The organism is Streptomyces sp. NPDC054786 (assembly GCF_053611685.1).
Genome location: NZ_JBSHAW010000006.1, coordinates 1 through 55,108, shown reverse-complemented (window position 1 = coordinate 55,108; position 55,108 = coordinate 1). Strand labels below are relative to the sequence as shown.

The window sequence follows — 55,108 nt, the reverse complement described above, 5'->3', positions numbered from 1 at the left end:
TCTCGTCCTGAGCGCGGCGCTGATCGGAGCGGCGTACGGCACCGCCTGGATCTTCATCCTGCTGCTCGCCGAAGTCCACCGTCCCGGCACCCTCGCACTGTCGACCGTCGGCGGCCTCTTCCTCCTCTTCCTCAGCCTGCAGGGCTCGTTCGGCGTCGCAGGGCTGGAGACCAAGCTGGCGCGGCATTTCCTGGGCCCCAGCCACCAAGAGGCGCTGGAGCGCCGCATCGAGCAACTGGCCACCAGCCGCGCCGGCGTCATCGCCGCGGTCAACGATGAGCGCCGCCGTATCGAACGCGATCTGCACGATGGGGTACAGCAGCGACTGGTGGCCCTGGGAATGCTGCTCGGCCGCGCGCTGCGCAGCCAGGACGTGCAGCGCGCGGACCAACTCCTGCGCCAGGCCCACGAAGAGAGCAGCCAGGCCCTGACCGAGCTGCGCGAAGTGGCCTGGCGGGTCTATCCGACAGTGCTGGACGAAGCAGGGCTGCGAGCAGCCTTGGAAACGGTCGCCGAGCGCTCGGCCATCTCCGTACGCCTCGACTACACACTTGCCACCGAACCCGACACCGCCGTGGCAACGGTCGCCTACTTCGTCGTCTCCGAAGCCGTCACCAACGCCGTCAAGCATTCGGGTGCCGGGCTGATAACCGTCCGCGTCGCCCCTGGGGAGGACGGAGTGCTCGTGCATATCGAGGACGACGGATCGGGCGGCGCGGACTCTTCCGGCGGCGGCCTGTTCGGACTGGCCCGCCGAGTCGCCGCCCTCGACGGCCGGTTCCGGGTGGACAGCCCGGCCGGCGGACCGACCACCATCACCGTGGAGCTGCCGTGCGCGTAGTCCTTGCCGACGATTCGACCCTGCTGCGGGAGGGCCTGGTGCGCCTGCTCGCGGAGGAGGGGCACGAGGTGGCAGCCGCGGTCGGCGATGCCGGCCAGCTGATTGCCGTGCTGGAGCAGGCGGGGGAGAAGCAGGAGACGCCGGACGCCGTGGTGGTGGATGTCCGTATGCCTCCCACGCACACCGATGAAGGACTGCGGGCGGCCGTGCAGATTCGGGAACGCTGGCCCGATGTCGGCGTGCTGGTGCTCTCGCAGTATGTCGAGCGCCGCTATGCGACGGAGCTGCTGACCGACGACAGCGAGGGGGTGGGATATCTGCTCAAGGACCGGGTGGTCCAGGTGGACGAGTTCCTGGACGCGCTGGAACGGGTGGGTGCCGGCCAGGCGGCCTTCGACCCCGAAGTCGTACGGCAGTTGCTGACGCGCAGCCGCCGCTCGGACCCGCTGGGCACCCTCACCGCACGCGAGCGGGAGGTGCTGGGGGAGATGGCGCAGGGCCACATCAACGCGGCGATCGCTGTCCGGCTGCACATCTCGCAGAGCGCCGTGGAGAAACACATCAACGCGATCTTCGACAAGCTCGGTCTGACCGGCACCTCCGGATACTCACGCCGGGTTCTGGCGGTGTTGCGCTACTTGGGCACGTGAGACCGGGGGACGAGGCACGAGGGCAGGGAGGGGGCGCAAAGCAGCCGGTGAAGGTGGAGGCTCGGTTAGTCTCGCCGAGGCGGTCGGCCGCATCGTCCGGTGATCGGCCGAGACCGCAATCCTTGATCAAGAGGAGAGTCAGTGGTTGAGTCCAAGAGCACGCCGATCACGGCGGAGATGTACAACTACGTCCTCGCCCACAACCCCCCGTTGAACGCCGCGCAGCGGGACATCGTGGAACTCACACGCCAGCAGTTTCCCGAGGCGGCGGGGATGCAGTCGGCGGAGGAACAGGGGCCGCTGCTTGCGTTCCTGGTGCGGCTGATCGGGGCTCGGCATGTCGTCGAGGTGGGCACGTTCACCGGGTTTTCGGCGCTGTCCATGGCCCAGGCACTGCCCGAGGACGGCACCCTGATCGCCTGCGACGTCTCCGAGGAGTGGACGGCGTACGGCCAGGAGGCATGGGCGAAGGCCGATGTCGCGGACCGTATCCACCTGCGGATCGCACCCGCGTTGGAAACCCTGCGGGCGATGCCGACCGAACCGCATATCGATCTCGCCTATCTCGACGCGGACAAGGGCGGCTATATCGCCTACTGGGAAGAGCTGGTGCCCCGGATGCGGCCGGGGGGCCTGATCGTCGCGGACAACGTCCTGTACCGCGGGGAGGTTGCCGACCCGGCGGCGACCGGGTCGGCCCTGGCGATCAGGGCATTCAACGACCACGTCGTGGAGGACCCGCGCATGGAGGCGGTGATTCTCACGGTGGCGGACGGCGTGACACTGGCGCGCAAGAAGTAGCGGCCGAGTTCTCAGGTCGTGGCCTGGCCCGACACCGTGGCATGCCTCCGGGACGCGACGGGGTCCCGGGACGTGCCCTAGCCGCAGCAACCGCCTCCGCAGCAGCCGCCGCCCCCGCCGCCCCCGCCTTTCGGGGCGGGAGCGGTTGCGGAGCCGCCAACGGCGACCGTGGAGAGGAGCTTCACGGTGTCCTCGTGACCGTCGGGGCAGACGGCAGGGGCGGAGGACTCGGCCATCGGCCGGTTCAGCTCGAAGGTGGAGCCGCAGGGGCGGCACCGGTATTCGTAACGAGGCATGGGCACAGATTAGCCGTGGCGCCGCTCAGCGGACGACGGTGCCGGGCGGCGCGCCCAGCATGCCGAGCTCCGAACGGGTCGGTGCGCCCTCCCAGTCGCCGGGGGACGCGACGGCGAACGCTCCGGCGGTGACGGCGCGCTCCAGGCACCCGGCCAGTTCCTCACCGTCCAGCAGCGCCGACAGATACCCCGCCACGAAGGCATCGCCGGCCCCCACGGCATCGACGGCCCGTACTGGCGTGGCGGGCCGGTGCAGGGAGCCGCCGTGGGTGAAGGCCGTTGCCCCTTCCGCGCCGAGTTTGACCACGATCTCGCCGACACCCAGGTCCAGCAGGAGCTTGGCCTGCGACGCGATGGTGGCGGCAGAGCCGCCGGCGGTTTCCCCGAGCGGGAGGGGAGCGGTGTCACCTTCCGCGCCGCCCCGCGCCGACGTAGCGGCCGCGGGAGTTCCCACCTGCTCCGATCCGGGAGGGGCCGCCCCCTCGTCGGCTGCCTGCGGCCTCTGCGTCCCCTGCATCCCCTCGGCTCCCTGGGCCGCCTCAGCCGCCCAGGTCCCTTCGGCGCTTTGGGCTCCCTCGACCCCTCCGGCATCTGGAGCCCCCTCGCCCCCTTGGGCCCCGCCCGGCACGCCCTCCGCACCCGCCCCGCCCGGCAGGCACAGCGGAAGCTCGTCATCGGAGGCGATCAGGACATCCACGGAGGGAATCCACTCGCGTAGGACCGCGGCGGCCTCCTCGGCGGTCCACAGCCGAGCGCGGAAGTTGACATCGAGGCAGACCAAGGAGCCGTGCTCGCGGGCCAGTTGGAGGCACCGCAGGGCCGCCGAGCGAGCCGTGGGGCTCAGGGACGGGGTGATGCCCGTCAGGTGCAGGACGCGGGGTGGGGCCGCGCAGAAGGCGCGCTCGACGATGTCTGCCGTGACCCGCGAGCCGGCCGATCCCGCACGGTAGTAGTGCACCCGGGTGACCTCGGGCAGCCGCGGCTCGAAGAGGAGCAGCCCGGTCGGGGCGCCGGGGTCGGTCGAGGCACCGGAGACCTCGACGCCCTCGGCGCGCAGCGTCCGCAGCACCAGTTGGCCGGCCTCGTCCTCGCCGACCGCGCCCGCCCAGCGGACGTCGTGCCCGAGCCGCGCCAGGCCGATCGCCACATTGCTCTCCGCTCCGGCGATGGAGACCTGCATCGTGCCGCCGAGCTTCAGCGGGCCGCTGCCGCGTAGCGCGACCATGGTCTCGCCGAAGGTGAAGACGTCCGGGCGGCCCGGTTGCCGGGGAACCCGTGGACGGCCGGGGTTGGCCCCGGGGTGGGCAGCGGCGCCGCCCCGCTGCGCCTCCTGGTCCCCCGAAGTCGGCCGCGTCATCGTGCGCACACCGCCCTGAACTCCGCCGCGCGCTTGCGCAGCCCGTCCAGATCGCCGCCGTCCGCCGCGTCTCCGACCAGCGGCGAGCCGACGCCCACCGCCACCGCCCCGGCGGCGAAGTACGCCTGCGCGGCGGCCGCGTCCACGCCTCCGACCGGCACGAACGGCAGCTCGGGGAAGGGAGCGCGCAGCGCCTGCAGATACGAGGGTCCGCCGACCGACGCCGGGAACAGCTTCAGGGCCGAGACGCCCAGCGCGTCGGCCGCGATCACCTCGGACGGCGTCATCACCCCGGCGAGCGTCGCCAGCCCCTGGCGCACGGACTCCTCCAGACCGGCCCCCAGACCGGGCGTGACGATGAGATTCGCCCCGGCCTCGGCGGCGCGCCGGGCGTCGGATGCGGTCAGGACGGTGCCGGCGCCGAGCCAGGCCGCGTCGCCGAGCTCGGCACGCGCCCTTCGGATCACGGTGAGGGCGTCCTTTCCGCTGAGCGAGACCTCGATCAGCGGAAGGCCCGCTTCCGCAAGCGCCATGACCGTACGGAAGGACGCCTCCGCATCTCTGCCCCGGATGATGGCGACCAGCCGCTCGGTCCGGAGCGCTGTGCTGAAGTCCATGGCGTTTCCTGCTTTCTCCTGCACCCCGCCGCGTGCGTCTGCGCGGCTGGGTCGGTCGGGCGCGCGGGTGATGCCTTCGATTATTCCGGGCCGGACTGACGGGTGTGCGGGGTGTGCGGGGTGTGCAACCTGGGATGGTCCTGGAGCTGTGGGGTGACCTGTGTGTTCGTTGCCGGCCACGAGCCCCCGGTACCCGATCTCAGCGCAGCGGGGTCCTGGTACCGGGGCAGCGGTGGCCACCGCCAACGGGTTCCCCATGCCCGGGTTCCCCGTAGGGGCCCGGCGCCGGTACCCGTCACCACTCGGCGAATGCCCCGTCCTCATGTCGCCACACGGGGTTCCGCCAGGCGTGGCCCCGCTCATCCGCCGCCCGCACCGCGGCCTCGTCCACCTCCACACCGAGCCCGGGGCGGTCGGTCCGCAGCAGTGACCCGCCGTGGAAGCGGAACGGCTCCGGATCCACCACGTAGTCCAGCAGCTCGGCGTCCTGGTTGTAGTGGATCCCGATGGACTGCTCCTGGATGAGGAAGTTCGGGGTGGTGAAGGCGACTTGCAGGCTGGCGGCGAGTGCGACCGGACCGAGCGGACAGTGCGGGGCGAGCTGTGCCCCGTACACCTCCGCGAGCGCGGCGATCCGACGCAGCTCGGAGATCCCGCCCGCATGCGAGATATCGGGTTGGAGGATCGCGACGCCGGCTTGGAGGGGATCCAGGAACTCTCGCCGGGTGAAGAGACGTTCACCGAGTGCGAGGGGGATGTTGGAGGCGTTGACGAGATCAGGGAGGGCTTGCATGAAGTCGGAGAGGACCGGCTCTTCGACGAACATCGGTGCGTAGTCGGACAGCAGGGGGAGGAGCCTGCGGGCGTTGGCGGGCGAGACCCGGCCGTGGAAGTCGAGGCCGAAGTCCCGTTCCTCGCCCAGTACTTCGCGTGCGGTCTCGGCGCGCAACAGGCATTGCCGTACCTCGGCGCGGGTCGCCACCGGCGTCATCCGGCCGCAGCCGTTCATCTTGACGGCGGTGAAGCCCGCCTCGACCTGCGCGGTGACCGCGTCGCGGATGGCATGCGGCTCGTCGCCGCCGACCCATGCGTATGCGCGGATCTTCTCGCGGACCGGCCCGCCCAGCAGCTGGTGGACCGGGACACCGTGCCGCTTCCCCTTGATGTCCCACAACGCCTGGTCCAGGCCGGCGACGGCCGACGACAGGACGGGCCCACCGCGGTAGAAGCCGCCTTTGGTCATGACCTGCCAGTGGTCCTCGATTCGCGCCGGATCCTGGCCGACAAGGTACTCGGACAGCACCTCCACCGCGGCCCGGACCGGCTCGGCCCGCCCCTCGACCACCGGCTCACCCCAGCCGACGAGGCCCTCATCGGTCTCCACCCGTACGAACATCCAGCGTGGTGGGGCGAGGAACGTCTCGATGCGGCTGATCTTCATGGACCGGTCCGTCCTTTCGGCGCGGGGTGTGGAGTGTGGGTGCGGGGTGCGGCATGTCGTGTGTGGTGTGCGGGATGTGGTGCGCGGTGTACGAACCGTGCGGCGACGTGGCGTCCGGCCCGTGCGCGGTGTTCTGCCCACCCATGATCGCGATAACCGGTGCTGCGCCGCCTACGGGTGCGCTCCGCCTCCCGGGGGCACCGTGTCCCACGGCCGCCCTCCCTCCCGCGCACTCACCCGCCCTATCGGTGCACCGGCCCGTACCGACGCACCACCCCCTGCCGACGCACCACCCCCTGCCGACGCACCACCCCCTACCGACGCACCACCCCCTACCGACGCACCACCCCCTACGGATGCTCCCGCGCCGACAAATCAAGCAGTTCGAGCATCGCCATATAAGCCCCGTCGACGTCCCGGTTCCGTACGGCCTCGACGACCGTGGCGTGGACCGCGTGCGGGGGCTCGAACGCGCCGTCCGCGGCGAGCACCGCCCGGTCGCGCTGGACGAGTACCGGCACGATCACCCGGTGCATCTGCGCGTAGAAGCGGTTGTTCGACGCGATCAGCATCGCCGTGTGGAACGACGCATCGGCGCGTACGAGCAGTACCGGATCGTGGTCGGTCGCGGCCATCGTTCTGAGCGCGGCGTCCAGTGCCGCCAGATCGTCGTCCGTACGGCGCTCCGCGGCGAGCGCGGCCGCCGCGGGCTCGATGGAACGGCGCAGTTCGAGCAGATCGGCGAAGAAGTCGGACGAGACGCCGGCCGCGAGCTTCCAGCGCAGTACGTCCGAGTCCAGGAGGTTCCAGTCCTCCCGGGGGCGGACGAACGTGCCACGCTTCTTGTCGGTATCGAGGAGGCCTTTGGTGGTCAGCACCTTGATCGCCTCACGGAGCACGGTCTGGCTCACGTCCAGCTCCGCCATCACCTCCGGCATGACGAGGCTGTCGCCCTCACCGTAAGTGCCCTTGAAGATCCGCTTGGCAAGCGCTTCGACCGCCTCATGGTGAACCCCGTGCCCCGTGGAGGAGGCGTGGCCCGAACGGCTCATCGTGTGCTCCCTGCTTCCTGCTCCCTGCGTCCGCGCTTCCTGCTCCCTGCGTCCGCCGAGCTGCCGTCCCCGCTCCCGCGCCGAGCCGCTCAGCCGCGGAGTTCACGCAGCCACTACGGGCGACCAACCCGGTCCGGTCCGGTCCCGTCCGGCCCACCGTTCAACCGGCCGCCTCCGCCGCACCGAACCCGCCGGGCCCGGCGGCGGTCGCCGACGCCGTCCACCCCCACCGTCCCCCTACCGCCATCCCCGCCCCAGCCGTCAGGGCGTACCGAGCACCCCAATCCCCATCCCACCTCGGTACGCCCTGACGTCTCCTCGCCCCCGCTCAGGGCCCCTTGCCGCTGGTTCCGGTGCCCGTGCTGGTGCCGGCGGCAGTACCCGTAGCGGTACGGGATCTGCTCCCGCTGGTGCCGGCGCCGATCGAGCCGCGCCCGGCATGCGAGGCGCCCTGCATCTTGACCCGCGCCGCCTGCCGTGCGGCCGTCATGCCGGAGACGGGACGCAGTTGTCCGCGGTCGAATCGCTGTGCTTCGTCCGGGTGCCGGGCGCGCCAGTACGGGTTGTCGTGCGTGAGGCCGCCGCTGACCCGTCCGTACATCCCGAAGACCAGCAGCATCAGTCCGACCACGAAGCTGAAGAGGACGTTCTGGAGCTGGAAGGCGAGGAAGTTCGCGTCGGTCTGCAGCAGTGCCAGATTCACAAAGCCGCTCAGGAGGAAGAGGCCGCCGAACACGATGTTGAGGGTCGAGGCGAGATTCCCGCCGATCACCATGCCGGCGACGAGGATCGCGCCGACGACGATCGAGAGGACGCTCAGGGCGCCATTGGTGTTCAGCCCGGCAACGGTGTCGCCGCCGGTGTCGAAGAAGCCGATGTGGTGGATCAGCCCGAGGACGCCGAAGGCGACCAGCACCAAGCCCATCAGCCCCGCGCCGATGCGGTAGACCTTGCTGAGCCGGTGGTCCACGGGCAGATGCTCATCGAGCCGCGTGTGGTGCGTCTTCACCCGGTGGAATGGGCTCGAGGGCCCGTGCAGGGTCTGGCCAGTAGCCCCAGTAGCCATCTCCGGCCTCCTTCGCGCAGGTGTGCCGCCTGGGCCGTACTTCCTCCAGGATCCGCCCACGCGGAACATCACGCCATTGCGCCGGGCGCCGAGCACGTACGCCGTAATCCGAGCGCGGTGGCCACCGGCCCGCGGACTCTCAGCCGCAGCCCTGAGCCTCGGTTGCCGCCCTGAGCCTCAGCCGTAGCCCGTAGCCCGTAGCCCGTAGCCCGTAGCCCGGGGCCTCAGCCGCCGCCGGCGCCGCCCCTGGCCCCGCGGATCTCCTGCACCACCCGGGCAGCGGTCTCCCGAACCGCCTCGGTCTCCATCAGGAAATGCCACCAGTCCGGATGCCGCCCCTCCAGGCCCGCGACCGCACGGTCCAGCCGCGCCACCGCATCGTCCAGGGGACCGGCATGCCGCGGATCGGGAGTGCTGCGCCCCGTCATCGCCAGCCGCTGCGCATCCCGGATCGCGAAGCGCGTCCGTTCGACCTCCTTCTGCCGGTCGAAAGACACCGCATCGAGCCGCTGCAGTCGGTCACCGGCCGCCGAGACCGCCTCGTCGGTGCCGTCCAACAGCGCCCGGACGGTCGCCAGCAGGCTCGTGGCATCCGCCCAGCGCTGCTCGTCACGCGCCTGCTGCGCCGCACGCAGCTTGGCCTCGGCCTGCTGGACGGACTGCGTGGCCTGTTCCGGTACTTGCTGGAGGTCCTGCCAGCACGCCGCGCTGTACCGCCGCCGCAGCTCACTGAGGACCGGGTCGACCTTCCCTGCACGCGTCGTGATCGCCTGCGCCCGGGTCCGCAACGACACCAGCCGTTTGTCGATCTCCGCTGCCTTCCCCGGCAGCCGCTCGGCCTCGGTGCGTACGCCCTCGGCCTTGCGCAGCACGTCGTCCGCGCGTCGGATCGTCTCCTGTACGCCATGCTGCCCGGCGCCCTGATTGAGCTTGGTCAGCTCGGGGCCGAGCGCCGCCAGCCGGGTCGCGAGATCATCGGCCCGCAGACCCTGCGCACGGACCCCGTCCAGCGCATTGCTCGCCGCCAGCAGAGCCTGCCGCGCCCGCTCCACGGCGGGGGCGAGCCGTGCCAGCTGTGTCTCGGCGGTCTGCAGCAGCGGCCCGAGCCCTTGCGCGAAGCGCTCGAGCTCGCCCTTGACACGATCCAGCTCCTCCTTGGCTCGCGTCAGATCGGCTCGCGCCCGCGTCGCCGCGGCGCCGTCCAGATCGTCACGGTCCAGATCGTGGGAGTCGACCGCGGTGATGTACCGCTGACTCACCTCGTCGATCCGCCGGCCGAAGCCCTCGTAATCCTCTGCGGCCTTCCGCGCGGGCGGCGAATTGTCGACCGCGGTGATCGCCTCTATGGAGATCCGCAGGTCACGGTGCGCGGTGTCCAGCTCGTAGAACGCCGCCGCCGCGGCATCCTTTGCCGCCTGAGCATCGGCCCGCTGACTCTCCCCGCGCCCGAACCAGCGACGGGTCCCCCCACCCGCGAACGACATCGGCACCATCGCCACCAACAACGGCAACGGCAGCAACATGAGACCCACCACGTCCCGGAGCGGACCCCCACGGACGCGACGGCGTTCTCGCTGCTCATGCGGCTGCGTCTCTGTCGCCGTCACTTCCCTCTCCCGATCGGATCGCCCCAGGACCGAATGTCATTCTCCCACTCACCGGAAACGAACACACCGGCCGGTAAGTTCGCACTTCGAGCACTGGTTTGCAGTGCATCCCAGGAGGCAAGGTAGTCTGTCGGCTCGGCCAGGGCGCATAGCTCAGCGGTAGAGCGCTGCTCTTACAAAGCAGATGTCGGCGGTTCAAATCCGTCTGTGCCCACCAGTCAAAAGACCCCCTACTGATCATGGTAGGGGGTCTTTGACATCCGGAATTGACATCAACGGCACCGGTCGGCCGGCGGTGGGCCGCCGCTTCAAAAGCCGGTCCATCCCGTCTCGGCCCATGCCTCTCCGGATCTCCCACTTATCAAGATCCACATCTGCCCGGCGGAGACGGACGATCTCACCGCGGCGGAAGCCGAGCGCAATGGCGAGCACGAACGCCGCATACAGCGGGTCGCGCCGGGAGGCCGAGAGGAAGGCCAACATGAGGGCGCGGACGGAGTTCCGCGTCAGCCCCGGCCGAGGACGCAGAACTCGTTGCCTGCCGGGTCGGCCAGGACGACCCAGGAGACGTCGCCCTGACCCACGTCGGACCGTTTCGCGCCGAGGCCTTCGAGCCGGGCGACCTCCCTCGCCTGATCCTCGACGGGGTCGGCCATCACGTCGAGATGGACGCGGTTCCATACGACCTCGTCGTCGGGCGTGCGGCGGAACTCCAGGTACGGCCCGACGCCCTTGACGGAGCGCAGCAGGGCGCGGTCGTCGGTCAGCTCGTGGACGGTCCAGTCGATCGCCTCGCCCCAGAACCTGACCATGGCCCGTGGGTCGGCGCAGTCGACGACCACGGCGGCTATCGACCCGGTGTCCCGGTAGAGCTCCCGGGGCTCCAGGACGCTGAACACGTTGCCTTCCGGGTCGGCCATCACCGTCCACGGCACGTCGCCCTGGCCCACATCGGCGGGCGTCGCCCCGAGCTCCTTCAGACGTGCGACCAACTCCGTCTGATGGGCCTCGGAGGTGGTGGCGAGCTCGATGTGCACGCGGCACTTCACCGTCTCCGGGTCCGGGACGCGGACGAGATCGATGCAGACGGCGGACGGGTCCGGCCAGTCGAAGCCCACGGGTTCCAGGTTGGTGACGCCGGGCCCTTCGCTGGAAACACCCCAGCCGAGCACCTCCGCCCAGAACTGGCCGAGCGCCGAGTCGTCCCGGGCCTTGAAGTTCACCTGAACAAGTTGCAGCGTCATGCCGCATACGTTAGGTGACCCCCGTCGGGCAGGCGTGCCGATTCAGGCTCCTGCGCCGGAGGTCGACGAAGGCGTCGATCCGGCAGCGTCCGGCCCAGCCGATCCAGCGGCCCAGGGCTTTCAGCGCTGCGGTGGGGCGGACTTGGCCGGGGCGCACACGCTCCGCAGGGCTTCCTTGAGGAGGTAGGCGCGGTGCAGGCGGGGATCGGTGGCCACCGCCCTTGGCCAAGGCGCTCTGTAGCGCGGCCATTTGCGCTGTGAACGTTGGGGGCATCCGGGTTAGGGGGACACTGAGCGTATGGCCCTACCCCAAACGCACCATTGCTCGGCCTGCTCGGACGGTGCCGCGCCGGGCACAGCCCTTCACGAAGACCTCGTCGTCGGAGCACCGTTGTCCATGGAGGATCTCACCGACGCGCAGCGCCTCGACCGGTTCGCCCGCAAGTATGCCCACGACGGTTGCGAGGTCAGAGAGGTCCGGCGGGTCCCGCACGACTGCTCGAGCGGCTACGCCTGGTCCGTCCGCTTCACCGAGAGTCCGTGACAAGTTGATCACCGAGCAGCTCCGGGAAGGTGCGTGCGAGGAGGAGCCCCGACCCGATGGACGTCGAGCTTCGCCTAGGGCGTGTCGTTTGGATCATGGCGGGCTCGCGGGGTCTGGCACGCACGCTCGCCGCGTTGTCGTCACTCGCCGACGCTCCGCGTCGACTCCCTCCTCCGCCTTGCGATCGCACGAACCAGACCCCGCTCCCTGATCCGCCCTGATCCAAACGACACGCCCTAGCGGGACGGCGACGCCTCGGCCTGTCTGAGCGGGGGCTTCCCGGTTCGCGGACCGACATCCGCCGCGGTTCAAATCCGTCTGTGCCACTCACTGCGCAGAACGGCAAAGGCCCAGGTCATCCGATGCGAAATCGGATTCCTGGGCCTTGATCATTTTCTGCCTGGGGCGTCGTGCGACAGGGGCTGTGCCACCTACGTGACGTGCCGGATGGTCCGTCCGGGCCGCCGCGGTCCCGCTTCGAGCACCGGATCTGCTCGTGGACATGATCGGCCGCCGCTTGATCACGACCGTTGGCCAGGGGCTGGTAGACGTCGGTCCGTCTCGCCCCCGGCCTCCGGTCTACTGAGGCGGCTGAGGCGACGACAGGATCTGGAGCACCGCGTTCAGTGGCTCCGGCGACGAGGAGAACTCGCCGAGGAAGGGAAATGCCAGTTCTGTGACGAGGAACAGGTTGGCGGCAACGAGGACACTCACCGCCCCGACCATCCCGTAGTGCATCTGGGCCTGCTCGGAGCCGAAGGCGACGGCGAACGCAAGGACCAGTGCGCTGTTCAGAACGATCACCATCCACAAGGACGGGGGCGGGCCGGTGTTGGTGCGTGCCTCAAGCAGCCGTTCGGTGCGTGCGTCACTCAATTCCCTCAGGGACGCGAGCGAGCTGGTGAGGAAGGCTTGTTGGGTGTCGTTGCGCGGCTTGATGTCCTCGTACGTGCGGTACAGGCGGTTCAGCGCGTTCTCAGCCTCGGGTGTGGTGCGGCCGCCCGAGGCGTTGGACCACTCGGCCGTCGCTGCGTGTCCGTAGTCCAACAGGCTCTGCCGGATCCGTGCGCTGTCGGCCTTGCCGAACGCATTGAGGCTCCTCGCCAGCTGCACCGCCGCGGCGCCCTCGGCCCGCGTCGTCTGGTCTGCCGAGTTCACCTGGCCCCAGAGCACGAGGACCATGAAGCCGATGAGGAACCCGTAGACAAGACCGACGACGGGAAATACGAATACGGCGACTTCGTTGTGCCTGCCCTGCTTGAGGCGAGGGAACCGGTGCCGGACGAAGGCCTGGACGATCGCTGTCCCGCCGGTGATACCGACGATGAGCCCTGCCAGCAGCACCAAGGGCGGGACGTTGATCAAGATCCAACGGGCCACTGCTCCACGCTCCTGATGCACCCACACGTTCGCCACCACCGGCGCGGTGGCCAACGAATGCGCCGGGCTGCGGACACGCTCGGCTTCAGAGCTTCAGAGCTTCAGGGCTTCAGGGCTTCAGGGCTTCGGCCAGAGCCGGTCGCGCGTGATCGCCATCCGCCCTGTACGGGGGCGGGGCGGGGCGTGCCGGGACGCATCGGGGGCCACACGTGCCGGCCGTCCGCGGCAACGGTCCGGGCCGAGCAGCGAAGGGCTTGCATCTGCCTGTCGGCGGCTGCCCGTTGGAACGGCCGGGTGTCACGCTCCGGTGCGTGCGGTCGCGTGCACCGCGGCCCTGATGAGGCCGGGGTGCGGGGAGATGGCCATGCTGTTGACGAAGACCGTGGGTGTGCCTCCGACGCCGTGCTCGATCGCCCACGCGGTCACATAGGGCGGCCAGTCGAGATGGACACCGCCGTGCACACATGCAGCGAAGGTCGCCTCGGTCATCCCGACCCCGGCGCCGATGTCGACGAGCTGCTGGTCGTCGAGGCCGACACCGCCCTCGGGTGGCTGGTCGGCAAAGAGCGCCCTGACGTACTCGCGGAACCTCCCGCTGTCGGCGGCGCAGCCCGCGGCGGCCGATGCCCTGGTCGAGTAGCGAGTGGTCGACATGGCATCGAGGAACGCCACGGGATGGAAGATGGTCGTGATCAGGTTCTCGGCGACCAGCTGGTCCAGGACCGGCCCGGAGACCTCCTCGAAGTGCCGGCAGAAGGGGCACTGGAAGTCGATGTAGACGTCGACGTCGACCGGCCCCTCACCGATCATGACGCCGTCGCCCTCTTCATTCGTGCCGGCCGGGGTGCGGGCCGGCCGGGACACCGGTTTGGCGTGCATACGGCCCTCCTCGCCTGATAGCAGTGGCGGGCTCGTCGCCGGGCGGGCGATTCGCGCCCGGTCCCCGTCTCTCAACCGTAGGCACACCACGGGCGAGCACGCGCCTTGAGGACGACGGTGCACGTCACCGGGGCTGCACGAAGCGGCTGCGGATCCCTGTGCGTGCCTTCGACGGGCGGTGTCGCCCTGCGGACTGTCTGTGCACACGCAAGCCGCCGGGGCGGGCCGAACCCTGCCATGACCTGGGCATCAGCACCGACGGCACGGGCCGTCTCCGGAGCCGTGTGTGGTCTCGTCATGTTGCAGCGTGGACCGTCAGACGGAGGAGCGTCTTCGCTCTCGTGCCGGAACCGTGCCTCCGGTGGGTCAGTCCGCGGCTCGCTATCCGATCGGATAGCCCTGTGCGAACGTCCAGCGGTGGGGCGGATACGTCGCCTCGACGAGCTCCAGAGGGTGACCCTGCAGGTCATGGACGAGGTGATGCACGATCAGCACCGCCGTTCCCGGTGCCAGCTCCAGGCCGGCCGCCTCCTCTTCGGTGGCGGGGCGAGCGCACATCCGGTCCTCGGCGTAGCTTCCCTGGCGTCCCGTCATGTGCTCGACGTACGTCAGCGTCCCCTCCTGGATCCGTTCGGGATCCCGGAGCTTCGGCGCGCGGTCGCCCACGTCGGGGCCGAACCAGGAGGTCGAGAGGGTGATCGGCCCGGAGTCGTTCTTGGTGACCCGTCGACGGTGCACCGCACGGGTGCCGGGCGCCAGGTTCAGCGACTTCGCCACGTGGTCCGGCGCCTCCGCCCAGCCCGCCGACGTGATCACCGCGTGCTCGCCCGGTGGACAGGTCCTTCCGGTCCGGTCGGCGCGGCCGGGCAGCTCACGGGCGCGGCGACGGACCGGCAGGCCCCGCACGTACGTCCCCGACCCCTGGCGCTTCTCGACCAGCCCCTGGTGCCTCAAGGTCTCCAGTGACCGTGCGGCCGTCGGACGCGACACACCCCAGTCCGCCGCCAGTTGGCGTTCCGAGGGCACTTCGCCGCCGGGTCGCAGGTCGCCCCGCAGGATCTGGTCGCGGAGGTGGTGCGCGATCTGAAGGTACTTGGGCCGGCTCTCCTCGATCTTCGGCATCCGTTCCCCCTGGCAAGTGGCTATTACCACTGGCCACTATAGAGCGAGTGGCCAGCACGGCGGCCCGTACGCTGACGCACGTGGCGCGCTTGATCGTGGCAGCGGGCGGTGGCGGCGACGCTGTCGCCGCCGCGATGCTGGATGCCGCTCTCCATGGCGGCGAGGCTCCGGCGGTGGTGCTCACCTACGCGTGGGACCGCCTCCTGGTCGACCCCGTTCCGGGCCCCAGGGGACCGGCCAACTTCACCGGCCTCCGCCCCCTCACCCGAAGCGTCCAGGCCGTTCCCGCCGACGCACAACCGATCGCTCCGGCGGGCTCCACGCTTCCCCGGCTGGCCGCAGAGCTCCCGCAGACCTTCGCGCTCATCGACCCGCACCACGGCGCCGAGGGGATCATCCGCCAGCTCGAAGAGCTCGTTCAGTACATGGAGCCGGACTCCGTCGACCTCCTGGACGTGGGCGGCGACATCCTCGCGCGGGGCGACGAGCCCACGCTCCGCAGCCCCGTCGCCGACGCGCTCACCCTCGCGGCGTGCTGCGAACTCAACTTCCCCGTACGGCTCCTGGTCGCCGGCCCCGGCCTCGACGGTGAACTCCCCGCCGACGCCCTGCGCGACCGCATGGGGCCGGTGCTCCTGGCGCTCACCGCCGAGCACGTCCGGCCGGTCAGCTCCGTACTGGAGTGGCACCCTTCCGAGGCAACGGCGATGCTGGCCGCCACGGCGCGAGGCGCCCGAGGCGTCTGTGAAGTGAGGGAGGGCGGCCCACCGGTCCCGCTCACCGACGAGGGTCCCACCGTGCATGCGGCAGACCTCGACGAAGCCCTCAGCCGTAACCAGCTCGCCCGCGCCATCCTCGCCACGGAGAACCTGCATCAGGTCGAGCGGTACAGCCGCGAGATCTGCGGCTTCTCCGAGATCGACCACGAACGTAGCGAGGCCGGCCGGCTCGGCAGCCGCCCCGCCCGGCCGCTCGACCGGGAAGCCGTGCTCCGCCGGCTCGACGAGTTCGAGCGCGATGCGAGGGGCCGCGGCATCACGCACACCACGTTCCGCCGGCTCACCGAGGCGCTCGGCCTCAGCGGCAGCCAGCGCGAGAGCCTCAGGGCAGTTCTGCTCAGCAGCCGCCCTGAGCAGTACCGGGCCCCGCTGTGGCACATCGCGTCCGGAGTTTTCGGGTGACGGCCCTCGCCCCGGAGTTTTTTGGGTGAGGGCTTTCTTCGTCCGATCAAGGCTCGCTGCGCCCGCTGCCCAGCCGGTGTGGGCCGGTCGCGAGTGTGATCAGGGGGCGGACGCAAGGTCGACGAGGAAGGGGCGGCCCGGCGCGTCCGGCTTCCATCCCTGCCGGAGTGCGGAGCGGATGCCGTGCGCCACTGCGGCGGGGCGGACCGCGGTGGCGGGGGCGCCCATCCAGTTGCCCGGGTGGGCGTGTGGCATGCGGAGCACGGCGACGGAGCCTGGTGTGTGGCCGAGTACCACGGCCACACTCAAGGGGGCCTGGCAGATGCCCTGGAGGTAGGTGGGCTTACGGCGGACGGACCATCGGTAGTCGACACCGTCCACCGTGATGGGCCGGGATCCCTTCTTCGGAATGGCCATGTCTCGCCTCCTGCCGCTTGCGGCCGTCACAGCTGACACTGCCAGATGGCCTCGACGCCGTGGTACCGCAACGGACCGAGGCGATCGTGGGTGCGGCCGCACCATGCGTGCAGGGAGCGGCCCGTACCGTGCGGGAATGCGCCTCCTGGCGGCTCCGCTCGACCTTGTTGCCTGTTGTTTGTTGCCTGTTGCTTGTCGTCCGGGCCCCTAGACCTCGGTTTCCGAAAGCTGGTGGATGAGGTGGTCGGCGAATGCGCTGACCACGGCGGGGAGTTGACGGCCTGCCATGGCCTGGATCTGGATGGTGCGCAGGTGCATTTCCGGGTTGAGAATGCTGATGGATTTCAGGCCCTCGATGCGCAGGCGCTCGTGCACGCTGATGTGGCCGGTCAGCGAGACGGCATTCGCCTCTTTGACGAAGGTCGACAGGGCGCTGGAACTGGAGCTGACCAGGAGTGGTTCGAAGGTGATTCCCTCGATGGAGCAGCAGAGGTCGAAGAGCCGTCTGTTCGTTGTGCCTTCTTCGGTGAGGGCGACCGGGTAGGGGAGGAGGTCGTGGAGGTGGATTTCGTCTCGCTGGGCCAGTGCGTGATCGGATCTGACCAGGGCTTGGATCGGGGCCCGCTGGGCGTGTATGACGCGGACGTCGGGAATGGGGGCGAGGCTGAAGGTGACTGCCAGGTCGACCGAGCCGTCCTGGACCTTTCGTGTGGCCAACGAGGGGGATACCACGGGCAGTTGGAAGGTGGTGCCCGGGTGTTCTTTACGGAACGCGGCCATGGCGTGCGGGAGGAATTCCTGCGCGGCGCCCTGTGAACTGGCCACGCGGACAACACTTCCCAGTCGGCCGCGGCCGCGGATATCCGTGAGTACCTGATCGGTTTCCAATGAGGCGCGGCGCGCATAGGCGGCGAGCAGGGCGCCGGCCTCGCTCGGCACCATTCCGCGGGGTCGGCGCTCAAAGAGCGGTACGCCGATTTCCTGCTCCAGTTTGCCGATCTGCCGGCTGATGGCCGAGCCGGCAACCAGAAGCCGCCTGGATGCCTCGTTGACCGAGCCGGTGCGAACCACTTCGAGAAAGTACTCAAGAGCCGGACTGTTCAGCATGGCACCAGCTTAGGCAGCCATTGCATTTCAAGCAACGGATTGTTCCATAAATTGCGATTGTGCGAATGGTCGGCGGGTGTCTACCTTCTGCATATGCCCTGCGGGCTCACCCGGCAGGGCGGACCGCACAACGGAGCGGCGCCCCCACTGCGGCGCCCGCGTCAGCGGTCGCCCAGCGTCTCTCGGTCGCTCAGGTGTGCATCCTCCCCGCAGGCAGCAGAGGCAGGGGAAGGCGATGAATGCGACAACCCCCAGCGAATTCACCGGCTCGCGCGTGACGCCGCACCGGGAAGCGGAATTCCGCTGTCCGCTGCCGCATGTCCCGGAGGCTGCCGGCTTGGTGCGCCGCCGGGCGCACTCGGTCCTGACCAGCTGGAATCTGCCTCCCGCCACCATTGAGGACGCGGTTTTGGTGATCTCGGAGCTGGTCACCAACGCGGTCACCCATGCCCTCCCTCCGGCCGTGCTGCAGCTGTCCAGGGCGGGGGTCGAGAGGCCCTGTGCCCTGCGCATCGAGGTCACCGATGCGGGGCCCGCGGTGGACGCCCGGCGGCCGGCCGCCGGGCGTCAGCCCGAGGAGCACGGCCGGGGGAGCGGCATCGTCACCGCTCTGTCCGTCCGGCGCGGCATCCGCGTCCACCACGGCTGGATCACGAGATGGGCGGATCTCGGTGCGGCATGAGGGCCTTTCTCGGCGTTGCCATATAGGCAATCAGGCGTTCTGAAAGTTGCGATTGTGTGAACGATGCGGGAGCTCTAACGTCATCGCTCAACGAGTTCACGAGTCCCCGTCCTTCGCTTCGGACTCACCCATCGGCGGTTCCACCCTGCGCGACAGTTCGTCTGATCGATCCGAGGGAGTATCACTCATGACGACCGCTAGAGAGACAGGTCAGATGCTTGCCGAGAAGCCCGTCAGTAAAAGCCGCGCGAGGCGTGCCGTGGTCGCGGCCACCGCGGGAAACACGCTCGAATGGTTCGACCTGACCACCTACGGGTTCTTCGCGGGTTCGATCTCGAAAGCGTTCTTCCCTGTCAGCGACCCGACGGTTTCCCTGATGCTCGCCTTCGGCACGTTCGGGGTGTCGTATCTGGTCCGGCCCTTGGGTGCAATCGTCCTGGGCACTTTCGCGGATCGCAGCGGACGAAAGGCCGCGCTGCTCCTCACGATTCGGCTCATGATGATCGGCACCCTCCTGATCGCTGTGATGCCCACATACGCATCCATCGGCATCGCCGCACCGGTTCTGATCCTGATGGCCCGTTTGCTGCAGGGATTCTCGGCGGGTGGTGAGTTCGGCAGCGCGACCGCATTCCTGGCCGAGCAGGCACCTGACCGGCGGGGTTTCATGGCGAGTTGGCAGTTCGCCTCTCAGGGTCTGGCGACGCTGCTGGCCGCGACCTTCGGCACCGTACTGAGTCTGACGCTGTCCGTGGCGCAGCTGGATTCATGGGGCTGGCGCATTCCCTTCCTCGTCGGCCTGCTGATCGGCCCGGTGGGATATATGATCCGCCGTCAGGTTCCGGAGACTCCCGCATTCGTCGAGGCCACCGAAGCGGGTGAAGTCGCGACGACCCCGGTCCGGCAAGTAATCCGGAACCAGAAGCTGCGGGTGCTCCTCATGGTCGGCGCACTGGTGATGTCCACCGCGGTGACCTACGTGATCGTCTATATGCCGACCTACGCACAGAAGGTGCTCGGTCTGCCGCCCTCCGCCGGCTTCATCGGGGCCGCGGCGGCCGGGGTGGCGCTGACGGCCGTGACACCCCTGGCCGGTCACCTCTCCGACCGGGTCGGCCGCATCAAGGTGATGCTCATTGCCGGGATCGCCATGGTGCTCAGCATCTACCCGCTGTTCCTGCTGCTGTCGGGCAGCCCGTCGTTGCCGGTCATGGGCCTGGTGCTGTTCACGCTCGGCCTGTTGAAGGCCTGCTACTTCGGTGCGCTGCCCGCGCTGATGTCCGAGGCTTTCCCGACCGCGACGCGCAGCACCGGCCTGTCGCTGAGCTACAACATCGGCGTGATGACCTTCGGCGGCTTCGCCCCCGTGATCATCACCTGGATGATCGCCGCGACCGGCAGTCACCTCTCGCCGGCCTTCTACATCATGGTGGCCGGCGCCCTGAGCATCGCCGCCCTGCTGGCGAGCCGGCGCTTCCTCGGCCTGCGCTGACGCCCCCGCCGCATCCCATAACACGTGCCCGACGCACCCGTCGGAGCCCGACGCCGGTGACCGAGCCTGACGCAGCAGGCGGAGCCCGCACCCGGTGTCCGACGCATCCCCCACTGACGGACCCCACGCCCCACGGCGCCCCACGAAAGAACGAGGTCAACCATGACGGACGCGTCCACGATCCGCGCCCAACTCGCCGGCACGCCCCGTGAACTGGTGCACGAGCGCCAGGACGAACTCATCGCCGGACTGATGGACTACGTCAGCCAGCCCAGCGTGAGCGCGACCGGCGAAGGGTTCCCCGCCGCGACCGACCGTGCGCTGGAAGAGGTCAAGCGGGCCGGCCTGACACCGTCGGTGCTGGTCGGCGACGGCCGGCCGCTGGTGACCGGCCACCGCGCCGGGCCTGCCGGAGCGCCGCACGTCCTGATCTACGGCCATTACGACGTCCAGCCGACCGGGCCACGCGAGCTGTGGGATTCCGAACCCTTCGCCCCGGTCCTGCGGGACGGGCGGATCTGGGGGCGCGGCACCGGCGACAACAAGGGGCAGCACTACGCGCACCTTCAGGCACTGCGGCTTTTCGAGGAGCAGGTCGGCGCGCTTCCGTGCTCGGTCACGGTGCTGCTCGACGGCGAGGAGGAGATCGGCAGCCCGTCGCTGGCGGGCATCCTGCGCGCGCACCCGGAGCGGTTCGACGGCGATCTGGTCGTCTGGAGCGACCGCTCGGTGCACGAGTCGGGTGAATGGTGTGTCTCGCACGGAGTGCGCGGCATGGTCCGTCTCCGGCTCCGTGCGACCGGCCCCAGCCGTCCCCTGCATTCCGGCAACTTCGGCAATGTGGCGCCCAATCCGGCATGGCAGCTGGTCCAGGCGCTGGCCTGCCTCAAGGACCCCAGCGGCCGGGTCCTCGTCGAGGGCTTCGAGGACGGCCGTGAACCGCTGTCCGACGCCGACCGCGCCGCGTTCGGCGCGCTCCCGCTCGATCTGCCGCAGGTCCTCGGTGACATCGGGCTGACCGAGATGGATCCGGCCTTCAACGGGCTGTCCTTCTACGAGCGGCTGGCCGACCGCCCCACCCTGACGATCAACGGGATCACCACGGGCGACGTGGCCCGGACCATCATCCCCGACACCGCGGAGGCGGGCGTCGACATCCGGCTGACGGCGGGTCAGGACCCGCAGGCCGTCTTCGAGCGCGTGGCCGCGCACCTGCGTACTCATGCCCCCCAGGTGACGGTCACCAAGAGCGGTGGCGTGCCGGCCTCCCGGACCTCGATCGACAATCCGTACACGCCCAGGGTGGCGCGTGCCATCTCCCGGGTCACCGGGCGTGACCCGCTGCTGATCCCCGCGTACGGCGGCACCCTTCCGGACTGGATCTTCACCGGGGTCCTCGGTGTGCCCAGCATCGGCCTGCCGCTGGCCAACGCCGACCAGGCCAATCACGCGCCCAACGAGAACCTGCGGGTCGACTACTTCCTCGACGCCACCGCGATCTGCATGGAGCTGCTGCTCGAACTGGGCTCCTGACCCTCCGGCCCCTCGGCGCACCACACGAACAAAGGCGTGACACCGCAATGCGCACCACACCACAACCCCCGCCCTGGCTGGTCCACGACGGCGTGCTGACCGGTCTGAAGATCCTCGATCTGTCCCGCATCCTGTCCGGGCCGTTCTGCAGCATGGTGCTGGCCGACCTGGGCGCTGACGTGATCAAGGTCGAGGACACCGCCTCCGGCGATGACACCCGCGCCTGGGGTCCCCCCTTCCAGGGCGAGGACGCGGCGTACTTCCACAGCGTCAACCGCAACAAGCGCGGCATCGCGGTCGACCTCAAGGACCCGGACTGTCTGCGTCTGATACAGGACCTGGCCGCCTCCGCCGATGTGATCGTGGAGAACTTCCGGCCCGGCACCGCTGCCCGCCTCGGCCTGGGCTATCAGGACGTCCGCGACCGTAATCCCGGTGTGGTGTACGCCTCGATCAGCGGTTACGGGCAGACCGGGCCGTACCGGAGCGAGCCGGGGTACGACGCGATAGCGCAAGCGGTCAGCGGCGTCATGAGCGTGACCGGAGAGCCCGCAGGTCCACCCGTGCGGTTCGGGGTGTCCCCGGCCGATCTCGCCGCCGGAATGTGGGCCGCCATCGGCGTCCTTGCCGCGCTGCGCAACCGCGAGCACACCGGCTGCGGCGAGTGGGTCGATGTCTCGCTGCTGGACGGCCAGGTGGCCTGGCTGAGCTATGTCGCCGGTGGGTACTTCGCCTCCGGCGACGTCCCGCAGCGCTATGGCTCGGCCCACCCGACGATCGTGCCCTACCAGGCGTTCCCCACCGCCGACGGTCACCTCATGGTCGCGGCCGGGAACGACGGCCTGTGGCGTCGCTTCGCCACCGCGATCGGACTCGCGGAGCTGGCCGACGATCCACGGTTCGCCACCAACCCCGACCGGGTCCGTCATCGCGGGGAACTGCTCCCGCTCATCGAACGCGCGCTGCGGGCACGCGACGCGCAGGAATGGGCCGTGCTCCTCACCGAGGCGGAAGTACCGGTCGGCCCGATCAACACCGTCGACCAGGCCCTGCGGCATCCCCAGGTCATCGCGCGCGGCATGGTCGCCGAACTCGAACACGCCGACGCCGGCACCCTGCGCACCCTCGCCTCTCCCGTCAAGCTGTCCGGCAACCCGGCGACCGTACGCACCCCGCCGCCCCGGCACGGGGAGCACACCGCGCAGATCCTGGCCGCCCTCGGCGTCGGCCCGCGGCAGTTGGCCGTTCTCCGCGCGCGAAAGGCCGCGAAGTGACCCCCGTGCCCGCACGCGAACCCACCATCGGGACGTCCCGGTCCGGCGCGGTCGCCGAGATCCGTATCGGTGACGGCAGCCGGCGCAACGCCCTTCCCGGCCGGGCCTGGGCGCAGTTGGCCCGCCAGGTCAGGGAGCTCGGGGCGGGCCGGTCGCTGCGGGTGCTGGTGATCCGCGGGCATGGCGACACGTTCTGCGCCGGTTCGAACATGACCGACTGGGTGGATGCGGACGACGGATACGTCGAGGAGTCCTTCGCCCAGATAGAAGCGGCGTTCACCACGATCGAGGACTGTCCCGTTCCGGTGATCGCCGAGATCCGCGGTGTCGCCGCCGGTGCGGGATGCCAACTCGCCCTCGCCTGCGATCTGCGGCTCATGGCGGACAGCGCACGGATCGGGATGCCGATCGCCCGGCTCGGCATCCTCGCCAGCCCTGCGTTCGCCGCCCGCATGGTCGCGCTGGCCGGGCCCGCCGCGACGCGGGAGTTGCTCTACACCGGCCGACTGGTCGACGCCCGCACCGCGGTGGCCCTCGGGCTCGCGGACGACGGCGTGCCCGCGGACCAACTCGCCGCCCGCACCCGTGACCTCGCCGCCCGGATCGCCGAGCAGCCACCCGCGGCGATCCGGGCCGCCAAGCAGGCGGTGACCGCCGCGCTGGCACCACAGCGGAAGGCCGCCGCCGTCAATCCGCGGCCTGCGGTGGCGCGGTCCGACTTCGACCGGGCGATCGGCGCGTTCCTCGGGCGATCGGACGCCGCACCGGTCCCGCCCGCCGCCTCCTGACCGCTGCCGGTCCGGGCGTCGGTCCGTGTGCCGGGACCTGTTGTCCGCCGTGGGGGTGCTGTGTATCGTCGGGACGGTGACTTGAAGTTTCAAGTAGTTCTTCCGGCGGTGCCTCGCGGGCCGTCCCCGACATGCGAAAGAGCACTCTCATGACGTCCCCCCTCAGCACTCTCGAGTCCTCCCGCATCGGCGCCTCGACGCGCCCCGCCCCCTCCTCGCACGGCTACGACACGGGGCTGCTCCTGCTGCGGATCGCGCTCGGGCTGACCATGGCGGCCCACGGTGCCCAGAAGCTGTTCGGCTGGTTCGGCGGTCCGGGGCTGGACGGGACCGGGCAGTTCTTCACGATGAGTGGCTATCCGTCGGGCAGGACGATGGCCGTCGTCGCCGGTCTGAGCGAGACGCTCGGCGGGCTCGGGCTGGTGGTCGGGCTGCTCACGCCGCTCGCCGGTGCGGCGGTCGTCGGCACGATGATCAATGCCCTTGCCGTGAAGTGGGGCGGCGGCTTCTTCGCGCCCAAGGGCGTCGAGTACGAGCTGCTGCTGACCGCGGGTGCCGCGGCCCTGGCGCTGACCGGGCCCGGCCGCTACGCCATCGACCGTCTCCTGCCGGGCCTGCGCGCACACCGGCCGGTCCACGGGGTGGCCGCGCTGGTGCTGAGTGTGGTGCTGGCGGGCGCGGTTCTGCTGGTCCGGAAGTGACCCGGAAGTGAGCCGCTCCCCGCACTTCGGGCACCCGGGCCGAAAACGGCCGGATCCAGGCCGGCGGAATCCGGGCAGCGTCGGGGCGGGCGGGGTAGATCAGGAGTGGGGGAGGGCACGGCCCCGGCGGTGTCGTGGCAGGAGATCGGAGAGCAGGCTGCATGTCCGTACGACGTCTGAACCACGCGGTGCTCTACGTCCGTGATGTGGCGCGGTCGGTCGCCTTCTACACCGAGGCCCTCGGGCTCGCGGTGGGGATCGAGGTTCCGGGAAGGGCCGCGTTCCTCAGCGCTCCCGGCTCACTCAATGATCATGATCTGGCGCTGTTCGCGGTGGGGCCGGATGCGCCGGGGCCCGAGGCCGGGCGGGTCGGGCTCTACCACCTGGCCTGGGAAATCGGCACGCTCGGTGAGCTGGTCGCGGCCCATGCGCAGCTCGTCGAGCGGGGCGCGCTGGTGGGGTCGAGTGATCACCTCGTCGCCAAGTCGCTGTACGCCAAGGACCCGGACGGCAATGAGTTCGAGGTGATGTGGCGGGTCCCGCGGGAGGACTGGCCGGGTTCGGACCAGCCGGAGCGGCTGCTGCCACTCGATCTGGCGGCGGCGCTGGAGCGCTGGGGGCCGGATCTGGTGACGGGTTCGGCGGCCGGTTCGGCCACATGAAAGGGCGGCTGTGGCCCGGCGCCGATACGGGCGCCGGGGGCGTACGGGGCGGGTGCGGCTGACGCGCCTCAGGAGCCCGGCGCGGCCTGCTCCGCCGCCCCCGCCCGCTGCGCCGACGTCGTTCGCTCCGCCCGCTCCGCCCAGCGCTTTTCGACGCCGGCCAGTCGCCAGTACGCCAGCGCCGCGGCCCACACCACCACGAACAGGCCGACGATGAGGAAGCCCGCGTTGCCGAGGTCGAGGCCGGAAATCCAGCCGGTCAGCGGGTCGTTGAGGGCGAGCTTCTCGTGCAGCACGGTCACCAGCTCGATCGTGCCGATGAAGAAGGCGACGGCGATCGACAGGCCGGTGATGGTGAGGTTGTAGTAGACCTTGCGCACCGGGTTGGAGAACGCCCACTGGTAGGCGAAGTTCATGAAGGTGCCGTCGAGGGTGTCGAACAGGCTCATCCCGGCGGCGAAGAGCAGCGGCAGGCACAGCACGGCGTACCAGGGCAGGCCGGCCGCGGCGCCGCTGCCGGCCATCACCATCAGGGTCACTTCGGTCGCGGTGTCGAAGCCGAGCCCGAAGACGAAGCCGAGCGGGAACATCTGGCCGGGGCGGGAGATCGAGCGGGTGAACCGTCCCAGGAAGCGGTTCATGAAGCCGCGTGCATCGAGGCGCTGCTCCAGCTCGGCCTCGTCGTAGTGGCCGTTGCGCATACCGCGGAAGACCCGCCAGATCCCCGCCAGCGCGATCAGGTTGAGGGCGGCGATGAGGTAGAGAAAGGTCCCCGAGATCGTGGTGCCGACCGTGCCCAGGATCTGGTGCGTACGGGACTCGTCGTTGAGCAGGGTGCCCGCGAGCTGGGCGCCGCCCGCCACCAGGGCCGCCATCGCGACGACCACGCTGGAGTGGCCGAGGGCGAACCAGAAGCCGACCGAGACGGGCCGCTTGCCGTCGGCCATCAGCTTGCGGGTGGTGTTGTCGATCGCGGCGATGTGGTCGGCGTCGAAGGCGTGCCGCATACCGAGGGTGTACGCGGTGATACCGAGCCCCACCCCGAAGACCTGGCTGCCCACCGCGTAGTGATGGGGCACCACGAGGAGGAAGAGCACGCCGAAGGCGATGAGGTGCAGACCGGCTATGACGGCCATCAGGCCCGCGGTGCGGACGGTGTCCTGCCGGCGCCAGCGGAAGGCGGCGGAGGCAGGGGTGGGACGGGTATCGGTGGACAGGACCATCCGGCGGTTACGCTCCAGCACCTCGTGGATCAGTTCGTGAGATGCCGTGGCCGGTCTCCTGGCTTACGGGTGCGCGCGCCCGCCCCCGCCTTCCCGGCCGCGGCCAGTGGCGCCGCAGGCGCGCCGTGCGCCTGCGGAAGGGGCGGAAACTCCCCGATCACAGTGGCGAGGGCCGCTCCGGTCTGGGACCACAAGGTCCGTCACCGGCTTCCCGAACACCACGGCCCGGTCACTCTAACTGCCACCAGGGAGGGGTGAGGTGCACGGGGCTTGCCCGTGGCCCGGGAGGGAGTACTCGCCGGACGCGGCCGGCCGTTCCACGGGGCGGTCGTTGCCACCTCGGCCGCCCTCGGAGCCGGTGGTCCCAGGGGCCGTGGTCCGCGGTGGGTCAGTGGTCCAGGGATGAGAGGAAGGTGTGGAGTTCGCGGTCGAAGAGCGCGGTGTTCTCCAGATTGACCATATGGGCCGCCCCCGGTATCCGGACTCTTCGGGCGCCGGGAACGGTCAGCGCTATCGCATGGGCATTGGCGGAGATGTCACTGCTGTCGAGGTCGCCGTCGAACACGACCGTCGGCACCCGGATCTCGGCCAGGCGGTCCGCGGCGCCGACCTCAAGGGGCATACCGGCACCCACGCCCTCGGCATGCACCTCCACATTGGCCTCGGCCGAGGCGCGCATCCGCTCGCGGAATCCCGGGTGCACCGCGGACGGTTCGCGATGCGGTCCGTCCACCCACATCCGCAGGAAGTGCTCGACATACCGTTCCGCGCCGTCCGGTGTGCCGATCGCCGCCACCTGCGCCTTGATGTGCTCCAGGAGGAAGGGGTCGGTGAAGGCGCGGCCACTGATGCCGGGGGAGGCCAGCGCGAGGGCCGTCACCCGCTCCGGGCGGGCTATGGCGGTGTCGAGTGCGACCCGCGCACCATGGGAGAGGCCGACGAGGACGGCGCCGGGGACATCGAGCGCGTCGAGCAGGGCACACAGGTCGTCGTGGTTGGCGTAGTCCCCGGCCACGGTGGAGGACAGGCCGTGGCCGCGGAAGTCGTAACGGATCGCGCGCAGGCCGGAGTTCACCAGCCAGGCGAACTGCTCGTCCCACATGTGCTGGTCGAGCATGCCGCCGTGGAGCAGCACCACCGCGGGGCCCGAGCCGGCCGTCTCGTAGAACAGCTCACCGTCGTCGATCGGCACGAGCCCGTTGTCGATCTCGGACCAGGCGGTGATTCGTCGGGTCATCTTGCGGGCCGTCCTTTGTGTGCCGGATGCGATGAACTGGGCGTGATGCCATTGTCGTCGCTATTGCCGCCGCTGCCGTAACTGCCGTGACTGCCGCTTTCCTCCGGTGTCATGTGTGAGCCGTTCGCCAGGTGGCGGAACTCCTCGCCGAGCCGGTCCAGTACACGCAGCGCGGTACGGACGTCCTCGGCGGACAGGTCGGCCAGCCGCTGCCTGAGCTCCGCCGCCTCGCACTCCTGGACGCCGCGTATCGCTTCCGTGCCTTCGGCGGTGAGCCGGATCAGGGACGAGCGGCGGTGTGCGGGATTCGGGGCGGTCGCGACCAGGCCCAGCTCCACGGCGTGGTTCACCCAGCGCTGCACCGGCTGCCGGTCGAGCCCCATCCCGCGCGCCAACTGCGGGACGGTGCGCGGGCCTTCGGTGCGCAGCGCGTCCAGCAGTGCGTGTTCGCCGGCGGTCATGCCGGTGCCCGCCAGCTCGCGCTCTACCGCGCGGACGACCGTGCGATGCAGCGGCCACAGGCGTCGGATGACGCCGTACAGCAGGTCGTCGGTGGTCGTCGGTTCGCCGTCACCGGCGACTTCGGTCTCTCCGGCACACCCCTCAATGACACTCATGATGTCATGATGACATCGGTGATGTCGTTTGGGAAGAGCGCTGCCGCGGAAAGGAGTTGAGGAGGCGGCCGGCGCGACGGGGCTCGTGCGGCCGGTGGAGTGGGACGAGAAAGGTGGACGGCGGATGAAGGTCGGTCTGTTGCGTGCGGTCGGGGCGGCCACGGCCGTGTACGGGGTGGCGGTGGCGGCGCTGCCCGATCTGCTGGCGCGGCCCTCGGGACTGGTGGACGGCGAAGGGCGGACCGCGCCGGCGACCCGGACCGCACTGCGTCCGCTGGCCTGGCGGGATGCGGTGAGCGGACTGGCGATGACGCTGGCGCCGGAAGGCCCGGCGCTGCGTGCCGCCGCGTATGTGCGGATTGCGGCGGACTTAGGGGACGCCGTGCTGCTCGGTGCGACGCTGCCGGGCCGCGACCGGAGGCTGAAGGCGGTGGCGGTGTCCGTCGGGTGGGGCGCGCTGTCGGTGGCCGGACTGTTCGCCGGCCGGCGCGGGCGGGGGAGCGGGGTTATGCGCTCGGTGGAGGCGGGGCCTCTTCGGGTGCGAAGCTGATGACGAGGTCGGCGCGGTCACGAGTGGCCGCCACGACACGGGCGTTGGCCTCGTCCGAGGTGTGCACGAACCGCTCGGCGTCGGCGCGCGGACGCCCGAACCGCTCATGCCGGTCGACCAGCCGGCGGATCCGTTCCGGGGTGTCCAGCTCCACGTACCAGACCTCGTCGAGCAGCGCCCGGACCCGCGACCACGGGGCGGAGTCGAGGAGGAGGTAGTTGCCCTCGGTGACGATGAGGGGAATGTGGGGCGCCACGGCGATGCTGCCGGCCACCGGCTCCTCGATCCGGCGGTCGAAGGCCGGGGCGTAGACGGCGGTATCCGGCTCCGGGGAGCGCAGACGCGCCAGCAGTGCCGCGTATCCGGCCGGGTCGAAGGTGTCCGGCGCGCCCTTGCGGTCCGTACGGCCCAGACGGTGCAACTCCGCCTCGGCGAGATGGAAGCCGTCCATCGGGACGAGCGCCGCCTGTCCGGCCAGCTCCGCCACGAGGTGGGCGGCGAGGGTGGACTTGCCGGCTCCGGGCGGGCCGGTGATGCCGAGCAGCCGCCGTCGGCCGGGTGCCGCGGAGGCGGCGAGCCGACGGGCGCGGGAGAGGAGATGCCGGGGATCCATGGTGCGTCCATCGTGCCTGACGGGCGGGGCGCCTGCGGGATGCCCGCGGTCGGCGGCCGGGTACGGGGGCGCAGGAGGCGGGCCGGGGCGGGGCGGGCCGGTCGGCTCGGCCGTGGTGCCGGTGGCACGGCCCCGAGGTACGGCCCCGAGGGCCACGGCGCCTGGGGGCCGGTCGGTGCGGAGCGGCGGGAAGGTCCTAGCGGGGGCCGGACGTGCCCCGGTCCGCGGTGCCCAGGCGCCACAGGGAGGTGACCTCGGCCGCGCGGGCCACGTGGAGCGGGTCGGAGGTGTCGCGGGCACGTGGGTGGCGCGGGGTGATGTCGAGTCGGCCCAGGATCGTGAGGCCCGCCTTGGCGAAGGCGTCGAGAAGCTCGGCATGCGCGCGCAGGCCGAGGTGTTCCGCCAGGTCGGAGAGGATCAGCCAGCCCTCGCCGTTCGGCGTGAGATGGTCCGCGAGGCCGCTCAGGAAGCCGTACAGCATCCGGTTGCCCGGGTCATAGACCGCGTACTCCACGGGCGAGGTCGGCTTTGCGGGCACCCACGGCGGGTTGCAGACGATCAGTGGCGCGCGGCCGGCCGGGAACAGATCGGCCTCGATCACTTCCACCTGTCCGGCGACGCCCAGTCGTTCGGTGTTCTCACGGGCACAGGCCAGCGCGCGCGGGTCCTGGTCGGTGGCCACGACCCTGCGGACGCCGCGCCGGGCGAGCACCGAGGCCAGTACGCCGGTGCCGGTGCCGATGTCGAACGCCAGGTCCTCGTCCGGCAGCGGAGCCTCGGCCACCAGGTCGACGTACTCGCCGCGGGCCGGGGAGAAGACGCCGTAGTGCGGATGGATGCGGTCGCCGCCGAGCGCCGGGATCTCGACGCCCTTCTTGCGCCATTCGTTGGCGCCGATGAGCGCGAGGAGTTCGCGCAGCGAGACGAGCGAGGCGGTCGGGCCGGAACCCTCGGCGCCTGCGGCTTCCCCGTCGGCCGGCCGGCCGGGGCCGTACGCCCGGCTGCAGGCCTCACGGACATCGGGGGCGCGGTGCAGCGGGACGGCCAGGGTCGCATCGAGCGGGACCAGCAGCATGCCCAGGATGCGGGCCCGGTGATTCTGCGCGGCGCGGTGCACATGGAACGCCTGGGTGACATCGGCGGGCGGTGCCTTGCGGGGGCGGCGGTCGATGCGGCGGGCCAGCGCCGTCAGCAGCTGGCGGGCGTTGTGGAAGTCGCCGCGCCACAGCAGCGCGGTGCCCTCGCAGGCGAATTTGTAGGCGTCGTCGGCCTTCGTCCGGTCGTCCGCGATGACGATGCGGCGCGGTGGCGGGGCACCGTTCTCGGAGTGCCAACGGGCGGAACGGGGCTCGTCGGCCTCGGTCCATTCGACGACCGGCGGTTGGTTCACCGAAATGTGCCTCGCGTGTGTGGTTCGGGCCCGTCCCATGGGCGCCGCTGTGGTGCGGCGCCGGGGGAGCGGCGATGCGCTCGCAGGAGACGGTGGGCGGGGTGTTGACGCTCGACTTTACTCCGTATTGGGACGCACCCGGTCCCGGCCGTCGGCAGCGCGGGGCCGAAGCCGCGGGGCGGAGCCGGGGTCAGGCGATGCCGAACGCCGCGGGGTGGCGCACCGTGCCGCGCGGGGGCCGGGAGCCGTCCAGGGACAGTGCCATGAAGGCCTTGTCCGGCCAGGGCTGTGGCGGGAGGATGCCGAACCGGGTGGCGGCCGGTGCGAATCCGAAGCGTGGGTAGTACGGCGGATGGCCGAGCACGATCGCGGTCCGCTCGCCGGCTTCCCGCGCCGCCTCCAGGAGCGCCCTGATGACCGCGCCGCCCGCACCGCACTTCTGATACCCGGCAGCACCGCGCACGGGGCGAGCGCCACGGCGGGGGCGCCGCCGACATGACAGCGCGTCAGCAGCGCATGGGTCCCCCTCATGCGCTTCATCGTCGCACCGGGGGCTGACAACCGGGGGCTGACAACCGGCCAAGGTTTTTCCGCTCCCGCCGGAGGGCGGGTCAGCGGGCTTTCGTCCCCGCCGTCAGTGCGCGGTCCGGCCGTCCGGGCGGCGCATCAGGAAGGCGGCGGCCGATCCGGCGGCGAAGAGGGCGATCACGGAGAGCGCGGTACCCACCCACGACGTGCCGAGCCAGTGCCCGCCGAAGTAGCCGAGGCTGACGCTGTAGGTGGCCCAGGCGAGACCGGCCAGCGCGGACCAGGGGAGGAACTCGCGGACCGTACGGTGCGCGACGCCGGCGCCCAGGCTGACCACGGAGCGTCCGGCGGGCGCGAAACGGGCCAGGACGACGATGCCGCCGCCGCCCCGCTTGAGCGCCGCGCCCAGTCGCTTCTGTGCCGCCGTCAGACGGCGGGAGCGGCCGATGGCGCGGTCGAAGCGGTCGCCGCCGCGCCAGGCGAGCCGGTAGGCGACCATGTCGCCGAGCACCGAGGCGGTGGCCGCGCACAGCATCAGGGAGAGCATCTCGGCCAGGTGGGCACCGGTGTGGACGGAAGAGGTGACATCGACGCCGGCCGCATCCGCCGCGGTGCCGGTGCCGGCGGCCGTGGTGGCCGCGGCGATCACCAGGACTCCGCTGGGCAGGATCGGCACGAACACATCGAGAACGATCGAGAGACTGACGATCACATACACCCAAGGGGTGCCACTGAGGGCCCCCAGGTTTTCCAGCAACGTCCCACTCCCGGTCCGAACCCCGCCGCGACGTCGCTCGGTGCGGCAGGGGCGGCCCTACAGCCATACAGCGTACGCCTGGGCTCCGCGGGCGGGCGCCGGGGGTGGAAGGTGCGGTACAGCGGGGCTGCCGCAGGCCACCGGGAGTGCCGCAGCGGCCGCACGGCCCGCACGGCGGAGGTGCCGTACGGGCCGTGCGGGGGCGAGGCCGGGAGCGTGCCGGCCGTCGCCGGGGGCGGTGCGTCAGGCGGCGGAAGGCTCCTGGTGAGCGGTCGGAGCCTGCTCCCGCTCACCCTCGCCGAAGAAGATCCGGTCGAGTGCCCACGAGCCGGGGCCGATGAAGAAGATCAGCAGGAAGGCCCAGCAGAACATCGCGGACGCCTCGCCGCCGTTCTGTATCGGCCACAGCGCCGAGCCCTGATGCGCGGAGAAGTACGCGTACGCCATGGAGCCGGAGCTGATGAACGCCGCGGGGCGGGTGCCCAGGCCGAGCAGCACGAGGAGCCCGCCGGCCAGCTGGATCACGGCGGCGTACCAGCCCGGCCAGGCGCCGGCGGGGACGGTGCCGCCCTGACCCATGGCGCCACCGAGGACACCGAAGAGCGAGGACGCTCCGTGGCAGGCGAAGAGCAGCCCGACGACGACGCGGAAGAGCGCGTGCACGTGCGGGGTCGATCTCTGTATGAGTGCGGTCAGCGGTGCGGACATGTGGGGGCTCCTACGGTTTCTGGGGACGAGGTAACCGTCGGAGACAGAGGTTAGGGAAACCTAAGCAGTGCTTGCAAGTTCAACCTCTGGCCAAATGGGACCTTTGGCCAGAAGCGGCCGGGCCTGCCACCGGGACCGTGGCCGGATCCGCACCCCCACCCGCCGCCGGGCCCGCGTCGGTGTCGGCCACCGGGGCGGCGCCCACTTCCGCGCCGGTACCCGCAGCCGCCGCCCTCCCCGCCATCGCGGCCCGCAGCGCCGCCCGTGCCACGGCATCCGTGTCCGCCAAGGTGACCGACCCCACCCCGGGACGCGCCCCCGCCGCCGTCACCCAGTGCACGCCCTCCGTCGGCACCCCGACCGCGAAGCGCCGCGGATGGCGCCCGCCATCGGCCTCGACGAGGTGGTACGGGCTCGGCGACACATCGAGCCCGCCCGTTTCGTAGCCGTCCGCGGTGTGCGGCCGGCAGCCGCCGTCGGCCAGCAGCCGGGCCAGCAGCGGGTCCGCGGTGCGCCGCAGATCCGGCTCCGGCAGCCGCGCCTCGATCAGCGCGGTCGCCGTCACCTCCGAGCCCGGAACGTCCGGTGAATGCGCCGTGAATCCGGGCCCGCGGCCGTCGGCGGCGCCGAGCCGGACCGTCATTCGGGGCCCGACCACCTCCAGCACCCCCGCCTCGATCAGCGCGGTCATCTCCTCGATCCGGCGCCGCGGCGGCCCGATGGACAAAAAGGCGTTGAGCGGGGTGTACCAGCGGTCCAGGTGGCTGCGGCGGGAGGCGCCGGCCAGCCCGCCGTGGTCGACGATCTGCCGCAGCTCGTTGCGCAGATCCCGCAGCACGTCGAGGGCCGCCTTGAGCGGGCCGGACACATTGTCCTGCCGGGCGTGTGTGACGTCCTGGCGCAGATGCCCCAGCAGCCACTCCCGGAAGGCGGCGCGGCCGGCGAACGACCGCTCCGTGTGCGGCCGGGCGATCCGGTCCCAGTCCCAGCGTTCGGCCGACGCGATCCCGAAGGCGTCCAGGGCGGCGGCCTCTTCGGGGCCGCGGTGCGCGCTGTCCAGGAAGCGCTCCCGGAAGCGGTGGCGCGGCTCATCGCCCGCACCGCGCCGCATCAGCAGCGCCTCGTAATAGACCACCTCCACCTCCTTGGCCACCAGGGGCCAGACCTCCCTCAGGAAGTCGGGCAGATCGCCGGAGTCCGCGCGCTTGCGGAAGCCCGCTATCACCTCCGGTGTCAGCAGCAGCGGCAGATGACGGCCGTGCGCGCCCTTCGCGTTGTCGCCGCGTGCGTGGTACGGGATGCCACGCCGGGAGCCCGCGTAGAGGCGGGGTTCGCGGCCGGACGGCAGATACGTCAGTGCCCCGTCGGCACCGTGCACGAACCGGCCGCCGCGGGCCGTGGTCAGCAGCGCCATGTGATCGAAGAAGTTGAGGCCGAGACCGCGCAGCAGCACCGGGCGGCCCGGGGCCAGCGCCGCCAGGCCGGTGGAGAGATCGGCGGGGTTGGCGGGCGGGAGGTAGCACAGGCCGTGCCCGGTGGCGTAGTCGGCCAGGCGCCGTTGCTCCGGATCCGCAACGGCCGGCAGATGACCCTGGGCGAGCACCACCGCTCCCAGGCCGTGCAGCGTCCGGCCGTCGTCGAGGGTGAGCGACTGCGAGCCGCCGGGGGCCTCGGCCAGCCGCACCGCGCGGGCCCGGTGCACCACGACCGTCACCTCCTCGGGAGCGGTGCGCACGGTGCGGCGGAAGACCCACTCCAGATAGCGGCCGTACAGCGCCCGGCCCGGATAGTCGTCCGGGCCGACCCTGCAGCCCTCCCAGGCGTACAGGCTCGGACCGGTGCGTATCGGACCGGCGCACTCGACGCTGTCGTCGGTGAACAGCGTGACCTGCGACGCCACGGTGTTCATCAGCAGCTCGGGCGGCTGGGCGGTGCGCCAGACCTGGCCGGCGCCGGGCGGGGCGGGGTCGATGACATGGACCGTCAGACGGGCGCCCGGGGCCAGTTCGGCGGCCGAGGCACAGATCCGCTCCAGAACGCTCGTCCCGCGCGGCCCCGCGCCGACGAGGGCGAGGGCGGGCCGGGGCCGGCGGTCGGCGAAGTGGTCGGCGGCCAAGAGGGGCTCTCCCTGGGGCGGCGGACGGCCGGCGCGCGGGCGCGGCCGCCCGAAAGTGCGGGCGACGGGCAAAGGTGCGCCCCATCATCACCGCCCGATCCGCCGGCGCAGCACCCGGGGGTAGGCAAAAATACGCCGGATCCCGGGGAAGTTGACCGGCCGCCGGCGCCCTGCCGGACGCTTACCGGAGCCGGAGCGTCCGCATCATCCGGTCTTCGGCCGATCGGTCCCCGGTGCGCCACCGCCCGCATCACCGTATTTCCCGGCAACCCGCGCATCGGACAACGCCGCCCGCCAGACCGTGACGAGCCGGACGCCGCCGTGCTTCTCCCGGCGGGCCTGGTCCAGGGCGAGGCGGGCCGCCCGGCCCGCCAGCGTCAGCGTCATCAGCTGGTTGCCGAACCACGGGCCGCCCGTGCGGCGCCACTTCACCGCCGGCCGGGGCAGCCGCCCGTGCCGGGCCAGCAGCTTCCCCAGCCAGCGGCCGGACCGGCTCCAGCCGAAGCGGAATCCGGCCTGCAGCGAGCCGGGGATGCTGTTGTGGACGGGGGAGCAGGTCAGTTGCAGCACCCGGCTCGTGGGGTGCGGGCCGGCGCCGCGCCAGTGCGGCTCCGCCACGTAGGCGTGGTGCACATCCCCGGACAGCACACAGACCGTCGCCGGTGCCTCCGAACCGGAACCGGCCTCGGCGATCAGCTCGGTGAGCGCGGTGAACGAGTCGGGGAAGGCCGCCCAGTGCTCCAAGTCGGCGCGCTGGCGCAGGAATTCGCTTCTGCGGGCCCAGCGGGGGCCGCGCTCGCCGGCGCACAGCGCGGCGTTCCAGCCCTCCGCCGCATGGATGAGATGCGGCAGCAGCCAGGGCAGCGAACTGCCGAGCAGCAGATGGTCGTAGCTGCCGCGCCCCTCCAGCACCGCCTGGCGCAGCCATTCGCCCTCGGTCTTGTCGAGCATCGCGCGGTTGCTCTCGTCCAGTACGCGGGTGGCCCGGGTGTCGATCATGACCAGCCGCACCCGGCCGAAGTCGCGGCGGTAGCTCCAGCGCGCGCACGCCGGATCGGCATCCGCGCCGGCCGCGAACTCCCGCACCAGGTCCGTCCCGTCCGGGACCGCCCGCACCCGCGCGTACAGCTCGTCGGCGGCCAGTTCGGCGGGCGGGAGATTGCCCAGGTGCTGGTACACCCAGTACGACATCAGACCGCCGACTATCCGCTCCTGCCACCAGTCGGTCGCCCGCATCCGGGCCAGCCAGGCCGCCGAGGTGTTCCAGTCGTCGATCACATCGTGATCGTCGAAGATCATGCAGCTGGGGACCGTGGACAGCAGCCAGCGGACCTCCGGGTCGAGCCAGGACTCGTCGTAGAGGTGGGTGTACTCCTCGTAGTCGGCGACCTGTTTCCAGGGTGGCTCGCCGATGTCGCGGCGGTCGGCCAGCGCACGGGCGGTCGCCTCGGAGGTCTGGTCGGCGTAGACCTGGTCGCCCAGCAGGAGCAGCACGTCCGGGCGCTGCCGGCCGGAATCGGCGGCCAGCGTGGCGGCCAGGGTGTCCAGGGCGTCCGGGCCGACCGGGTCGTGCGCCGCGTTCGAGGGCGTCGCCGACCAGCGGCAGGAGCCGAAGGCGAAGCGCAGCGGCTCGTCGGCTGAGGCGGGGAGGGTACGGATGGTGCTCGCGGGGAAGCGGCTGTCGGGCGGCGGCCAGACCTTCTCCCCGCCGCCGGTAGGTGCCCCCGGCTCGTCCAGGAGGACCTGGTAGGCCGTCTCGGTGCCGGGCGTCAGGCCGGTCACCGGTACCAGCGCATAGTGGTGCCCGGCCACCTGCCAGGTGCTCTCCGCGCCGGCCGCCCCGTCGTCGCAGCGGATGTGCACCACACACGGCTCATCGGTCTCCACCCACACCGTCGCGCTCTCTGCGTCGACGTAGCGCAGCAGTGGCCCCACGCGCAGTCCGGCCATCGGTGCCTCCCCACATGTCGTGGTCAGAGGATAGGAGCACGACGGGCACGGTGGGGGGCCGGGGCGGCGGTGCGCCCGCCGGCCGGTGGTTCCGGCCGGCGGGCGGGCGGGACCGGCCCCGCTGAGGCGTGCGGCTCAGCAGCCGTCCAGGATCTTCTTCAGCGCGGCCTTCTCCGCGGAGTCCGCGGTCATGCCGTACTCATGCTTCACCCACACCCACATCCGGGCGTACTCGCAGTGGTACGAGGCCTTCGGCGGCAGCCACTTCGCCGGGTCCTTGTCGCCCTTTTCCTGGTTGAGGTTGTCCGTGACCGCGATCAGCTGGGAGTGGGTCAGGTCGTTGGCCAGCTCCTGGCGGCGCGCGGTGGTCCACTGCGCGGCACCCGACTTCCAGGCCTCCGACAGCGGTACGACATGGTCGATGTCGAGGTCGGACGCCTGCGTCCAGGTCGCGTCGTCGTAGGCCGAGACCCACTTGCCGCTCACCGCCGCACAGCTGCCGTCCTGCTGCACGTCCGTGCCGTCACGCTTGAGCACCACCTCGCGGGTGTTGCAGTTCTTGCCCTGGTCGATCCAGTGCGGGAACTTGTCGCGGCTGTAGCCGTCCTGCGGGCCCTCGGCCTGTTCCTTGATCTGGGTCAGATACGTCCGTGCGGTGGCCGCGTCCGGCGGGCTGGGCGGTGCTGCCTGGGCGGACTGGCCGCTGAGTACCAGCGTGCAGAACAGTGCCGCGGCCGATCCCGCGGCGAGGGAAACGCGACGCGCGTAGACCTTTTTCATCGAAACTCCCGGAATGTGGGGGGAAGTTGCCGTGCGGTGCGGGCCCATGGTGGCGACGTGGGGTTTCCACGGGATGGGCACCAGGTAACAGAGTGACGACATGCCCACGTCAGTTCAAGGGGAGTTGACGGAGCGCCATAAGTGCATCACGGCACTCCGGTTGAACCGCTCCCGCGCATGCGCCCCGGTCGCCGCCCTACAGTGAGCGCGTGCTGCTGCCGGTCAACGCCACCCTCGGGGTCGTCCTCGCCGTCCTGCTGGCCGTCGCCGTGGCCATTGCCGCACTGGCGCGCCTCGGCCATGCCCGGGCCATCGCCGTCGCCGGACTGCGCGCCGCCGCGCAACTCGCCGCCGTCTCCTACCTCATCGGCTGGGTGGTGCACGCCCTCCCCTGGCTGCTGAGCTTCCTCGCGCTGATGTTCCTGGTGGCGGTACGGACCGCCGGCCGCCGGATCACCCAGAACCGCACCTGGTGGTGGGCCGCCGCACCGATCGCCGTCGGTGTCGTCCCGGTCGTCGGTCTGCTGCTGCTCACCGGCCTGGTGCCGCCGCGCGGTCTGACCCTGATCCCCGTCGCGGGCATCCTGATCGGCGGCGCGCTGACCGCCACCGTCCTGGGCGGGCGGCGGGCGCTGGACGAGCTGGAGACCCGGCGCGGCGAGTTCGAGGCCGGCCTCGCGCTGGGGCTGCCGGACCGCGACGCGCGGATGGAGGTCGCCCGCCCGGCCGCTTCGGACGCCCTGCTGCCGGGGCTCGACCAGACCCGGACCGTGGGACTGGTCACACTGCCCGGCGCTTTCGTCGGGATGCTGCTGGGCGGCGCCTCCCCCGTACAGGCAGGCGCGGTGCAGCTGTTCGTGCTGGTGGCGCTGCTGACGGTGCAGGTGGCGGCCTGTGCGACGGTGCTGGAGCTGGTCGCGCGCGGACGGCTGCACCGCGTACCCTGGACGGCAGCAGAAGGGGAGTAGCTCTCCGCCGGACCGTCGACATACTGCCCGCCCTCGTGGCGAGCCGGCGCCCGGAGCGCGGTACGCAGCCGTACCGCGCCAGCGAGACCTTCGGCCGCAGTGTTTGACGCTGCCGTGCCGAAGCGACCCCTTTGACGGGCCCCCCTTTGGTGCGGCCCGACCGATCGAGGTATCCACCCCGTGTTCAGCTTCACCGTCGCCGCCGTCGTCTTCGGCGTCGTCTTCCTCGCCGAACTGCCCGACAAGACCGCCCTCGCCGGCCTGATGCTCGGCACCCGCTACCGCGCCTCGTACGTCTTCGTCGGCGTCGCCGCGGCCTTCCTCGTGCATGTGGCGCTCGCCATCGCCGCGGGCAGCGTGCTGACGCTGCTCCCGCACCGCTGGGTACAGGGGGTGGTCGGCGTCCTCTTCCTGGCGGGCGCCGCCGTGCTGCTGTTCCGGAAGGACGGCGACGAGGAAGAGGTGAAGAAGCCCGCCGACCAGAGCTTCTGGAAGGTCTCCGGGGCGGGCTTCATGATGATTCTGGTCGCCGAGTTCGGTGATCTGACCCAGATCATGACCGCCAACCTCGCGGCCCGTTACGACGACTGGCTCTCGGTCGGCGTCGGCGCCGTGCTGGCCCTGTGGGCGGTGGCGGGCCTGGGCATCCTGGGCGGCCGTACGCTCATGAAGTATGTGCCGCTGAAGCTCATCACCAAGATCGCGGCGGGTGTGATGCTGCTGCTGGCGGGCTTCAGTCTGTACGAGGCGATCGCCGGCTGAGGCGTTCGCAGGGCGGGAGGACTGCTGGGGTGCGGGGGTTCCTCGTGGGCGCTCGTACCTCGCCCCGCGGTCGGCTCCCGGCGCGGGCTCTCAGCCCGTGAGGTGCACCGCGATCAGGCCGTCCGCCAGCGCCTCGACACGGATCCCGGTGAGGTCGCGCACCTGTGCGGTGGGGGCGAACGCGGCGGCCCGGTCGCCGACGCCGATCACCCGCATCCCGGCCGCCCGGCCCGCCTCGATGCCCGCTTCGGAGTCCTCGAAGACCAGGCAGTCCTCGGGGGCGTGGCCCAGCTCGGCGGCGCCCTTGAGGAAGCCCTCCGGGTCGGGCTTGCTGGCGCTCACGCTCTCCGCCGTGATCCGCACGGCGGGCATGGGCAGCCCGGCCGCGCCCATCCGGGCGTCGGAGAGCGGGATGTCGGCGGAGGTCACCAAGGCGTGCGGGAGGGCGGCGAGGGCGGCCATGAAGGCCGGCGCGCCGGGGACCGGCACCACGCCGTCCGTGTCGGAGGTCTCCTGCGCGAGCATCCGGCGGTTGTCCGCGAGGTTGAGCTCCATCGGGCGGTCCGGGAGCAGCGCGGCCATGGTGGCCCAGCCCTGCCGGCCGTGGACGACCTCGAGGACCTCGTCCGCGTCCAGCTCCTGCTCGGCGGCCCAGCGGCGCCAGCAGCGCTCGACGACGGCCTCGGAGTTCACGATCGTGCTGTCCATGTCCAGCAGCAGGGCGCGGGCGGTGAGCGTGGTGATGGCCGTCATCGGCGGGCTCCTGGGCGCTACGGGCATGCGGACGGTGCGGCCGCATGCGGACGGTGCAGATCGCACGTGCGGAAGACAAGCGGCTCCGCCCGCCGGTCAGGGAGAACGGGCGGAACCACTTTGTTTTCGTACGATACAAAATGTATCCGGGTGCCGACAACCCGGGCTTGGTCAGCGCACCCGGCCGGGGCCCGTCCGGCGGATCAGGACGGGGCCCTACGGCTCGTGGGTGCGGGACTCCAGGGACGCCCGGGTCTGCCCGCCGTAGACGCCGTCCGGGTCGCCCGTCACGCCGTAGGCGTGCTGGTAGCGGGAGACGGCGGCCCGCACCTCCGCGTCGTAGTGACCGTCGTCCGGGCCCGCGTAGACGGCCAGTTGCCGCAGCCGCCCCTGCAACTCGGCCACTTCCGGACCGCCGGCTCCTTCGCGCAGCACGATCGGCCCGGTGGGCGGGGCGCTGGGGCCGGGACCGCCGGGGGAGTTCGTGACGCTCCCGGATGCCCGGGTGGGAGCGGGGGGAGGCGCTTGCCCGGCCCGGGAGAACTTCACGCCGGCCGAGGGGCCGGGGAGGCCGGTGGCGGACGGGGACGGCGAGCGGGCCGCGGAGCGGGAGGGGGCGACGCCGCTCCGCGTGGGGACGGACGCGTCGCCGGTGGGGAGGTCGGCGCTGGGGGAGACGGGGCCGGGGCCGGGCGGCGCCGCCCGGTCACGAGTGCCGCCGGACAGCGCATCGGTGGTGATCAGGACCGCGGCGGCGGCCACCGCGGCACCGGCGGCCGCCAGTACGGCCGGCAGGGTGCGCCGGCGGCCGGGAGCGGAGACGGTGGCGCCGGCGGCCGGCTCCCGCTCCGAGGCGCTGAACGTCCGGGAGGTCGGGCCGGGGCGGCGCCGCGCTGCGGGAAACAGGGGCTCGGCGCCGGCAGGGACGGAAGCCCGGTACGGGGCCGCGGCGGCCGACGGCCCGGGTAAGACGGGTAAGCGAGGCGGACCGGCGGAGTCGTCGACGGGTGAGGGGCCGTCTGCCCTGTGCACCGCCGCGTCCACCCCGGGTAAGTCGTCCAGCCGGTCGCCCCGGCCCACGAGGGTGCCGCCCGGCCCGCCGTCGGCATCGTGCGCGTGGTCGCCGGCGTCGTCCTCGTCGGGCAGTGACACGTACGGCCGAATGCGCAGCGGATCAAAGTCGTCCGCGTCGACCGCCGCACACAGGCAGGCCGGCCGGCCGTCGCCGCGTACGGGGGCCAAGCAGTGCGGGCATGCCGGTGCCGTCACGAGCGGGTCCCCTCCCTGGAGGCATCGAACCGGCAGCGATTATCCAGAGGAGGCACCCGTTCGCGCAGGCGCTCGAAGACATCCGTACGGCATACGGCGGGTGTCCCCTGAACGGCCCCGGATGCCCAACGCCGTTCGGCGGGCCATATCCGGCCGAACCGCCCAGGATGGAAGAAGCCCGAAGGGCGCTCCGCAACGGAAAGGGCGGCCTGGCGGAACAGAGGGAGACGCTCATGGCGCAGGACACCAGCGCTCCTGCCGTTCCTGGCGAGGACCGGTCCCGGCGGACGGTCCTCGTGGCGATCGGCGCCCTGTTGCTCGGCCTGCTCATCGCGGCGCTCGACCAGACCATCGTCGCCACCGCGCTGCCCACGATCGTCAGTGAGCTCGGCGGCCTCGACCACCTCTCCTGGGTGGTCACCGCCTACCTCCTGGCCGCGACGGCCGCGACTCCCCTGTGGGGCAAGCTCGGTGACCAGTACGGTCGCAAGAAGCTGTTCCAGACCGCCATCGTGATCTTCCTGATCGGCTCGGTGCTGTGCGGTATCGCGCAGGACATGGGGCAGCTGATCGCCTTCCGGGCCCTCCAGGGGCTGGGCGGCGGCGGCCTGATCGTGCTGTCGACGGCGATCGTCGGCGATATCGTGCCGCCCCGTGAACGCGGCAAGTACCAGGGCCTGTTCGGTGCCGTCTTCGGCGGGACGAGCGTCCTGGGACCGCTGCTCGGCGGGCTGTTCGTGGACCACCTCAGCTGGCGCTGGGTGTTCTACATCAACGTCCCCGTCGGCATCGTCGCGCTCGCCGTCATCGCCGCCGTGCTGCACATCCCGCGCCGCCGCACCCCGCACCGGATCGACTACCTGGGCACCGTCCTGATCGCCGCGGTCGCCGCCTGCTTCGTCCTGATGACCTCGCTCGGTGGCGTCACCTACCCCTGGGGCTCCTGGCAGATCGTGGGATGCGGCGCGCTCGGCGTCGTGCTGCTGGGGGCGTTCCTCGTCATCGAGCGCCGGGCCGCCGAACCCGTCCTGCCGCTGCGCCTGTTCCGGGGCCGCACCTTCACACTGACCGCCGTCATCGGCTTCGTCGTCGGCTTCGCGATGTTCGGATCGATGACGTATCTGCCGACGTTCCTGCAGGTCGTGCAGGGCGTTTCCCCGACCGTGTCCGGGTTGCACATGCTGCCGATGGTGGTCGGCATGCTGCTGGCCTCGACCGGCTCCGGGCAGATCGTCAGCCGCACCGGCCACTACAAGGTCTTCCCGATCGCCGGCACCGGCGTCGTGGCGCTCGGTCTGCTCTTGCTGCACCGGCTCGACCCGTCCAGCAGCGTCGCCGAGATGAGTGCCTACTTCTTCGTCTTCGGCTTCGGCCTCGGCCTGGTCATGCAGGTGCTGGTGCTCATCGTGCAGAACGCCGTCGCCTACCAGGACCTGGGCGTCGCCACCTCCGGTGCCACGTTCTTCCGCTCCATCGGCGGCTCGTTCGGCGTATCCCTCTTCGGCACGCTCTTCACCAACCACCTCCGGCCGCGGATCGCCGACGCCGTCGCCGGAACGCAACTGCCGCCGGGCGTCGACCCGTCCAAGATCGCCGAGGATCCGCGGACCGTCACCCGGCTGCCGGCCGGGCAGGCGTCCGGCGTCCTCCACGCCTACGCCGTCTCGATCACCGATGTCTTCCTCTACGCCGCCCCTGTCGTCCTGGTCGCGTTCGTCCTTGCCTGGTTCCTCAGGGAGGAGCCGCTGCGCAGCAGCGTGACCGCCCCCGACACCAGCGAGGTGCTCTCCTCCAACCCCGTCGAGCGGTCCTCACACGACGAATGCGCCCGCGCACTGTCCAAACTCGGCAGCAGGGAAGGCCGTAAGCACATCTACCAGAAGATCACCGCACGGGCCGGACTGGACCTCAAACCGGCCGCGGGCTGGCTGATCCTGCGCATCCACCGCCACGGCTCGGTGCAACCGGCGCTGCTCGCCGAACGCAGCACCGTGCCGCTCGGGGTGATCTCCGAGAGCATCCGGCAGATCGAGGAACGCAAACTCGTCACCCGCGACGGGCTGTTGCTGCGGCTCACCGACAGCGGACGGGAGACCGCCGACCGGCTCTCGGCGGCCCGTCAGCAGTCGCTCGCGGAGATGCTGGGCGACTGGTGGACCAAGGACCGGCCCACCGACCTCACGGCACTCGTCCGGGAGCTGACGGAGGAGCTGTGCGGCTCGGACGCGGAGGAGCCGCACCACGACGATGCCCGCCGTCCCCTGCCGCGTACCCCTCCGCACACGCCACGGCCGCCCGACCTGGCGAAGTGAGCACGGTCGAGGGGGGAACTGACGGCCGACGGCGGCCGGCGGAGCCCCGCGGCGGGGTGCGGGTGCTCGTGCGGCGCGCTGCCGGTCAGCGGCCCCCGTCCAGCCGCTTCTCGAAGTAGACCTCCGCGTAGGGGTCCTCGTGGTACGGATCGATCTCCACGAAGCCGTGCCGCCGGTAGAGCGCGACGGCCTCCACCAGATCCCGCCGGGTGTCCAGCCGGATCCGCCCGGCGCCCAGTTGCACCGCGACCCGCTCGGCGGCCCTGAGCAGCACGCCCGCACCGCCCCGGCCGCGCCGGGCGGCCCGTACGAACATCTGCTTGAGCTCCGCGGTGCGTGTGTCCAGCAGCCGCACGCCGACGCAGCCCGCCACCACCTCGCCGTGGCGGGCCACCAGCAGCACGCCGTTCGGCGGCGTCAGATCGGCGCTGGGGTACTCCGCGATCCCCTCGTCGATCTCCTCCGGAGTCGAGCTGCGGCCCTCGTGCAGCGCGAAGTACCGGTCGGCCACCTCGGTGTAGTACTCGCGCAACAGCGTCTCGGCGTCCGCCGAACCGACCGGCTCGGGGGAGACGGCCCAGGGGAGGCGGAGGGTGGCGGCGTCACTCATGGCGTCATTGTGGCGGCCGGGGCGGCGTGCCGCGCAACGGGTTTTGAGTGACGCCGCCTGAGGGCGGTCAGCCCTGCTTCGGACCGGTCTGCTGCACCACCTCGAAGGACCACAGGGTGGAACCGGACGCGGCGGGCTTGGGCCGCTCCCCGCCCTCGGCGCCGCCGCCCTGCTGGTGCGCGGCCTTCATCGGGCCCTCCATCCACGCCTGGAACGACTCCTCGTCCCGCCACCGGGTGTAGACGAGGTACTGGTCGGTGCCCTCCACGGGGCGCAGGATTGTTGGACGTACCTTACGAACCATGAGCGACGATGACTTGGTATCTCGTGCGCAGTGGGGGACCTTAGAGGGCCAGCACTGGGCGGTACTCGTCCGACTGTCCACCGACGAGAGCGACGACGAGCCCGTGACCGAGCCGGTCGAGGGCGAACGTCGGCGAGGCCCCATAACGGGGCGGGACATCAAGAGCACCAAGGAAGAGGACCGCGACGGCCGCGACTTCATCAGCCGGCGTGGTGGCTCGTGCGTGCACGTCTACTACGAGCCGGACACGTCCGCTTGGCGTAAGAAGCGGGTGCGGCTTCCCGATGGGCGGTTGGTCTACAGGGTCGTGCGCCCTGTCTTCGAAGGAGCCTTGGAGGACTTGAAGTCCGGTCGGACGCCTGATGGGCGGCGCCTCGACGGACTGATCGTCTACGACATCGACCGTCTGACGCGCGATAATCGTCATTTGGAGGACGCCATTGATGTGGTCGAGCGCCACAGGCGACCGATCATCGACATCAACGGCAGCCTTGACCTGTTGACGGAGAACGGTCGTGCCACGACGCGAGTTGTTGTGGCGAACTGCGGGGGAGAGGTCGGCCAGGTCGCGTTCGTCCAGGAGTTGGAGAGGCTCTGATCCAGCTGTGCCCAGACCCCCGTGCGGGACCAGATGACAAACCGCGCTACACGGTCGACTTCGACGCCCCGAAACACCGTGGCAGCGCTCGCCACGCGCAGCCGCTGACGAGTACATAGATGATCGCGACGAACACCTCCTCATCATCGATGTTCGCGACTCCACCGCCCTGCGGCCACAGCCGAGCCGCCGATTACAGCGGCCGTGCGATCTCCCACAATCCGTCCGGAACGGCCCATCCCCAACGCCCACCCCCAATGCCCAGTACAGCAGTCAACCGGCCAAGTAGCACACGGTCTTATGGAGGCTGCCGTACAGCTGGGTGGGTCGGCTGGCTGCTACAAGGTGCAGTTGCTGGAAGCAGATGACGTGTGTACGTCCATACCCTCTCCGTGGCGCCTGTTCCAGGCTGCTGCACGCAAGCCGCTATTCGGCCACAAGGCGGTGGCCGACGGCGGGCAGATGCCCAGCCGCCTCTGACATGCCAACTTGCCAATACTACAGTGAGTTGTTCCGCAGCAGGGTGGCCTTATGGGGTATCAATCCTGTGCCTGTTGGGGGTAGGGCTGGAACGACGACTCGAGGAGATGGCGATGAGTGACCGTGTTGACCCGAGGCTGGCCTACACCATGAGCCCCGGTCCTTCCCCCGGCCCAACTCCTGCCCCCGACCCGTCACCCTCCCCGCCAGGATCTTCCCCCAGTCCTGAGCCCTCTCCTTCACCGGGGCCGAGACCTCAACCGCCGGCCCCATGGGGCAAGGATCCTGACGTGGGGGTCGATCCATCATTCCTGCGCAGCAGAGCCGATGCCTGTGATGTCGCAGTCGAGACGATTCGCATGACCAGGGGCGCAGCCATGGATGCCAACGACGGCCTGAGTAAGGCGGCTTCCGGCTGGGCCTTCACGCAAAGTATCGACGACATGCAAAGTCGCTGGGAAGCACTCGTGAAGGAGGTCACCGGCCGGCTGGACACTGCGTCCGACAACTTCCGAATCAGCGCGGATGCTTACGAAGAAAACGAGGATCGGGTCCAGTCCTCGTTTTTCAACATCTACCGCTAACGGGCAGGACAGGCAATGGTTACCTTTACTCAGATTATCGAATTAGACGTTTCCGGCCTGGAGACGTTCGCAGACCGATGGGGCCGCGTACATAGAAAAATCAAGGAAGCCCGCGAAGGCTTTCATGACGATGTGGTCCGCAAGCTCCATGACGATCAATGGAGGGGGGCGGGCGGCAGCAAGGCACAGGATTACTGTGACCGAATACAGACGGCAGTCGACGCCCTGGATGCCGAAGTCATGAGTCTGCGCAGATTTCTCGATGAAGAGGCCGACGGCTCGAAGGGGAGCGGTGGCGTCAAAGGGTTCGAGGGCCTGCAAAAAGAAGCTTGTGCGCTGCAAGAAGAAGCGTTCGGCCATGGCCTGTTGATCAATGATGACGGCAGCATCCAGCGTATGGCGGGATACGACCCTACTACGCCTGACGGCTCGGAAAATCTCGACGAGGGGAAGCGTGTAATTGCTAATTCGCTCGAAGGGAGAGCCAAGAAGGTGATCGGTACGGCTACTGAAAACGACGAATGGATAGCCGCGAGCCTGAAGGTGATCTTCGGTACCGTCGGCAATTTCGAGACGGAGGATCGCAGGTACAACGTCACCGAGCCCACCTTGAAGGATCGGATGGTGCGCAACCAGCTGAATAATGTTGGCGCTATGGCTAATATGCGGGGCTGGAAGACGACTGCTGGACTGGTCCAGCACTTCCTGGACGGCAATGGTGAGCCGGTCGAGGTCCAACCGCAGCAGATGATGAGGGATATCCCGCAGTTTCAAAGAGACCTCGACAAGACCATGGATCATGACGTCAGCAAGCGACCAGACGGCCCGTTCACCACTGAATGGCAGTCGACTGCGCCGAACCCCAAGGATGGGGAAAAGAGCATGGACTGGTATTACGGGCTGAATCACTTCCAGTACCGGACAGTCGGTGAGAAGCATGGAAGTGAAGTCACCTACCACGTGGAAGTTCAGAAGCGGTACGACTGGGGAATTCCCAGCGAACATCGCAAAACTCAGGAAGCATTTGGCGGACCGTTCAAGATGTCATTGGAACAGGCAGATCTCGCTCACCTCAACACCACTGGACTGGGCCGCGACTTCGACGTGAAAGGGAGTTCAGGGCAGATGAGGACAACGGTATGAAACCTCTATACGTTGGCCGTCACACTGGTAAGCCGCGAGAACCGCGGGAGCCGAATCACTCGAAACAGTCTGCGCCTGAGATGCGGAAAGGGCGTCTCGCCGCCATCAAGCGACACAAGGGCACGAAAATAGCATTTTGGGTGGGAATTTTCGCCTGTCTTGCGTTTTCGCTCGTCGTGATCGCGGGCCTCGTCCAGGGCTATTACGAGATGGGCCATCCGCCCGGCGGCTGGTGTCAGGACAATTCCCCCAAGTGTGTGAAGCCCTGACCAGGGCCAGCCTGGTCGGTCTGGTGGATATGGGGCGCATGCTCGCGCCCATGTTGCGTGAGTTGGCCAGGAACGAACCTGACCTTCCTTTCCGGGCCTTAGGTGGCGGCGCGTACGGCTGCACGTTGGCGCAGCCGTGATGCGAGCGTGGGTGGTCAGTCAGGGGCATCGGCTCCTCGCGGAGAAATATGTGGGATTTGTTGAGCAGGCTTTGTTCGGGCCGGCGCGAAAATCGGTTGCGCTACATCCTAAAGAGGATTCTGGTGAAGCCATTTCTCGCACTGTTCAGCGGCTCTGTCTTGAGATTTTCGGAAGAGCTGAATCCAGTGAGGCTCGACTTCGGCGCATTGTAAAAGCCCGGTCGACTGATCCATTGGCCTCACACGTGAGTAATGTCTTTGGTCAGGGTGTCGCACCTGCGTACATGGCCAATGGGGTGCGGTATTGCCTGCAACGAGTTGTCACGGTCGAACGCGCATAGTCTTGTTCCCGGAGGATTGGGCAGGGACATGGGTGCGTGCCCCGTATCCAATCGGGGATACAGGGCACGTTCCGTTCGTGCATGGGAATGCCGGGCCGTGTTGACGACAGTCTGAGCCCGAAGCGGTAGCTATTCGCCCTTAGGAGCTGCCTGTTGCACGACCTCAAAGGACCACACCGTGGATCCGCTGGCGGCCGGCTTCGGTCGGTCGCTGCCGCCCTGGTGAGCTGCCTTCATGGGACCTTCCATCCACGCCTGGAATGACTCTTCGTCACGCCACCGGGTGTACACCAGGTAGTCGTCGGTGCCTTCGACGGGGCGGAGGAGTTCAAACCACTCGAAGCCGTCGGAGTTCTCCACCGCGTGGGCGCGGGAGGCGAAGCGCTTCTCGAGGGTTTCCCGCTGCTCGGCTGGGACGGTCAGCACGTTGATCTTCACGATGCTCATACCGCCCATCGTGCCGCATGGTGTGAAGGGGGCTCAGGTCAGGGCCGGGTGGCGCGGCCGCTCAGCCGTGCAGTTTCAGCCCCTTGGTGATTTTGTCGACGATGCCGCGCGGTCCGTGGACGGCGAGTCCCACCAGATCGAGGTCGTCGGCGGCCACGGCCCGTACCGCCGCCCGGTTGTCGGCGTCGTTCCCCGTCGTGAACATCCCGGCGGTGTACAGCGCGGTCGGTACGGCACGGCTGAGCGCTCGGGCATGGGTACGGGACAGCCCCCGGGAATCGGCGGTGTAGCACAGCACCGGCTCGCGGAACAGTGCCAGATAGCCGTGTCCGGAGGCGTCCTCGTAGCGCTTGCCCATGATGTCGCCTGAGGCGTGCGCGAGGCCGCTCGCGAGAAACGCGGTGACGTTCAGCTTCTGCCAGACGGCGAGGTCGTCCCGGACGATCACGGCGATCTTGGTGTCGAAGCGCAAGGGGGCCGGCACCGCTGCGGGCTCGGCAGGGGCCGTGGCGGGGGGAGCGGTCGTGGTCGGTGCGGTCGTCATACGGGGAGTCTCGTCCGGCATCCGGACCACCGTCTTGAACGCTGGTGCGGCGCGGCAGACTGGGGTGATGGGCAGGCAGCACGACGGGGACTGGGCACGCTACTGGCGTGACCCTGAGCGGCCCCTGGAGGCGATGCACGCGCACTTCGTCCGCCATGTCTTCCACCCGCACAGCCATGACGCCTATTCGTTCGCCGTGACGGAGACCGGCGCCCAGCGCTTTACCTGCCGCGGCGCGGGCCACACCAGCGCCGCCGGCATGGTGATGGCGTTCAACCCGGACGACCCGCACGACGGGGAGTCCGCCGTCGAACTCGGCTTCACCTACCGGATCATGCACATCGGGCCGGACGTCGTACGCGCCGTGCTCGACGATGTGACCGACGGCCGGGGCGCCATGCCGCTGTTCGACCGCCCGGTGGTCGACGACCCCGTGCTGGCCCGCGCCCTGCGTCGGCTGCACCCGGCGCTCGTCGGCGGTGCGGAGCCCCTGGTGCGGGAGGAGCGGCTCACCGCGGCCGTCGAAGCCATGGTGCGGCGCAATGCGTCCCGCGGCGCCGTGCGTGCCGGAGCGCGCGTACTGCCCGTGGGGGCGCAGGCCAGGGCCGCCCGGCGGGTGCGCGATCTGCTCGTCACGGCCTACGACCAGCCGCTGACCGCGCAGGAACTCGCCGACGCCGCAGGGTGCAGCCGCTTTGCGCTCTACCGGGCGTTCCGGGCCGAGTACGGGATGGCGCCCAGCGACTTCCAGCGGCTGCTGCGCCTTCGCCGCGCCCGCACACTGCTCGTCGACGGCCGCCCCACGGCCGAGGCGGCCACCGAGGCGGGCTTCGCCGACCAGGCCCACTTCCACCGCTGGTTCGTACGGTGCTTCGGCGTCACTCCGGGTGCGTTCCGCCGGGCCGGCGCGCGGGTGTGAGGCGGGGCGCTTTTGGCCCGGTCACCCCGGCGGTGGGGGTACCCGCACCCCCACGGGCGGTGTCCCGGGACGGCGTCTGCGCAGCCCGATCACCAGCATGGTTACCGCCGTCAGGAGCACCTGCAGTCCGATGACCGTCAGCATCCAGGCCGGGATGCCGCCCACCCTCAGCAGTGCATCCTCGTATGTGACCCGCTGATACGGGGTGTCCTCGGCGGTGCGGAGGAGTTCGTGGTCGCCGGTGACGCGCTGCGGCTGTGGGAAGCGCTGGTCGATGGCGGTCAGAAAGGTCCGGTGGGAGCCGCCGAGGTCGCGTAGCGCCCCTCGGGGGGTGATCCGTCCCGCGAAGAAGACCTCGGGCTTTGTGCCGCCGATGGCGCTGCGCGGCTCCATCCGGTGCGGCGCGAGGACGTAAAGCCCCAGCGACTGCGGTGTCTTGGCGAGACGGGAGAGTCGCATGGGGTAGACGAGCCGGTCACTGGCGAAGGACAGCCGCAGGGGTTCGAGGGTCCCTGTCAGAGGGCGGTGGGCCTGGGCCGGGGCCAGCCGGATCGCCACGTACTCCCATCGCTGTGTCACATACGGGCGGAGCGCGCTCGTGAGCGAGGCGGGGAGCTGGAAGCCGTTGGATTTCAGCCAGTTGCGCAATGCCGCCGGGTCGGTGGCGGTCAGCCGGGCGACGTCGAAGGGCCCCAGGCGCTCGCGGCCGACCACCCCGACCCCTGGGCCGGGGGCGCCGGGAGCGGGGGCCGCGGCGCTGTCGGACATACCGCCGAAGGGCCAGTCGCCGCTGCGGGGCCAGAAGTAGTGGCGCGGCTCAACGGCGGGTGCGGTCAGTGCGGTGAGCCGGTCGAACAGCTCGCGGTCGCCGAGCCGCACGGTGGCCCGGTGCGGTACCGGCATGATCCACGCGGCGTCCGGCGCCGTGCCGTTCACCGTCAGGCTCATGACGATCTGCTCGGACTTCCCGTCCCAGCGCACCACCGAGGTCTCGCGGTTCACCGCCATCGTCGTCTTCGGGTCGTGCACCATCGCCCCGCAGCCACAGGCGTACGCCGGCCGGGCCAGCGACACCAGCTGCACGGCCAGCAACATCAGCATCACCAGCAGCGCCCGCCGCCGCCCAGCAGTGGTACGCACCGCGGCAGCCGCCTCCGTCACCCTGCGCATAGTCCGTTCCCCGTCCCCCGTTTACCGCTCGCCGGTCCATGTGATCGCCAGCGACACAGACGGCGCCGGCCCCATGGCTGGTTCCCGCCCCGGCCGCCCGGCCGTGACCTGCCCCGCGCCCACACTCCGCGCCGTGCGGGGAGCAGCCCCGGGCGGCTCCTCTCCCTGCGCCCGGAGGAACGCCGAGGGCCCGGCTGGAAAGCATCCAGCCGGGCCCTCGTATGCCTGGTGCAGCGAACTGAGCGGTCAGGCCACCGACTCGGTCCTGGCCGCGCTGCGGATCTCGCGCGCCTCCGCCTCGGTCTCGACGGCCGGCGGGGAGCCGGGCAGCGGCTTGCGGGCGCTCTCCGACATCAGCAGGACGGCGATGCCGCCGATCACGGCTGCCGCCATCATGTAGTAGGCGGGCATCATCTTGTTGCCGGTCGCGCCGATCAGGGCGGTGACCACCAGCGGCGTCGTACCGCCGAAGAGCGACACGGAGACGTTGAAGCCGATCGACAGCGAGCCGTAGCGCACCTTGGTCGGGAACAGGGCGGGCAGCGTGGCCGGCATCGTCGAGGTGAAGGCGACCAGCAGCAGTCCGAGCGCGGCCATGCCCAGCGCGATGGCGACCAGCGACCCCTGCCGGATCAGCAGCAGGGCGGGCACGGACAGCACCAGGAAGCCGAGGCAGCCCGCGGCGATGACCGGGCGGCGGCCGAAGCGGTCGGTGAGCCGGCCGGCGAACGGCTGGACGCCCATCATCAGGACCATCACGGCGAGCACGACCAGCAGTCCGTGCGTCGCGTCGTACTTCAGCTCCGAGGTCAGATAGCTCGGCATGTACGACAGCAGCATGTAGTCCGTGACGTTGAAGACCAGGACCAGTCCGATGCACAGCAGCATCGACCGCCACTGACCGAAGATCATCTCGCGGATGCCGATCCGCTTCTCGGCCTCGCGGCGCGCCTTCTCCTTCGTCCGTGCTTCCTTCTCCAACTGGGCGAAGGCCGGGGTCTCTTCCAGCCGCATCCGCAGGTAGAGGCCGATGATGCCCATCGGTCCGGCGATCAGGAACGGGATGCGCCAGCCCCAGGAGTTCAGGTCGTCGGTGGACAGCAGCGCGGTCATCAGCGTGACCAGGCCGGCGCCGCCGACGTAGCCGGCCAGGGTGCCGAACTCCAGCCAGCTGCCGAGGAATCCGCGCTTCTTGTCCGGCGCGTACTCGGCGATGAAGGTGGAGGCACCGCCGTATTCGCCACCGGTCGAGAAGCCCTGCACCAGGCGGGCGGCGAGCAGCAGGACGGGCGCCCCGACGCCGATGGAGGCATAGGACGGGATCAGGCCGATGGCGAAGGTGCCCGCCGCCATCATGATCATGGTGATCGCGAGGATCTTCTGCCGTCCGATCCGGTCACCGAGCGGTCCGAAGACCATGCCGCCGATGGGACGGACCAGGAATGCCGCCGCGAACGCTCCGAACGTCGACAGCAACTGCGCGGTCGGACTCCCGGACGGGAAGAAGACATGTCCGAGGGTGACCGCGATGTAGCTGTACACGCCGAAGTCGAACCACTCCATCGCATTGCCGAGCGCGGCCGCCGACACGGCACGCTTGACCATCGCGGGATCGACGACGGTCACCTCGTCCGATGTCTGGTACGCCGGATCCGCCGCCCGCTCCCGCTGCGGATCGGATGCCTTGCCGGCACGGCTGCCGGCGGGGTTACGGGGCCCGGGTGCGACGGGGGACTGCGTCGGCACGTGCTCGCTCGCCTGCGCTCTCTTTGGACGACAACATGATTCCGCCCGCCACGGGGTGGCGGGCCGAAGCCCGCCATGGGGCGACGGGCAAAGGTCGACCATAGGGGCAGAACGGATCATCACGGACGGTGTGCGGACGACCGCGCAGGTGGCCGTATACCCGCTCCTTGCAGGGGAAACGCCCTGCCGTTCAACAATCCGTGGCACTTATGTCTGTGATCCATATCGCGATGATCTGCTGCAACCATCGGCGGATTGTGAGCTGTGCCACGCGCGGTGGCGTGGTGCGGCCGGGAGGCGGGAGCGCCGCGGCCGGACACGAAGACGGCGCGGCGGCGCACTGCACCACCGCGCCGATGTGGATCGTCGCGTTCCCTCAAGGATCAGCCATGACCGCCCGCCCCGCCACTCGGGCGGGTCCGCCGGCCGGGCCTTCACCCGGGCCCGCGGTGCGCCGCCCGGCCCGGCCGGTGGACCGCCGCGTCACGGCATCCACGCCTCGTACGACATGACCTCCCCCGACGTGATCTTGAAGTCCGGCTCGTCCTTGGTGAAGGTGGTCTCCAGCCCCAGGAGTTCGCCGGTACGCGGATCGAGGATCACCATCTGGCGGGTCGAGTTCGTGGCGCCGTCGGGGCCGTCGTACACATACGCCTGCCCGCGCCGGCCCAGCCGGTCGGTGACCACGCCCGCCTGCCGGAGCCCGCCCGCATCGGCCAGCATCCGGACGACGGCGGCCGTCTCCCGCGGCCCCGGGGTCCACTCCTGGCGGAAGGAGGAGAGCGCCGACAGGAGCTGCGGGGTCGTTCGGGTGCCGTCCGGCCCGCCGTACAGCCACGACAGCTGTTCGCGCAGTGCCGCGGGGTCCGTCGACGGTTTCGTACGGGAGGCGAGGCCGCTGTGTTGGCCCTCCGAGCCCGCCGGGTAGGTCTTGCGGTGCAGCACCTTGCCGTCACTGACGGTCTGCCAGTGGCCGTCGTTGTCGTGGATCACCGGGCGGCCCGGGTGCCGGGGGTCGGTGGCCACGACCAGCTCCGAGCCGCTGCCGTCGTCGTGCCAGCGGGTGATGCGTTCCTCGGGCACGGTGACCGGCGGCGCGGCGTCCGGGCCCGACTCCATGCTCATGTACCAGCTCTGCAGATGGCTGCCCCGGCGCGGCCCGTCCGCGGCACCGGCCGTCCGCGCCCTGGCCTCCGCCTTGCGGGCGAGGACGTCCAGCGAGACGGACGGCGCATCGGCGTGCAGGGCGAGGGCGACGGGCGCGGCGACGGCGGGGCTGCTGCCGGCGCCGGAAAAGGTGAGTGCCAGGGCGGCGACGGCGGCCGACGACACGGCGGTCAGGCCCATCACCAGACGGCGTCGGCGTACGGGACGCGGACGGCCGCGGGGCACGTCCCCGGCCGTCAACGCCTGCAGCCGGGCCTCGGCCCGCAGGGTCAGCGGGCGGTCGCGCCAGGGCCCCTCGTCGGCGGAGACGGGGTCGGCCTGCCGCAGCAGCTCCAGTTCCTCAGTCATGGCGGCGGCCTCCCGCTCGGGTCGGTACGGGGTGGGGGGAGACGGGGGGCGGTACGGGGCGCGGGGCCGCCGGGCGCGGTGTGGGCGCCGGCCGTGAGGGGGGCGACGGCGGGGGCGCGTCGGATCGCGGCGGGGGCGCATCGGGCGGGGTGGTGCCTCTCGGCCGCATCCGCTCGATCTGCGTACGGAGCCGGCCGCGCGCCCGGTGCAGCCGCATGGCCGCCGCGCTCTGCCCGCACCCGAGGGTCACCGCCAGCTCCTCGATGGTCAGTTCCTCCCAGGCCGTCAGGCGCAGCACCTCCTGATCGGCGGGTGAGAGCCGGGCCAGTGCCTCGTGCACCCAGGAGCCGGGCCGCTCCGCGTCCGGACTCTCCACGGTCTGCCGCCGGTGCGCCGCCTCGTGGTTGCCGAGCCGGTGCAGCAGCCGCCGGTAACGGCCCATCCCCCGCACCGTATTGGCCAGGCAGTTCCGGGCCACCCCGTACAGCCAGGGCAGCGGCGCATCGGGGAGCTCGGCGCGGCGTCTCCAGGCTATGGAGAAGACCTCCGCCACCACTTCCTCGACCTCGTGTGCCTGCCCGTCCAGCCGCCGCGCCACAAAGCGGCTGACCGCCCAGTAGTGCGCGCGATAGGCCTCGGCGAAGGCGTCGTCCGTGCTCATGAACCCTTGGTGTCCGGCACGGCCCCCATCTTCACACCGTTCCGGGGTGAGACTTCCCACCGGCCGTGCGGGCCCCTCACCCCTCGCCGGCGGTGATGTTCGAGGCGGCTCCGGACACCTACCGGGCATGAAATTTCCCGTGAAGTGGCTGACGACCACCGACCACAAGACGATCGGCACGCTCTACCTGGTCACCGCGTTCGCCTTCTTCTGCCTCGGTGGGCTGATGGCGCTGCTGATGCGCGCCGAACTGGCCCGTCCGGGCCACCAGATCCTGTCGAACGAGCAGTTCAACCAGGCGTTCACGATGCACGGCACGATCATGCTGCTGATGTTCGCGACGCCGCTGTTCGCCGGCTTCGCGAACTGG

General features: G+C 70.5%; 53 protein-coding genes, 1 tRNA gene, 5 pseudogenes and 1 riboswitch (1 of these 60 cut by a window edge). Of the genes and pseudogenes, 22 read left to right on the top strand and 37 right to left on the bottom strand.

Annotated features, from left to right (window positions below):
* The 3 genes from ACWGI6_RS07130 to ACWGI6_RS07120 form a co-directional block, all read left to right on the top strand.
* Positions 1-841, top strand: partial view of a sensor histidine kinase gene (locus ACWGI6_RS07130; RefSeq protein ID WP_453266555.1) — the 3' portion only. It extends 299 nt beyond the left edge of the window; only the last 841 of its 1,140 coding nucleotides appear in the window; its start codon lies off the left edge, out of view; it ends in the stop codon at positions 839-841.
* Positions 832-1,491, top strand: coding sequence for a response regulator transcription factor (locus ACWGI6_RS07125; RefSeq protein WP_453266554.1), 660 nt, complete (start codon positions 832-834; stop codon positions 1,489-1,491). Before ACWGI6_RS07130 ends, ACWGI6_RS07125 begins: the two co-directional genes overlap by 10 nt.
* Before the next feature lie 177 nt (positions 1,492-1,668).
* Positions 1,669-2,292 carry an O-methyltransferase gene (locus ACWGI6_RS07120; RefSeq protein ID WP_453266683.1) on the top strand — a complete coding sequence of 208 codons (624 nt, stop codon included), beginning with the start codon at positions 1,669-1,671 and terminating at the stop codon, positions 2,290-2,292.
* A gap of 77 nt (positions 2,293-2,369) precedes the next feature.
* Here the strand turns inward: ACWGI6_RS07120 and ACWGI6_RS07115 are convergent, their stop codons facing one another.
* The 7 genes from ACWGI6_RS07115 to ACWGI6_RS07085 all read right to left on the bottom strand — a co-directional run bounded on the left by ACWGI6_RS07115 (position 2,370) and on the right by ACWGI6_RS07085 (position 9,728).
* Positions 2,370-2,588 carry an FmdB family zinc ribbon protein gene (locus ACWGI6_RS07115; protein ID WP_453266553.1) on the bottom strand — a complete coding sequence of 73 codons (219 nt, stop codon included), beginning with the start codon at positions 2,586-2,588 and terminating at the stop codon, positions 2,370-2,372.
* Between the two features lie 25 nt (positions 2,589-2,613).
* Positions 2,614-3,945, bottom strand: a complete 1,332-nt coding sequence (locus tag ACWGI6_RS07110) for a sugar kinase (protein ID WP_453266552.1) — start codon at positions 3,943-3,945, stop codon at positions 2,614-2,616.
* Positions 3,942-4,562: a bifunctional 4-hydroxy-2-oxoglutarate aldolase/2-dehydro-3-deoxy-phosphogluconate aldolase gene (locus ACWGI6_RS07105; RefSeq protein ID WP_453266551.1), complete on the bottom strand. Its 621-nt coding sequence runs from the start codon at positions 4,560-4,562 to the stop codon at positions 3,942-3,944. The genes ACWGI6_RS07110 and ACWGI6_RS07105 overlap by 4 nt, the downstream gene beginning before the upstream one ends.
* 295 nt (positions 4,563-4,857) lie before the next feature.
* Positions 4,858-6,003 carry a galactonate dehydratase gene (gene dgoD / locus ACWGI6_RS07100; protein ID WP_453266550.1) on the bottom strand — a complete coding sequence of 382 codons (1,146 nt, stop codon included), beginning with the start codon at positions 6,001-6,003 and terminating at the stop codon, positions 4,858-4,860.
* 350 nt (positions 6,004-6,353) lie between these two features.
* Positions 6,354-7,055, bottom strand: coding sequence for a FadR/GntR family transcriptional regulator (locus tag ACWGI6_RS07095; RefSeq protein ID WP_453266549.1), 702 nt, complete (start codon positions 7,053-7,055; stop codon positions 6,354-6,356).
* 328 nt (positions 7,056-7,383) lie between these two features.
* Positions 7,384-8,121, bottom strand: a complete 738-nt coding sequence (locus ACWGI6_RS07090) for a DUF4383 domain-containing protein (protein ID WP_453266548.1) — start codon at positions 8,119-8,121, stop codon at positions 7,384-7,386.
* A gap of 224 nt (positions 8,122-8,345) precedes the next feature.
* The gene (locus tag ACWGI6_RS07085) at positions 8,346-9,728 is read right to left on the bottom strand and encodes a hypothetical protein (protein ID WP_453266547.1); all 1,383 of its coding nucleotides are present in this window, start codon (positions 9,726-9,728) and stop codon (positions 8,346-8,348) included.
* Between the two features lie 142 nt (positions 9,729-9,870).
* On the opposite strand from ACWGI6_RS07085, the gene ACWGI6_RS07080 reads away from it, so the two are divergent.
* Positions 9,871-9,945 (top strand) — tRNA-Val (locus tag ACWGI6_RS07080).
* A 143-nt stretch (positions 9,946-10,088) separates the two neighbouring features.
* Here ACWGI6_RS07080 and ACWGI6_RS07075 read toward each other — a convergent pair.
* From ACWGI6_RS07075 to ACWGI6_RS07065, 3 genes and pseudogenes are all read right to left on the bottom strand, one after another.
* Positions 10,089-10,208, bottom strand: a pseudogene (locus tag ACWGI6_RS07075) (site-specific integrase); the annotation flags it as partial.
* A 26-nt stretch (positions 10,209-10,234) separates the two neighbouring features.
* Positions 10,235-10,972, bottom strand: a complete 738-nt coding sequence (locus ACWGI6_RS07070; RefSeq protein WP_453266546.1) for a VOC family protein — start codon at positions 10,970-10,972, stop codon at positions 10,235-10,237.
* A gap of 31 nt (positions 10,973-11,003) precedes the next feature.
* Positions 11,004-11,215, bottom strand: a pseudogene (locus tag ACWGI6_RS07065) (transposase); the annotation flags it as partial.
* A 55-nt stretch (positions 11,216-11,270) separates the two neighbouring features.
* Between ACWGI6_RS07065 and ACWGI6_RS07060 the strand changes: the two are divergent.
* Positions 11,271-11,516 carry a hypothetical protein gene (locus tag ACWGI6_RS07060; RefSeq protein ID WP_453266545.1) on the top strand — a complete coding sequence of 82 codons (246 nt, stop codon included), beginning with the start codon at positions 11,271-11,273 and terminating at the stop codon, positions 11,514-11,516.
* A gap of 579 nt (positions 11,517-12,095) precedes the next feature.
* On the opposite strand, the gene ACWGI6_RS07055 is transcribed toward ACWGI6_RS07060, so the two are convergent.
* The 3 genes from ACWGI6_RS07055 to ACWGI6_RS07045 form a co-directional block, all read right to left on the bottom strand.
* Positions 12,096-12,896, bottom strand: a complete 801-nt coding sequence (locus ACWGI6_RS07055) for a bestrophin-like domain (protein ID WP_453266544.1) — start codon at positions 12,894-12,896, stop codon at positions 12,096-12,098.
* Between the two features lie 297 nt (positions 12,897-13,193).
* Positions 13,194-13,775, bottom strand: coding sequence for a DsbA family protein (locus tag ACWGI6_RS07050; protein ID WP_453266543.1), 582 nt, complete (start codon positions 13,773-13,775; stop codon positions 13,194-13,196).
* Positions 13,776-14,156: 381 nt separating this feature from the next.
* Positions 14,157-14,897 carry a GntR family transcriptional regulator gene (locus tag ACWGI6_RS07045; RefSeq protein ID WP_453266542.1) on the bottom strand — a complete coding sequence of 247 codons (741 nt, stop codon included), beginning with the start codon at positions 14,895-14,897 and terminating at the stop codon, positions 14,157-14,159.
* An 80-nt stretch (positions 14,898-14,977) separates the two neighbouring features.
* Here ACWGI6_RS07045 and ACWGI6_RS07040 point away from each other — a divergent pair, with 80 nt between their 5' ends.
* Positions 14,978-16,078: a DUF1152 domain-containing protein gene (locus ACWGI6_RS07040; protein ID WP_453266541.1), complete on the top strand. Its 1,101-nt coding sequence runs from the start codon at positions 14,978-14,980 to the stop codon at positions 16,076-16,078.
* 99 nt (positions 16,079-16,177) lie between these two features.
* On the opposite strand, the gene ACWGI6_RS07035 is transcribed toward ACWGI6_RS07040, so the two are convergent.
* Together ACWGI6_RS07035 and ACWGI6_RS07030 are read right to left on the bottom strand one after the other, a co-directional pair.
* Positions 16,178-16,495 (bottom strand): hypothetical protein, encoded by a 318-nt coding sequence (locus ACWGI6_RS07035; protein ID WP_453266540.1) that lies wholly within the window; start codon positions 16,493-16,495, stop codon positions 16,178-16,180.
* A 207-nt stretch (positions 16,496-16,702) separates the two neighbouring features.
* The gene (locus ACWGI6_RS07030) at positions 16,703-17,602 is read right to left on the bottom strand and encodes a LysR family transcriptional regulator (RefSeq protein ID WP_453266539.1); all 900 of its coding nucleotides are present in this window, start codon (positions 17,600-17,602) and stop codon (positions 16,703-16,705) included.
* A 235-nt stretch (positions 17,603-17,837) separates the two neighbouring features.
* Between ACWGI6_RS07030 and ACWGI6_RS07025 the strand changes: the two genes are divergently transcribed.
* The 7 genes from ACWGI6_RS07025 (at position 17,838) to ACWGI6_RS06995 (ending at position 24,734) form a co-directional block, all read left to right on the top strand.
* Positions 17,838-18,284, top strand: coding sequence for an ATP-binding protein (locus ACWGI6_RS07025; protein ID WP_453266538.1), 447 nt, complete (start codon positions 17,838-17,840; stop codon positions 18,282-18,284).
* Between the two features lie 214 nt (positions 18,285-18,498).
* Positions 18,499-19,776 carry an MFS transporter gene (locus ACWGI6_RS07020; RefSeq protein ID WP_453266537.1) on the top strand — a complete coding sequence of 426 codons (1,278 nt, stop codon included), beginning with the start codon at positions 18,499-18,501 and terminating at the stop codon, positions 19,774-19,776.
* A 162-nt stretch (positions 19,777-19,938) separates the two neighbouring features.
* Positions 19,939-21,309, top strand: a complete 1,371-nt coding sequence (locus tag ACWGI6_RS07015) for a M20/M25/M40 family metallo-hydrolase (protein WP_453266536.1) — start codon at positions 19,939-19,941, stop codon at positions 21,307-21,309.
* A 47-nt stretch (positions 21,310-21,356) separates the two neighbouring features.
* Positions 21,357-22,583, top strand: a complete 1,227-nt coding sequence (locus ACWGI6_RS07010; RefSeq protein WP_453266535.1) for a CaiB/BaiF CoA transferase family protein — start codon at positions 21,357-21,359, stop codon at positions 22,581-22,583.
* 5 nt (positions 22,584-22,588) lie between these two features.
* A complete protein-coding gene (locus tag ACWGI6_RS07005) occupies positions 22,589-23,371 on the top strand; it encodes an enoyl-CoA hydratase/isomerase family protein (RefSeq protein WP_453266534.1) in 783 nt (260 codons plus the stop codon).
* A 149-nt stretch (positions 23,372-23,520) separates the two neighbouring features.
* The gene (locus tag ACWGI6_RS07000) at positions 23,521-24,072 is read left to right on the top strand and encodes a DoxX family protein (protein WP_453266533.1); all 552 of its coding nucleotides are present in this window, start codon (positions 23,521-23,523) and stop codon (positions 24,070-24,072) included.
* Positions 24,073-24,233: 161 nt separating this feature from the next.
* Positions 24,234-24,734 carry a VOC family protein gene (locus ACWGI6_RS06995; RefSeq protein WP_453266532.1) on the top strand — a complete coding sequence of 167 codons (501 nt, stop codon included), beginning with the start codon at positions 24,234-24,236 and terminating at the stop codon, positions 24,732-24,734.
* Between the two features lie 68 nt (positions 24,735-24,802).
* On the opposite strand, the gene ACWGI6_RS06990 is transcribed toward ACWGI6_RS06995, so the two are convergent.
* From ACWGI6_RS06990 to ACWGI6_RS06980, 3 genes are all read right to left on the bottom strand, one after another.
* Entirely contained in the window at positions 24,803-25,990 is a 1,188-nt protein-coding gene (locus ACWGI6_RS06990) for a HoxN/HupN/NixA family nickel/cobalt transporter (RefSeq protein ID WP_453266682.1), read from the bottom strand.
* A riboswitch (cobalamin riboswitch) is annotated at positions 25,989-26,195 on the bottom strand. Its footprint overlaps the gene before it by 2 nt.
* Positions 26,196-26,345: 150 nt before the next feature.
* The gene (locus tag ACWGI6_RS06985; protein WP_453266531.1) at positions 26,346-27,194 is read right to left on the bottom strand and encodes an alpha/beta fold hydrolase; all 849 of its coding nucleotides are present in this window, start codon (positions 27,192-27,194) and stop codon (positions 26,346-26,348) included.
* Positions 27,191-27,811, bottom strand: a complete 621-nt coding sequence (locus tag ACWGI6_RS06980; RefSeq protein WP_453266530.1) for a MarR family winged helix-turn-helix transcriptional regulator — start codon at positions 27,809-27,811, stop codon at positions 27,191-27,193. Before ACWGI6_RS06980 ends, ACWGI6_RS06985 begins: the two co-directional genes overlap by 4 nt.
* A 124-nt stretch (positions 27,812-27,935) precedes the next feature.
* Between ACWGI6_RS06980 and ACWGI6_RS06975 the strand changes: the two genes are divergently transcribed.
* The gene (locus ACWGI6_RS06975; protein ID WP_453266529.1) at positions 27,936-28,361 is read left to right on the top strand and encodes a hypothetical protein; all 426 of its coding nucleotides are present in this window, start codon (positions 27,936-27,938) and stop codon (positions 28,359-28,361) included.
* Here ACWGI6_RS06975 and ACWGI6_RS06970 read toward each other — a convergent pair.
* From ACWGI6_RS06970 to ACWGI6_RS06935, 8 genes and pseudogenes are all read right to left on the bottom strand, one after another.
* Complete coding sequence (locus ACWGI6_RS06970; protein WP_453266528.1) at positions 28,318-28,974, bottom strand: nucleoside/nucleotide kinase family protein; 657 nt, start codon at positions 28,972-28,974, stop codon at positions 28,318-28,320. The two genes, ACWGI6_RS06975 and ACWGI6_RS06970, sit on opposite strands and share 44 nt — an antisense overlap.
* Positions 28,975-29,170: 196 nt before the next feature.
* Positions 29,171-30,364, bottom strand: a complete 1,194-nt coding sequence (locus ACWGI6_RS06965) for a methyltransferase (protein ID WP_453266527.1) — start codon at positions 30,362-30,364, stop codon at positions 29,171-29,173.
* A gap of 190 nt (positions 30,365-30,554) precedes the next feature.
* Positions 30,555-30,883 (bottom strand): annotated as a pseudogene (locus ACWGI6_RS06960) (GNAT family N-acetyltransferase); the annotation flags it as partial.
* A gap of 115 nt (positions 30,884-30,998) precedes the next feature.
* Positions 30,999-31,649, bottom strand: coding sequence for a DedA family protein (locus ACWGI6_RS06955; protein ID WP_393905690.1), 651 nt, complete (start codon positions 31,647-31,649; stop codon positions 30,999-31,001).
* Between the two features lie 243 nt (positions 31,650-31,892).
* The gene (locus ACWGI6_RS06950) at positions 31,893-32,357 is read right to left on the bottom strand and encodes a DoxX family protein (protein ID WP_393905691.1); all 465 of its coding nucleotides are present in this window, start codon (positions 32,355-32,357) and stop codon (positions 31,893-31,895) included.
* Between the two features lie 79 nt (positions 32,358-32,436).
* Positions 32,437-34,473 (bottom strand): FAD/NAD(P)-binding protein, encoded by a 2,037-nt coding sequence (locus ACWGI6_RS06945; protein WP_453266526.1) that lies wholly within the window; start codon positions 34,471-34,473, stop codon positions 32,437-32,439.
* A 204-nt stretch (positions 34,474-34,677) separates the two neighbouring features.
* Positions 34,678-36,423: an alkaline phosphatase D family protein gene (locus ACWGI6_RS06940; protein WP_453266525.1), complete on the bottom strand. Its 1,746-nt coding sequence runs from the start codon at positions 36,421-36,423 to the stop codon at positions 34,678-34,680.
* 135 nt (positions 36,424-36,558) lie between these two features.
* Entirely contained in the window at positions 36,559-37,203 is a 645-nt protein-coding gene (locus ACWGI6_RS06935; protein WP_453266524.1) for an HNH endonuclease family protein, read from the bottom strand.
* Between the two features lie 209 nt (positions 37,204-37,412).
* On the opposite strand from ACWGI6_RS06935, the gene ACWGI6_RS06930 reads away from it, so the two are divergent.
* Positions 37,413-38,171: an ABC transporter permease gene (locus ACWGI6_RS06930; protein ID WP_453266523.1), complete on the top strand. Its 759-nt coding sequence runs from the start codon at positions 37,413-37,415 to the stop codon at positions 38,169-38,171.
* A 180-nt stretch (positions 38,172-38,351) separates the two neighbouring features.
* Complete coding sequence (locus ACWGI6_RS06925) at positions 38,352-38,933, top strand: TMEM165/GDT1 family protein (RefSeq protein ID WP_393905696.1); 582 nt, start codon at positions 38,352-38,354, stop codon at positions 38,931-38,933.
* Between the two features lie 90 nt (positions 38,934-39,023).
* On the opposite strand, the gene ACWGI6_RS06920 is transcribed toward ACWGI6_RS06925, so the two are convergent.
* Entirely contained in the window at positions 39,024-39,686 is a 663-nt protein-coding gene (locus ACWGI6_RS06920) for an HAD-IA family hydrolase (RefSeq protein ID WP_453266522.1), read from the bottom strand.
* 216 nt (positions 39,687-39,902) lie between these two features.
* A complete protein-coding gene (locus ACWGI6_RS06915) occupies positions 39,903-40,955 on the bottom strand; it encodes a peptidoglycan-binding protein (RefSeq protein WP_453266521.1) in 1,053 nt (350 codons plus the stop codon).
* A gap of 233 nt (positions 40,956-41,188) precedes the next feature.
* Between ACWGI6_RS06915 and ACWGI6_RS06910 the strand changes: the two genes are divergently transcribed.
* Positions 41,189-43,267: an MFS transporter gene (locus ACWGI6_RS06910; protein ID WP_453266520.1), complete on the top strand. Its 2,079-nt coding sequence runs from the start codon at positions 41,189-41,191 to the stop codon at positions 43,265-43,267.
* Between the two features lie 85 nt (positions 43,268-43,352).
* Here ACWGI6_RS06910 and ACWGI6_RS06905 read toward each other — a convergent pair whose 3' ends face one another.
* Positions 43,353-43,877, bottom strand: coding sequence for a GNAT family N-acetyltransferase (locus ACWGI6_RS06905; RefSeq protein WP_453266519.1), 525 nt, complete (start codon positions 43,875-43,877; stop codon positions 43,353-43,355).
* 67 nt (positions 43,878-43,944) lie between these two features.
* Positions 43,945-44,157, bottom strand: a pseudogene (locus tag ACWGI6_RS06900) (antibiotic biosynthesis monooxygenase family protein); the annotation flags it as partial.
* Positions 44,158-44,179: 22 nt separating this feature from the next.
* Between ACWGI6_RS06900 and ACWGI6_RS06895 the strand changes: the two are divergent.
* Positions 44,180-44,779, top strand: a complete 600-nt coding sequence (locus ACWGI6_RS06895) for a recombinase family protein (protein ID WP_453266518.1) — start codon at positions 44,180-44,182, stop codon at positions 44,777-44,779.
* Here ACWGI6_RS06895 and ACWGI6_RS06890 read toward each other — a convergent pair.
* A pseudogene (locus ACWGI6_RS06890) lies at positions 44,770-45,038 on the bottom strand (transposase); the annotation flags it as partial. The gene ACWGI6_RS06895 and the pseudogene ACWGI6_RS06890 sit on opposite strands and share 10 nt — an antisense overlap.
* 511 nt (positions 45,039-45,549) lie before the next feature.
* Between ACWGI6_RS06890 and ACWGI6_RS06885 the strand changes: the two are divergent.
* Together ACWGI6_RS06885 and ACWGI6_RS06880 are read left to right on the top strand one after the other, a co-directional pair.
* A complete protein-coding gene (locus tag ACWGI6_RS06885; protein ID WP_393905703.1) occupies positions 45,550-45,843 on the top strand; it encodes a type VII secretion target in 294 nt (97 codons plus the stop codon).
* 15 nt (positions 45,844-45,858) lie between these two features.
* Positions 45,859-46,986: a hypothetical protein gene (locus ACWGI6_RS06880; RefSeq protein WP_453266517.1), complete on the top strand. Its 1,128-nt coding sequence runs from the start codon at positions 45,859-45,861 to the stop codon at positions 46,984-46,986.
* An 879-nt stretch (positions 46,987-47,865) separates the two neighbouring features.
* Here the strand turns inward: ACWGI6_RS06880 and ACWGI6_RS06875 are convergent.
* Entirely contained in the window at positions 47,866-48,183 is a 318-nt protein-coding gene (locus tag ACWGI6_RS06875; RefSeq protein ID WP_453266516.1) for an antibiotic biosynthesis monooxygenase family protein, read from the bottom strand.
* 61 nt (positions 48,184-48,244) lie between these two features.
* Positions 48,245-48,655, bottom strand: a complete 411-nt coding sequence (locus tag ACWGI6_RS06870) for a DUF2000 family protein (RefSeq protein ID WP_453266681.1) — start codon at positions 48,653-48,655, stop codon at positions 48,245-48,247.
* A 139-nt stretch (positions 48,656-48,794) separates the two neighbouring features.
* On the opposite strand from ACWGI6_RS06870, the gene ACWGI6_RS06865 reads away from it, so the two are divergent.
* Positions 48,795-49,646 (top strand): AraC family transcriptional regulator, encoded by an 852-nt coding sequence (locus ACWGI6_RS06865; protein ID WP_453266515.1) that lies wholly within the window; start codon positions 48,795-48,797, stop codon positions 49,644-49,646.
* 21 nt (positions 49,647-49,667) lie between these two features.
* On the opposite strand, the gene ACWGI6_RS06860 is transcribed toward ACWGI6_RS06865, so the two are convergent.
* The 4 genes from ACWGI6_RS06860 to ACWGI6_RS06845 all read right to left on the bottom strand — a co-directional run bounded on the left by ACWGI6_RS06860 (position 49,668) and on the right by ACWGI6_RS06845 (position 54,738).
* Positions 49,668-50,816 (bottom strand): DUF2330 domain-containing protein, encoded by a 1,149-nt coding sequence (locus ACWGI6_RS06860; protein ID WP_453266514.1) that lies wholly within the window; start codon positions 50,814-50,816, stop codon positions 49,668-49,670.
* Positions 50,817-51,062: 246 nt separating this feature from the next.
* Positions 51,063-52,562, bottom strand: a complete 1,500-nt coding sequence (gene proP, locus ACWGI6_RS06855; protein WP_453266513.1) for a glycine betaine/L-proline transporter ProP — start codon at positions 52,560-52,562, stop codon at positions 51,063-51,065.
* 483 nt (positions 52,563-53,045) lie between these two features.
* Complete coding sequence (locus ACWGI6_RS06850; RefSeq protein WP_453266512.1) at positions 53,046-54,077, bottom strand: CU044_5270 family protein; 1,032 nt, start codon at positions 54,075-54,077, stop codon at positions 53,046-53,048.
* A complete protein-coding gene (locus ACWGI6_RS06845) occupies positions 54,070-54,738 on the bottom strand; it encodes an RNA polymerase sigma factor (RefSeq protein ID WP_453266511.1) in 669 nt (222 codons plus the stop codon). Before ACWGI6_RS06845 ends, ACWGI6_RS06850 begins: the two co-directional genes overlap by 8 nt.
* A 127-nt stretch (positions 54,739-54,865) precedes the next feature.
* Between ACWGI6_RS06845 and ACWGI6_RS06840 the strand changes: the two genes are divergently transcribed.
* A partial coding sequence (locus ACWGI6_RS06840) for a cbb3-type cytochrome c oxidase subunit I (RefSeq protein WP_453266510.1) occupies positions 54,866-55,108 on the top strand: 243 nt, incomplete at its 3' end.

Bases quoted from the DNA above. Each gene is read 5' to 3' on its own strand.
- ACWGI6_RS07120 (WP_453266683.1), top strand. From the start codon at position 1,669: ATGTACAACTACGTCCTCGCCCACAACCCCCCGTTGAACGCCGCGCAG.
- ACWGI6_RS07115 (WP_453266553.1), bottom strand. From the start codon at position 2,588: ATGCCTCGTTACGAATACCGGTGCCGCCCCTGCGGCTCCACCTTCGAG.
- ACWGI6_RS07110 (WP_453266552.1), bottom strand. From the start codon at position 3,945: ATGACGCGGCCGACTTCGGGGGACCAGGAGGCGCAGCGGGGCGGCGCC.
- ACWGI6_RS07105 (WP_453266551.1), bottom strand. From the start codon at position 4,562: ATGGACTTCAGCACAGCGCTCCGGACCGAGCGGCTGGTCGCCATCATC.
- dgoD (WP_453266550.1), bottom strand. From the start codon at position 6,003: ATGAAGATCAGCCGCATCGAGACGTTCCTCGCCCCACCACGCTGGATG.
- ACWGI6_RS07095 (WP_453266549.1), bottom strand. From the start codon at position 7,055: ATGAGCCGTTCGGGCCACGCCTCCTCCACGGGGCACGGGGTTCACCAT.
- ACWGI6_RS07090 (WP_453266548.1), bottom strand. From the start codon at position 8,121: ATGGCTACTGGGGCTACTGGCCAGACCCTGCACGGGCCCTCGAGCCCA.
- ACWGI6_RS07070 (WP_453266546.1), bottom strand. From the start codon at position 10,972: ATGACGCTGCAACTTGTTCAGGTGAACTTCAAGGCCCGGGACGACTCG.
- ACWGI6_RS07060 (WP_453266545.1), top strand. From the start codon at position 11,271: ATGGCCCTACCCCAAACGCACCATTGCTCGGCCTGCTCGGACGGTGCC.
- ACWGI6_RS07050 (WP_453266543.1), bottom strand. From the start codon at position 13,775: ATGCACGCCAAACCGGTGTCCCGGCCGGCCCGCACCCCGGCCGGCACG.
- ACWGI6_RS07045 (WP_453266542.1), bottom strand. From the start codon at position 14,897: ATGCCGAAGATCGAGGAGAGCCGGCCCAAGTACCTTCAGATCGCGCAC.
- ACWGI6_RS07035 (WP_453266540.1), bottom strand. From the start codon at position 16,495: ATGGCCATTCCGAAGAAGGGATCCCGGCCCATCACGGTGGACGGTGTC.
- ACWGI6_RS07030 (WP_453266539.1), bottom strand. From the start codon at position 17,602: ATGCTGAACAGTCCGGCTCTTGAGTACTTTCTCGAAGTGGTTCGCACC.
- ACWGI6_RS07025 (WP_453266538.1), top strand. From the start codon at position 17,838: ATGAATGCGACAACCCCCAGCGAATTCACCGGCTCGCGCGTGACGCCG.
- ACWGI6_RS07020 (WP_453266537.1), top strand. From the start codon at position 18,499: ATGCTTGCCGAGAAGCCCGTCAGTAAAAGCCGCGCGAGGCGTGCCGTG.
- ACWGI6_RS07015 (WP_453266536.1), top strand. From the start codon at position 19,939: ATGACGGACGCGTCCACGATCCGCGCCCAACTCGCCGGCACGCCCCGT.
- ACWGI6_RS07010 (WP_453266535.1), top strand. From the start codon at position 21,357: ATGCGCACCACACCACAACCCCCGCCCTGGCTGGTCCACGACGGCGTG.
- ACWGI6_RS07000 (WP_453266533.1), top strand. From the start codon at position 23,521: ATGACGTCCCCCCTCAGCACTCTCGAGTCCTCCCGCATCGGCGCCTCG.
- ACWGI6_RS06995 (WP_453266532.1), top strand. From the start codon at position 24,234: ATGTCCGTACGACGTCTGAACCACGCGGTGCTCTACGTCCGTGATGTG.
- ACWGI6_RS06985 (WP_453266531.1), bottom strand. From the start codon at position 27,194: ATGACCCGACGAATCACCGCCTGGTCCGAGATCGACAACGGGCTCGTG.
- ACWGI6_RS06980 (WP_453266530.1), bottom strand. From the start codon at position 27,811: ATGAGTGTCATTGAGGGGTGTGCCGGAGAGACCGAAGTCGCCGGTGAC.
- ACWGI6_RS06975 (WP_453266529.1), top strand. From the start codon at position 27,936: ATGAAGGTCGGTCTGTTGCGTGCGGTCGGGGCGGCCACGGCCGTGTAC.
- ACWGI6_RS06970 (WP_453266528.1), bottom strand. From the start codon at position 28,974: ATGGATCCCCGGCATCTCCTCTCCCGCGCCCGTCGGCTCGCCGCCTCC.
- ACWGI6_RS06950 (WP_393905691.1), bottom strand. From the start codon at position 32,357: ATGTCCGCACCGCTGACCGCACTCATACAGAGATCGACCCCGCACGTG.
- ACWGI6_RS06940 (WP_453266525.1), bottom strand. From the start codon at position 36,423: ATGGCCGGACTGCGCGTGGGGCCACTGCTGCGCTACGTCGACGCAGAG.
- ACWGI6_RS06935 (WP_453266524.1), bottom strand. From the start codon at position 37,203: ATGAAAAAGGTCTACGCGCGTCGCGTTTCCCTCGCCGCGGGATCGGCC.
- ACWGI6_RS06920 (WP_453266522.1), bottom strand. From the start codon at position 39,686: ATGACGGCCATCACCACGCTCACCGCCCGCGCCCTGCTGCTGGACATG.
- ACWGI6_RS06910 (WP_453266520.1), top strand. From the start codon at position 41,189: ATGGCGCAGGACACCAGCGCTCCTGCCGTTCCTGGCGAGGACCGGTCC.
- ACWGI6_RS06905 (WP_453266519.1), bottom strand. From the start codon at position 43,877: ATGAGTGACGCCGCCACCCTCCGCCTCCCCTGGGCCGTCTCCCCCGAG.
- ACWGI6_RS06895 (WP_453266518.1), top strand. From the start codon at position 44,180: ATGAGCGACGATGACTTGGTATCTCGTGCGCAGTGGGGGACCTTAGAG.
- ACWGI6_RS06880 (WP_453266517.1), top strand. From the start codon at position 45,859: ATGGTTACCTTTACTCAGATTATCGAATTAGACGTTTCCGGCCTGGAG.
- ACWGI6_RS06875 (WP_453266516.1), bottom strand. From the start codon at position 48,183: ATGAGCATCGTGAAGATCAACGTGCTGACCGTCCCAGCCGAGCAGCGG.
- ACWGI6_RS06865 (WP_453266515.1), top strand. From the start codon at position 48,795: ATGGGCAGGCAGCACGACGGGGACTGGGCACGCTACTGGCGTGACCCT.
- ACWGI6_RS06860 (WP_453266514.1), bottom strand. From the start codon at position 50,816: ATGCGCAGGGTGACGGAGGCGGCTGCCGCGGTGCGTACCACTGCTGGG.
- ACWGI6_RS06850 (WP_453266512.1), bottom strand. From the start codon at position 54,077: ATGACTGAGGAACTGGAGCTGCTGCGGCAGGCCGACCCCGTCTCCGCC.
- ACWGI6_RS06845 (WP_453266511.1), bottom strand. From the start codon at position 54,738: ATGAGCACGGACGACGCCTTCGCCGAGGCCTATCGCGCGCACTACTGG.